The sequence below is a fragment of the Paracoccus ferrooxidans genome (assembly GCF_029909815.1).
Taxonomy (GTDB): domain Bacteria; phylum Pseudomonadota; class Alphaproteobacteria; order Rhodobacterales; family Rhodobacteraceae; genus Paracoccus; species Paracoccus versutus.
Map to the genome: position 1 here is coordinate 1,131,089 of NZ_CP038202.1, position 55,690 is coordinate 1,186,778.

General features: G+C 68.9%; 51 protein-coding genes, 1 tRNA gene and 1 pseudogene (2 of these 53 cut by a window edge). 19 read left to right on the plus strand and 34 right to left on the minus strand.

The genetic code is table 11. The features are described 5' to 3' along the window. The 3 genes in view from ric to E3U26_RS22565 are tightly spaced (each overlapping or abutting the next) and all read right to left on the minus strand, a layout consistent with a single transcriptional unit that may run on beyond the window. Positions 1–160, minus strand: the 5' portion of a protein-coding gene (gene ric / locus E3U26_RS22555; RefSeq protein WP_499106697.1) for an iron-sulfur cluster repair di-iron protein. It extends 506 nt beyond the left edge of the window; 160 of the gene's 666 nt are visible here — the first part of the coding sequence; it begins with the start codon at positions 158–160; its stop codon lies beyond the left edge, outside the window. Then, on the minus strand, positions 153–746 hold the full coding sequence (locus E3U26_RS22560) for a UbiX family flavin prenyltransferase (RefSeq protein WP_499106698.1): 594 nt from the start codon (positions 744–746) through the stop codon (positions 153–155). The genes ric and E3U26_RS22560 overlap by 8 nt, the downstream gene beginning before the upstream one ends. Next, entirely contained in the window at positions 743–2,212 is a 1,470-nt protein-coding gene (locus E3U26_RS22565; protein WP_499106700.1) for a UbiD family decarboxylase, read from the minus strand. The genes E3U26_RS22560 and E3U26_RS22565 overlap by 4 nt, the downstream gene beginning before the upstream one ends. Positions 2,213–2,335: 123 nt before the next feature. Here E3U26_RS22565 and ubiT point away from each other — a divergent pair, with 123 nt between their 5' ends. The 4 genes from ubiT to E3U26_RS22585 are packed head-to-tail and all read left to right on the plus strand — an operon-like array spanning position 2,336 to position 5,993. Continuing rightward, complete coding sequence (gene ubiT, locus E3U26_RS22570; RefSeq protein WP_499106701.1) at positions 2,336–2,869, plus strand: SCP2 sterol-binding domain-containing protein; 534 nt, start codon at positions 2,336–2,338, stop codon at positions 2,867–2,869. Next, positions 2,869–3,861 carry a ubiquinone anaerobic biosynthesis protein UbiU gene (ubiU, locus tag E3U26_RS22575; protein ID WP_036756575.1) on the plus strand — a complete coding sequence of 331 codons (993 nt, stop codon included), beginning with the start codon at positions 2,869–2,871 and terminating at the stop codon, positions 3,859–3,861. The genes ubiT and ubiU overlap by 1 nt, the downstream gene beginning before the upstream one ends. 2 nt (positions 3,862–3,863) lie before the next feature. Next, positions 3,864–4,754 carry a ubiquinone anaerobic biosynthesis protein UbiV gene (gene ubiV / locus E3U26_RS22580; protein ID WP_072463080.1) on the plus strand — a complete coding sequence of 297 codons (891 nt, stop codon included), beginning with the start codon at positions 3,864–3,866 and terminating at the stop codon, positions 4,752–4,754. Between the two features lie 24 nt (positions 4,755–4,778). Beyond that, positions 4,779–5,993, plus strand: coding sequence for an NnrS family protein (locus E3U26_RS22585; RefSeq protein WP_499106702.1), 1,215 nt, complete (start codon positions 4,779–4,781; stop codon positions 5,991–5,993). 94 nt (positions 5,994–6,087) lie between these two features. On the opposite strand, the gene E3U26_RS22590 is transcribed toward E3U26_RS22585, so the two are convergent. The 7 genes from E3U26_RS22590 to E3U26_RS22620 are packed head-to-tail and all read right to left on the minus strand — an operon-like array spanning position 6,088 to position 16,803. Further along, complete coding sequence (locus E3U26_RS22590; RefSeq protein WP_036756566.1) at positions 6,088–6,600, minus strand: DUF2478 domain-containing protein; 513 nt, start codon at positions 6,598–6,600, stop codon at positions 6,088–6,090. Next, complete coding sequence (locus E3U26_RS22595) at positions 6,600–7,403, minus strand: peptidylprolyl isomerase (RefSeq protein WP_499106703.1); 804 nt, start codon at positions 7,401–7,403, stop codon at positions 6,600–6,602. The genes E3U26_RS22590 and E3U26_RS22595 overlap by 1 nt, the downstream gene beginning before the upstream one ends. A gap of 6 nt (positions 7,404–7,409) precedes the next feature. Then, positions 7,410–8,111 (minus strand): respiratory nitrate reductase subunit gamma, encoded by a 702-nt coding sequence (gene narI / locus E3U26_RS22600; protein WP_499106705.1) that lies wholly within the window; start codon positions 8,109–8,111, stop codon positions 7,410–7,412. 10 nt (positions 8,112–8,121) lie between these two features. Continuing rightward, positions 8,122–8,811 (minus strand): nitrate reductase molybdenum cofactor assembly chaperone, encoded by a 690-nt coding sequence (gene narJ / locus E3U26_RS22605; protein ID WP_499106707.1) that lies wholly within the window; start codon positions 8,809–8,811, stop codon positions 8,122–8,124. Then, positions 8,808–10,325, minus strand: a complete 1,518-nt coding sequence (gene narH, locus E3U26_RS22610) for a nitrate reductase subunit beta (RefSeq protein WP_036756557.1) — start codon at positions 10,323–10,325, stop codon at positions 8,808–8,810. Before narH ends, narJ begins: the two co-directional genes overlap by 4 nt. Next, positions 10,322–14,071, minus strand: coding sequence for a nitrate reductase subunit alpha (locus E3U26_RS22615; RefSeq protein WP_499106708.1), 3,750 nt, complete (start codon positions 14,069–14,071; stop codon positions 10,322–10,324). Before E3U26_RS22615 ends, narH begins: the two co-directional genes overlap by 4 nt. A gap of 14 nt (positions 14,072–14,085) precedes the next feature. Continuing rightward, positions 14,086–16,803 carry a nitrate/nitrite transporter gene (locus E3U26_RS22620; protein WP_499106709.1) on the minus strand — a complete coding sequence of 906 codons (2,718 nt, stop codon included), beginning with the start codon at positions 16,801–16,803 and terminating at the stop codon, positions 14,086–14,088. 273 nt (positions 16,804–17,076) lie between these two features. On the opposite strand from E3U26_RS22620, the gene E3U26_RS22625 reads away from it, so the two are divergent. After that, positions 17,077–17,781, plus strand: coding sequence for a helix-turn-helix domain-containing protein (locus E3U26_RS22625; RefSeq protein WP_499106711.1), 705 nt, complete (start codon positions 17,077–17,079; stop codon positions 17,779–17,781). A 224-nt stretch (positions 17,782–18,005) separates the two neighbouring features. Here E3U26_RS22625 and E3U26_RS22630 read toward each other — a convergent pair whose 3' ends face one another. Continuing rightward, positions 18,006–19,196, minus strand: a complete 1,191-nt coding sequence (locus tag E3U26_RS22630; RefSeq protein ID WP_499106712.1) for a multidrug effflux MFS transporter — start codon at positions 19,194–19,196, stop codon at positions 18,006–18,008. A 369-nt stretch (positions 19,197–19,565) separates the two neighbouring features. Here E3U26_RS22630 and E3U26_RS22635 point away from each other — a divergent pair, with 369 nt between their 5' ends. Both E3U26_RS22635 and E3U26_RS22640 read left to right on the plus strand, forming a co-directional pair. Continuing rightward, positions 19,566–20,279, plus strand: coding sequence for a FadR/GntR family transcriptional regulator (locus E3U26_RS22635; RefSeq protein ID WP_036756542.1), 714 nt, complete (start codon positions 19,566–19,568; stop codon positions 20,277–20,279). Positions 20,280–20,488: 209 nt separating this feature from the next. Then, a complete protein-coding gene (locus tag E3U26_RS22640; RefSeq protein WP_181820458.1) occupies positions 20,489–21,448 on the plus strand; it encodes an asparaginase in 960 nt (319 codons plus the stop codon). Positions 21,449–21,638: 190 nt separating this feature from the next. On the opposite strand, the gene E3U26_RS22645 is transcribed toward E3U26_RS22640, so the two are convergent. The 12 genes and pseudogenes from E3U26_RS22645 to coaBC form a co-directional block, all read right to left on the minus strand. Beyond that, positions 21,639–21,715, minus strand: a tRNA-Arg gene (locus E3U26_RS22645). 53 nt (positions 21,716–21,768) lie between these two features. Further along, positions 21,769–22,430 (minus strand): annotated as a pseudogene (locus E3U26_RS22650) (cytochrome b/b6 domain-containing protein). Continuing rightward, complete coding sequence (locus E3U26_RS22655; RefSeq protein WP_499106714.1) at positions 22,423–24,045, minus strand: tetrathionate reductase family octaheme c-type cytochrome; 1,623 nt, start codon at positions 24,043–24,045, stop codon at positions 22,423–22,425. The pseudogene E3U26_RS22650 and the gene E3U26_RS22655 overlap by 8 nt, the downstream one beginning before the upstream one ends. A 177-nt stretch (positions 24,046–24,222) precedes the next feature. Then, entirely contained in the window at positions 24,223–25,434 is a 1,212-nt protein-coding gene (locus E3U26_RS22660; protein WP_036756531.1) for a cysteine desulfurase, read from the minus strand. After that, complete coding sequence (locus E3U26_RS22665; protein ID WP_036756528.1) at positions 25,431–26,018, minus strand: YIP1 family protein; 588 nt, start codon at positions 26,016–26,018, stop codon at positions 25,431–25,433. The genes E3U26_RS22660 and E3U26_RS22665 overlap by 4 nt, the downstream gene beginning before the upstream one ends. Further along, complete coding sequence (locus tag E3U26_RS22670; RefSeq protein ID WP_036756525.1) at positions 26,015–26,503, minus strand: hypothetical protein; 489 nt, start codon at positions 26,501–26,503, stop codon at positions 26,015–26,017. Before E3U26_RS22670 ends, E3U26_RS22665 begins: the two co-directional genes overlap by 4 nt. Then, positions 26,500–27,864, minus strand: coding sequence for a SufB/SufD family protein (locus E3U26_RS22675; RefSeq protein ID WP_449043209.1), 1,365 nt, complete (start codon positions 27,862–27,864; stop codon positions 26,500–26,502). The genes E3U26_RS22670 and E3U26_RS22675 overlap by 4 nt, the downstream gene beginning before the upstream one ends. Beyond that, complete coding sequence (sufC, locus tag E3U26_RS22680; protein WP_036756524.1) at positions 27,864–28,619, minus strand: Fe-S cluster assembly ATPase SufC; 756 nt, start codon at positions 28,617–28,619, stop codon at positions 27,864–27,866. Before sufC ends, E3U26_RS22675 begins: the two co-directional genes overlap by 1 nt. 9 nt (positions 28,620–28,628) lie before the next feature. After that, positions 28,629–28,940, minus strand: coding sequence for a heavy metal-binding domain-containing protein (locus tag E3U26_RS22685; protein ID WP_036756521.1), 312 nt, complete (start codon positions 28,938–28,940; stop codon positions 28,629–28,631). Continuing rightward, positions 28,937–30,463 carry a Fe-S cluster assembly protein SufB gene (gene sufB, locus E3U26_RS22690; protein WP_499106715.1) on the minus strand — a complete coding sequence of 509 codons (1,527 nt, stop codon included), beginning with the start codon at positions 30,461–30,463 and terminating at the stop codon, positions 28,937–28,939. The genes E3U26_RS22685 and sufB overlap by 4 nt, the downstream gene beginning before the upstream one ends. Position 30,464: 1 nt before the next feature. Next, positions 30,465–31,538: a cysteine desulfurase family protein gene (locus E3U26_RS22695; RefSeq protein WP_499106716.1), complete on the minus strand. Its 1,074-nt coding sequence runs from the start codon at positions 31,536–31,538 to the stop codon at positions 30,465–30,467. Further along, positions 31,535–32,809 carry a bifunctional phosphopantothenoylcysteine decarboxylase/phosphopantothenate--cysteine ligase CoaBC gene (coaBC, locus tag E3U26_RS22700; RefSeq protein WP_036756515.1) on the minus strand — a complete coding sequence of 425 codons (1,275 nt, stop codon included), beginning with the start codon at positions 32,807–32,809 and terminating at the stop codon, positions 31,535–31,537. Before coaBC ends, E3U26_RS22695 begins: the two co-directional genes overlap by 4 nt. A gap of 146 nt (positions 32,810–32,955) precedes the next feature. Between coaBC and E3U26_RS22705 the strand changes: the two genes are divergently transcribed. Next, positions 32,956–34,470, plus strand: coding sequence for a YifB family Mg chelatase-like AAA ATPase (locus E3U26_RS22705; protein ID WP_036756512.1), 1,515 nt, complete (start codon positions 32,956–32,958; stop codon positions 34,468–34,470). Positions 34,471–34,941: 471 nt separating this feature from the next. Here the strand turns inward: E3U26_RS22705 and gshB are convergent, their stop codons facing one another. The 3 genes from gshB to E3U26_RS22720 form a co-directional block, all read right to left on the minus strand. Further along, complete coding sequence (gene gshB / locus E3U26_RS22710) at positions 34,942–35,892, minus strand: glutathione synthase (protein ID WP_036756510.1); 951 nt, start codon at positions 35,890–35,892, stop codon at positions 34,942–34,944. Between the two features lie 149 nt (positions 35,893–36,041). After that, positions 36,042–36,794 (minus strand): RlmE family RNA methyltransferase, encoded by a 753-nt coding sequence (locus tag E3U26_RS22715; RefSeq protein ID WP_499106719.1) that lies wholly within the window; start codon positions 36,792–36,794, stop codon positions 36,042–36,044. Positions 36,795–36,796: 2 nt separating this feature from the next. Next, positions 36,797–37,921 carry a Ppx/GppA phosphatase family protein gene (locus E3U26_RS22720; protein ID WP_499106720.1) on the minus strand — a complete coding sequence of 375 codons (1,125 nt, stop codon included), beginning with the start codon at positions 37,919–37,921 and terminating at the stop codon, positions 36,797–36,799. A gap of 70 nt (positions 37,922–37,991) precedes the next feature. Between E3U26_RS22720 and E3U26_RS22725 the strand changes: the two genes are divergently transcribed. From E3U26_RS22725 to E3U26_RS22750, 6 genes are all read left to right on the plus strand, one after another. After that, entirely contained in the window at positions 37,992–38,216 is a 225-nt protein-coding gene (locus E3U26_RS22725) for a hypothetical protein (RefSeq protein ID WP_140846490.1), read from the plus strand. Continuing rightward, positions 38,216–39,397, plus strand: coding sequence for a vWA domain-containing protein (locus tag E3U26_RS22730; RefSeq protein ID WP_499106722.1), 1,182 nt, complete (start codon positions 38,216–38,218; stop codon positions 39,395–39,397). The genes E3U26_RS22725 and E3U26_RS22730 overlap by 1 nt, the downstream gene beginning before the upstream one ends. 27 nt (positions 39,398–39,424) lie before the next feature. Continuing rightward, positions 39,425–40,111, plus strand: a complete 687-nt coding sequence (locus tag E3U26_RS22735) for a M48 family metallopeptidase (protein WP_036756498.1) — start codon at positions 39,425–39,427, stop codon at positions 40,109–40,111. A gap of 53 nt (positions 40,112–40,164) precedes the next feature. Continuing rightward, positions 40,165–41,364, plus strand: a complete 1,200-nt coding sequence (locus tag E3U26_RS22740) for a hypothetical protein (RefSeq protein WP_499106724.1) — start codon at positions 40,165–40,167, stop codon at positions 41,362–41,364. Continuing rightward, positions 41,361–42,716, plus strand: a complete 1,356-nt coding sequence (locus E3U26_RS22745; protein WP_499106725.1) for a cytochrome P450 family protein — start codon at positions 41,361–41,363, stop codon at positions 42,714–42,716. The genes E3U26_RS22740 and E3U26_RS22745 overlap by 4 nt, the downstream gene beginning before the upstream one ends. A 235-nt stretch (positions 42,717–42,951) precedes the next feature. Beyond that, positions 42,952–44,313, plus strand: coding sequence for a PLP-dependent aminotransferase family protein (locus tag E3U26_RS22750; protein ID WP_499106726.1), 1,362 nt, complete (start codon positions 42,952–42,954; stop codon positions 44,311–44,313). Positions 44,314–44,328: 15 nt separating this feature from the next. Here E3U26_RS22750 and E3U26_RS22755 read toward each other — a convergent pair whose 3' ends face one another. Continuing rightward, on the minus strand, positions 44,329–44,598 hold the full coding sequence (locus E3U26_RS22755) for a DUF3572 domain-containing protein (protein ID WP_114536948.1): 270 nt from the start codon (positions 44,596–44,598) through the stop codon (positions 44,329–44,331). A 114-nt stretch (positions 44,599–44,712) separates the two neighbouring features. Between E3U26_RS22755 and E3U26_RS22760 the strand changes: the two genes are divergently transcribed. The 3 genes from E3U26_RS22760 (at position 44,713) to E3U26_RS22770 (ending at position 47,376) form a co-directional block, all read left to right on the plus strand. Then, a complete protein-coding gene (locus E3U26_RS22760; RefSeq protein ID WP_072463058.1) occupies positions 44,713–46,101 on the plus strand; it encodes a diguanylate cyclase in 1,389 nt (462 codons plus the stop codon). A gap of 103 nt (positions 46,102–46,204) precedes the next feature. Then, the gene (locus E3U26_RS22765; RefSeq protein ID WP_499106728.1) at positions 46,205–46,654 is read left to right on the plus strand and encodes a DUF983 domain-containing protein; all 450 of its coding nucleotides are present in this window, start codon (positions 46,205–46,207) and stop codon (positions 46,652–46,654) included. A 5-nt stretch (positions 46,655–46,659) separates the two neighbouring features. Then, positions 46,660–47,376, plus strand: a complete 717-nt coding sequence (locus tag E3U26_RS22770; protein WP_036756485.1) for an NUDIX hydrolase — start codon at positions 46,660–46,662, stop codon at positions 47,374–47,376. A 19-nt stretch (positions 47,377–47,395) separates the two neighbouring features. Here the strand turns inward: E3U26_RS22770 and E3U26_RS22775 are convergent, their stop codons facing one another. The 7 genes from E3U26_RS22775 to E3U26_RS22805 form a co-directional block, all read right to left on the minus strand. Next, positions 47,396–48,166: a Clp protease/crotonase-like domain-containing protein gene (locus E3U26_RS22775; RefSeq protein ID WP_499106730.1), complete on the minus strand. Its 771-nt coding sequence runs from the start codon at positions 48,164–48,166 to the stop codon at positions 47,396–47,398. A 67-nt stretch (positions 48,167–48,233) separates the two neighbouring features. Further along, positions 48,234–48,686 carry a cytochrome c-type biogenesis protein gene (locus E3U26_RS22780; RefSeq protein ID WP_036756481.1) on the minus strand — a complete coding sequence of 151 codons (453 nt, stop codon included), beginning with the start codon at positions 48,684–48,686 and terminating at the stop codon, positions 48,234–48,236. Between the two features lie 3 nt (positions 48,687–48,689). Next, positions 48,690–50,651, minus strand: a complete 1,962-nt coding sequence (locus tag E3U26_RS22785; RefSeq protein WP_499106731.1) for a heme lyase CcmF/NrfE family subunit — start codon at positions 50,649–50,651, stop codon at positions 48,690–48,692. Between the two features lie 91 nt (positions 50,652–50,742). Continuing rightward, on the minus strand, positions 50,743–51,276 hold the full coding sequence (locus tag E3U26_RS22790; RefSeq protein WP_243785851.1) for a holin family protein: 534 nt from the start codon (positions 51,274–51,276) through the stop codon (positions 50,743–50,745). Further along, entirely contained in the window at positions 51,267–51,878 is a 612-nt protein-coding gene (locus tag E3U26_RS22795; RefSeq protein WP_036756474.1) for a holin-associated N-acetylmuramidase, read from the minus strand. The genes E3U26_RS22790 and E3U26_RS22795 overlap by 10 nt, the downstream gene beginning before the upstream one ends. A 76-nt stretch (positions 51,879–51,954) precedes the next feature. After that, positions 51,955–52,398, minus strand: a complete 444-nt coding sequence (ccmE, locus tag E3U26_RS22800; protein ID WP_036756472.1) for a cytochrome c maturation protein CcmE — start codon at positions 52,396–52,398, stop codon at positions 51,955–51,957. 18 nt (positions 52,399–52,416) lie between these two features. Next, complete coding sequence (locus E3U26_RS22805) at positions 52,417–53,229, minus strand: glutamate racemase (RefSeq protein ID WP_036756470.1); 813 nt, start codon at positions 53,227–53,229, stop codon at positions 52,417–52,419. A gap of 476 nt (positions 53,230–53,705) precedes the next feature. Between E3U26_RS22805 and E3U26_RS22810 the strand changes: the two genes are divergently transcribed. Both E3U26_RS22810 and purL read left to right on the plus strand, forming a co-directional pair. Beyond that, positions 53,706–54,626, plus strand: a complete 921-nt coding sequence (locus E3U26_RS22810; RefSeq protein WP_499106733.1) for a LysR family transcriptional regulator — start codon at positions 53,706–53,708, stop codon at positions 54,624–54,626. Between the two features lie 306 nt (positions 54,627–54,932). Further along, positions 54,933–55,690, plus strand: the 5' end (the start) of a protein-coding gene (purL, locus tag E3U26_RS22815) for a phosphoribosylformylglycinamidine synthase subunit PurL (protein WP_214274519.1). 1,414 nt of this gene lie beyond the right edge of the window; 758 of the gene's 2,172 nt are visible here — the first part of the coding sequence; its start codon is at positions 54,933–54,935; its stop codon lies off the right edge, out of view.

Consider the following 55,690-nt stretch of genomic DNA (forward strand, 5'->3'; position numbering starts at 1 on the left):
CCGGCAGGGCGACGCCGGCCTTTTCGGCGGCTTCGGCCAGGCCGGCGCTGGCGCCGCAGCAAAAGCTGATGCCGGCGCGGCGGAACACCTCGGCGGCGCCGGGCAGCCGGGCGGCGATGTCGCCGACGGGGGTATCTGAGGCAAGGGTGATGTCAGTCATGATGGTCTCCTCCATGGGGGGCGGGTCGAGAGGGGGCCCAGGCTTGGGCCAGCGGCGGGCCGAGGCGCAGCAGATCGACCGCGCGGGCGGCGATCTGGGCGGTGACTTCGGCCAGGCTTTGCGGGCGCAGGTAGAAGGCCGGCACCGGCGGCAGGATCACCGCGCCCATCCGGGTCGCGGCCTGCATGTTTTCCAGATGCGCCAGGGTCAGCGGCGCCTCGCGCGCCAGCAGCACCAGCGGCCGGCGTTCCTTCAGCTGCACCCCGGCGGCGCGGGTCAGCAACCCGTCGTCGAAGCCATGGGCGATGGCCGCGAGGCTGCGCATGGAACAGGGCGCGACGATCATGCCCGCGACCGGGCACGACCCCGAGGCGATGGCCGCGCCCAGGTCGCGCTGCGCATGCACCCGCGCGGCCAGCGCCTGCAAGGCGGTCAGCGCGTCCGGCCCGACCTCTTCGGCCAGCGTGCGCCGCGCCATGTCCGAGACGACCAGGTCGATTTCCGCCCCGGCGCGGGCCAGCGCGCGGGCGCAATCCAGCGCCAGAACCGCGCCCGAGGCACCCGACACGCCCAGCACCACCCTCATGGCAGCACCGCGGCCAAAAGCGCCTCGGCCCGCGCCTCGTGCGCCGGGTCAAGCCGCATGACCCGGCCCCATTCGCGGCTGGTCTCGGCGCCGATCTTGGTGGTGGCGTCCAGCCCCAGCTTGCCCGCCAGCCCCTCGACGGGCGAGGCGAAGTCCAGGTAGTCCATTGGCGTGCGGTCCAGCAGCATCACGTCGCGGCCGGGGTCCATCCGGGTCGAGATCGCCCAGGCGATGTCGTCCCAGCTGCGCACGTCGATGTCGCGGTCCACGACCACCACCAGCTTGGTATAGCTGAATTGCGGCAGCATCCCCCACAGCGCCATCATCACCCGCCGCGCCTGGCCGGGATAGCGCTTGTCGATCGCCACCACCGCCATGCGATAGGAACAGGCGGCGGGCGGCAGCCACAGGTCGGTGATCTCGGGGATCTGGGCGCGGATCACCGGCAGGGCCAGGTCGTTGAACACCTCGCCGATGACCGAGGGCTCGTCGGGCGGCCGGCCGGTGACGGTCGACAGGTAAAGCGGATCGCCCCGGCAGGTGATGCGGCTGACGCGCATGACCGGGAAGGGCTCGACGGCGTTGTAATAGCCGGTGTGGTCGCCGAAGGGGCCCTCGGGTGCGGTCTCGCCGGGATGCACCCAGCCCTCGACGACGATTTCGGCGCGGGCGGGCACCATCAGCGGCACGGTCTGCGCCGCGACCAGTTCGGTCCGCGCGCCGCGCAGCACGCCGGAAAAGCCCAGTTCGGAAACCGTCTCGGGCAGCGGCAGCGCGGCGGCCAGCAGCAGCGCCGGATCAGCGCCAAGCGCGATGGCGACCGGCATCGGCTCGTCCGCCTGCGCCCAGCTGCGGTGATGCGCCGCACCGCCGCGATGCGCCAGCCAGCGCAGGATCAGCCGGTCGGGGCCCAGCACCTGCGCGCGATAGACGCCCAGGTTGTAGCGGGTCAGATCCTCGGCCTGGCTGTCCTGCGGCCGGGTCAGCACCACCGGCCAGGTGATCAGCGGCCCGCCATCCCCGGGCCAGGGCGTCTGCACCGGCAGCGAATCGAGGCCGGGCAGTTCGGCCTCTTGCGCCGGGCCGTGGCGCAAGAGCTTCGGCCGCGTCGCCAGCGCCGCGCGCAGCATCGGCCAGCGCGACATGGCGTCGCGCATGCCCTCGACCGGGGCCGGGCTGCGCAGCGCGGCCAGGAATTCGCCAAAGCCCGCGACCTCGTCCGGCTGCAGGCCCAACCCGGCCGCGACCCGCGCCCTGGTGCCGAAAAGATTGGCGATGACGGGGATGCGCGCGCCCTCGGGCCGGTCGAAGCGCAGCGCCGGCCCGCCGCGGCGCAGGCAGGCCAGCTCGACCGCCGTCATCTCGTGGCGCAGCGACACCGGCTCGGCGATGCGCGCGAACTCGCCCCGCGCCTCCAGCCAGGACAGAAAGGCCCGCAGGTCGGGAAATGAAGGAAGGCTGCGCATCAAGGGCTCCGGCAGGCCCGCGGCAAGGCGGGCGGATCATGGCGGAAAGGCTAGGCGGGAATTTCCGCGGCTGATTTGACGAATATCAATCACAGCGCCGATTGGGCGGCCTAGACCCGGAACATGACCCAGCGCCCCACCCTGCCGCCGCTGCTGATGCGGCTTCCGCCCCCGCCGCTTTCCCGCCCGGCCCTTGGCCTGGCGCTGACGGCGTTCCTGCGCCGGATCGCCGCGAAGAACCCGGCGATCCTGTCGCGCCTTGGTCCCTATGGCCAGGCGCGCTTCCTGCTTGATGTCAGCGACGGGCCGTTCCTGCTGCTGATGCAGCCCCAGGCGCAGCGACTGACCGCCCATCCGCGCCATGCCCCCGAGCCCGAGCATGACGCCGCGATCCGGGGCGGGCTGGCGGCCTTCCTCGCCATGCTGCATGGCGCCGAGGACGGCGATGCGCTGTTCTTTTCCGGCGAGCTGCAGATCGGCGGCGATACCTCGGCGGTTCTGGCGCTGCGCAATGCGCTGGACGATGCCGAGCTGGACCTGACCGAGGAACTGGCGGCGCTGACCGGCCGGCCGCTGGGGCGCTGGCTGCGCCGCGGCTCGGCGCTGGTCGCGCGCAGAAGCGGGCTGGTCCTGTCCCGACAAGAGGTGATGCCATGATGGAGCTGGTCTGCCCGGCCGGAACCCCGGCGGCCCTGCGCGCCGCGGTCGATGCGGGGGCGCATACGGTCTATTGCGGCTTTGCCGACGAAACCAATGCCCGCAACTTCCCCGGCCTGAACTTCAGCCGCGAGGAACTGGCCGAGGGCATCGCCTATGCCCATGCCCGCGGCGCGCATGTGCTGGTGGCGATCAACACCTTCCCGCGCGCCGGCGACCAGGCGCTGTGGCACCGCGCCGTCGGCGACGCCGCCCGGCTGGGGGCGGATGCGGTGATCCTGGCCGACCTAGGCCTGATCGCGCATGCCGCCGAGGCCCATCCCGGCCTGCGGCTGCACCTGTCGGTGCAGGCCGCCGCCGCCAATCCCGACGCGATCAACTTCTATGCCGAAACCTTCGGCATTCGCCGAGTCGTGCTGCCCCGCGTGCTGTCGGTCGAGGAGATCACCGCCATCAACCGCGAGATCGAGGTGGAAACCGAGGTCTTCGTCTTTGGCGGGCTCTGCGTCATGGCCGAGGGGCGCTGTTCGCTGTCCTCCTATGCCACCGGGCTGTCGCCGAACATGAACGGCGTCTGCTCGCCCGCGAGCCACGTCGCCTACGCCGATGTCGCCGGCAATCACGAGGCGCGGCTGGGCGATTTCCTGATCCACCGCACGCCCAAGGGGATGCCGGTGCCCTATCCGACGCTGTGCAAGGGCTGCTTCAGCTCGCCCGACGGCAAGGGCGGCGGCCAGACCGGCCATATCTTCGAGGATCCGGTCAGCCTGGACGCGACCCGGCTGATCCCGGCGCTGCAGAAAGCCGGGGTCAGCGCATTGAAGATCGAGGGGCGGCAACGCTCTCGCGCCTATGTGGCGCAGGTGGTGCGCGCCTTCCGCGCCGCCGTCGAGGCCGCCGACCAGGGCGCGCCCATGCCCGAGGGACTGCTTGCGCGGCTGACCGAGGGCCAGGCCGCGACCACCGGCGCCTATGCCAAGACCTGGAGATGACCATGGACCTGACCGTCGGCCCCATCGCCTTTTTCTGGAGCGCGGAGCAGGTCCGCGCCTTTTACCGGACGCTGGCCGATACCCCCGTTCAGCGGGTGGTGATCGGCGAATGGGTCTGTTCGAAGCGCCTGCCGTTCTGGCAGCACGAGATCCCCGCCGCGGTCGAGGTGCTGCAGGCCGCGGGCAAGGAGGTGGCGCTTTCCACGCTGACGCTGATCACGCTCAAGCGCGAGCGGCGGCAGACGGCCGAACTGTTCGCCTCGGGCCTGCCGGTCGAGATCGCCGACCTGACCGCGCTCCAGCACCTGCCCGAGGGCGCCCCCTTCTGGGTCGGCCCGACGGTCAACGTCTATAACGAGGGCACGCTGGAATGGCTGGCCGCGAAAGGCGCGCAGCGCATCTGCCTGCCGCCCGAGCTGCCGCTGGAATCGGTGGCGCAGCTGGCCCGCGCCGGGCAGGACGCCGGCGTCGCGGTCGAGGTCTGGGGCCATGGCCGGGCGCCGCTGGCGATCTCGGGGCGCTGCTATCACGCGCGGCTGCACGACCGCGCCAAGGACAGCTGCCAGTTCGTCTGCGCCGAGGATCCCGACGGCCGCACGGTCGAGACGCTGGAGGGCCAGCCCTTCCTGACCGTGAACGGCGTGCAGACGCTGAGCTATACGCATATGAGCGTCGCGGGTCAGGCCGATGCCCTGCGCGATGCCGGCGTCGCCGCGCTGCGGCTTTCGCCGCAGCCGGGCGATTTCGCGGCCGTGACCCGGCTTTACGCCCAACTGCTGGAAAGCGGGCTTTCGCCGCAGGACGCGCTGGCCGGCTTGCGCCGCATCCAGCCCGGCGCCATCTTTGCCCAAGGGTTCCTGGAGGCGCGCCCCGGCGCCGCCCCCTGCCCATGACCCCATCTTTGACGGAGACGCGCGATGTCCACCTCGGAACGCATGCGCAACTATCGCGGGCCGGTGCTGCTGAGCCACGGCTTCCGCGCCTTCTTCCTGATCTCGGCGCTCTGGGCGGCGCTGGCCATGGCGATCTGGGTGGCCATGCTGGCGGGGGCCGAGATCCTGCCCCTGGCCTTCGACCCGTTCAGCTGGCACGCCCATGAATTCCTTTACGGCTATCTCGGCGGGGTCATCGCCGGCTTCCTGCTGACCGCGGTGCCGAACTGGACCGGGCGGCTGCCGGTGATGGGGGCGCCCCTGGCCGGGCTGGTCGGGCTGTGGCTTCTGGGCCGGGCCGCGGTCGGGGTCTCGGCGCTGCTCGACTGGCGCGTGGTCCTGCTGGCCGATCTGGCCTGCGGGCTCATGCTGCTGGCCTTCCTGGCGCGCGAGATCCTGCATGGCCGGAACTGGCGCAACCTGCCGGTTCTGGCGCTGCTGGGGCTGTTCGCCGCCGGCAACGCGCTGTTCCATGTCGAGGCCGCCCGCGGCGACGCGGCCTTCGAGGGCATGGGGATGCGGCTGGGCCTGGCCGCGGGCCTGATGCTGATCGCGCTGATCGGCGGGCGCATCATCCCCAGCTTTACCCGCAACTGGCTGGCGGCGCGGGGGGCGCAGCAACTGCCGGCGCCCTTCGGCCGCGGCGACGGGCTGGTGCTGGGGCTGACCGGGGTGACGCTGGCGGGCTTCGTCGCCCTGCCCGACGGCCGGGCCATGCCCTGGCTGATGCTGGCCTGCGGCGCGGCGCATCTGTGGCGGCTGGCGCGCTGGCAGGGCGCGCGGACCGGGGCCGAGCCGCTGCTTTGGGTGCTGCACCTGGCCTATGGCTTCCTGGCGCTCGGCTTCTGGGCCGAGGCGGCGGCGGGCCTGGGCCTGATGGCGGCGGCACCGGCGCGGCATGTCTGGCTGGCCGGCGCCATCGGGCTGATGACGCTGGCGGTGATGAGCCGGGCGAGCCTGGGCCATAGCGGGCGGGCGCTGCATGCCGGGCGCGGCACCACGGCGCTTTACCTGGCGCTCGCCGCCTCGGTGGTGCTGCGGCTGCTGGCCGGGGTGCTGCCGGCGCAGGTCTGGCTGCTGCACCTGTCGGGGACGCTGTGGGTTCTGGCCTTCGGCGGCTTCGCCCTGCTCTACCTGCCGGTGCTGGCGCGGCCGCGCGTGGCGAAAAAGCCGGTCTCGGGCGCAAGGCGGACAGCCTGAAGCGCATCACGAAAAGAAAGGCCCGGTCGCGACGACCGGGCCTTTTTCGTTGCATGAGCCTTGGGGGCTTTGGGGGCCTTGGCGGCCTTGCAGGTCAGGCGGGCTGCAGCCGGCAGGCCCGCTGGCACCAGCCCATGACCGCCGCCTGATCGGCGGGAAGCGGCATGGCGAGCCCGTCTGCAAAGGCCTGGAACGCCGGCAGGTTCAGCCCGTTCACCCCGGCCAGCACCGGGATGCCGCGCGACAGTGCCTCGGCGATCAGGGGCGCAAAGCCGCGGCCCTCGGATTCCTGCTTGCCGAACTTGTTGACCAGCAGCAGGTCGGCGCCGGGCAGCGCGGCGGCGACGCCCAGCACCGCCGCCTCCAGCACGCCGGCGTCCAGCCGGCAGCCGCGCGCACCGTTGCCGCGATCCTCGCTGATGCGCAGCACCGGGCCGTCGGGCAGCACGCGCAGGTCCATGTCGCATTTGACGCGGCCCTCGCGCTCGGGGTTGGTCTGCACCGTCCCGGCCAGCCGCAGCCCCGCCGCCTGCGCCGCCCCGGCAAGGGCGGCAAGGAAGCGGTCGTTCGCGCCGCGGCCGGGCAGGCTGACATAGGCCAGTTGCATCACGCCCGCCTTTCCTGGTCGAAGGAAACGCCCGAGATCTCGGCCCCGGCGACCAGCCCGTCCAGGTAGTCGCGGCTGGCGCGCAGCCAGGCCGCCTTGTCATGCGCCTGGCGCAATTGCGGCAGCACGGCCTGGAACGGCAGCACCGCGCCCTGCCCGCGCGCATCCAGGCGGACGACATGCAGGCCATAGCGGGTTTCGGCCAGGGCCAGCGCGCCTTCCTCCATCGTGGCCAGCACGGCCTCGAACTCGGGGACGGTATCGCCCGAGGTCAGCTGCCCCAGAACCCCGCCGGCATTCTTGGAAGAACAGGCGCTCAACTCGGCCGCCAGTTCGGCAAAGCGGCGCGGCTGGGCGCGCAACTGGGCCAGCACCGCCTCGGCCCCGGCCCGCGCCTGGGCACGGGCCTCGGCATCGTCGGGGGCGGCGGCGAACAGGATATGCGCCGCCTCGAAAAGCGAGGGGGCGCGGAACTGTTCGGGATGGGCGGCGTAATGCGCGGCCAACGCCGCCTCGTCGGCGGGCGCGGGCCGGATCTTCTGGTCCAGCAGGGCGCGGATCGCGGCCTCGTCCTCGGTCTCCCACTGGCCGGGGGCAAGCTCGGCCGGTTCGGCCGCGATGCCTTGGGCGCGGGCTTCCTGCAGCAGAAGCTCGCGCACCGCCAGTGCCCGCGCGGCGGCGCGCCAGGCATGGCCGGGCTTGCCCTTGGGCGCGGGGTGGTTCTGCGCCTCGGCCGCGATGCGGCCGGGGTCCAGAGTCACGCCGTTCACGACGACGGGCGGCAAGAGCGGTTTCACCTCCATCGCCGCTTACTCCGCCGGGTGGCGCTTGGCCGGGTAACGCTTGGTCCGCACGATCTGGTAGCCCGGCCGCCACAGGTAGCGCACGGGGGCCGAGATCATGTGGACCAGCCGCGTGAACGGGAACAGCAGGAAGATGGTCAGCCCCAGCAGGATATGCAGCTTGAAGAGCCAATGCACGCCCATCAGGTGATCCGCCGCGCCCGAGCGGAAATAGACGATGCCCTGCGCCCAGGACATCAGCCGCGTCATCTCGTGCCCGTCCAGGTGCTGCATCGAGACCAGGATGGTCGCAAGCCCCAGCACCAGCTGGGCGACCAGCAGGGCCAGGATGCCGGTATCGGCCAGCGTCGTATGGGCGCGCACCCGCGGGTCGGTCAGCCGGCGATGCAGCAGCATCCCGCCGCCCACCAGCGCCATGACCCCGGCAATGCCGCCGGCGGTCATCGCCAGCACCTGCTTGGCGCCATGGCTGATGCCGAAGGCGTCGAACACCGCGATCGGGGTCAGAAGCCCGACCAGATGGCCGAAGAAGATCACCAGCACGCCGACATGGAACAGGACCGAGCCGATGACGAATTGCCGCCGCCGCAGGATCTGGCTGGACTTGGATTTCCAGCTGAACGGATCCTGGTCATAGCGGATGATCGAGCCGAGGATCATCACCGTGATGGCGATATAGGGATAGATCCCGAAAAGGAAATTGTTCATCTGCTCCTCCTCATTGCGCCGGGTTCGCGACGCGCGGGGCGTCCATGCGGGCAAGGATGTCGCGGCTGACCGGGCAGCCGGCATTGGGGTCGGGACCGAAAGTGACTTGCGCCTCTTCCCAGACGGCATCCAGCGCGGCCAGATCCTCGGGGTCGTCGTCGGGAACGGCGGCCAGTTCCTCGGGCAGTTCGGGCGGCTCGGTCACGACCAGCGCCACCAGCGCGCTCAGCACGCCGGCATAGGCGCTTTCGCGCCGCGTCAGCCGGTCGGCCAGCGCGACCAGAATATGGGCGGCATCGGCCAGCAGCGCCTCGGCCTCGGGCAAGGGCCGGGTGGACAGGTATTCCAGCAGCACCGGCAGGTGGTCGGGCAGTTCCGGCCCGACCAGGTCGAAGCCGCCGGCGCGATAGGTTTCCAAGAGATCGACCATGGCGCCGCCGCGGTCGCGGCTTTCGCCATGCACATGCTCGAACAGGTTCAGCGACAGGCTGCGCGAGCGGTCGAACAGCAGCACATAGCGTTCCTGCAGGTCGTAGAGGTCGCCCTGGCGCAGCTCTTGCAGCAGCCGGGCGATTTCCTCCATGCGCTTGGGGCCAAGCAGCCCCTCGGCGTGCAGCACCGCGTCGATTTCGGGCAGCGCCGCGATCAGCTCCTCGCTGGGATAGGAAAGCAGCGCGGAAAGGGCCTTGAAGCTTTTCATGCGATGAACTCCTGCGGGCTGCGGAACTTCTTGCCGCCGAAGAGCGAGGGGGTGTCGCCCGACGAACAGCCGTGCCCGTCGGTAAAGCCGCAGCCGCCGCGCAGGTCATAGGCGTCCTCGACGATCTCGCGATGCGTGGTCGGGATGACGAAGCGGTCCTCGTAATTGGCGATGGCGAGCAGCTGATACATCTCGTCGATCTGGTGCGGGGTCAGGCCGACGCGCTTGGCCACGCCCAGGTTCACCACCCCGTCCAGCGTCTTGGAACGCATGTAGCTGCGCATGGCCAGCATCCGCTCCAGCGCGGCGGCGACCGGGGCCTCGTCCCCCGCGGTCAGCATGTTGGCCAGGTAGCGCAGCGGGATGCGCAGGCTGCGCACGTCGGGCATGTCGTCCTGCGCTGCGATCTTGCCCGCCTCGGCCGCGTTCTGGATCGGCGACAGCGGCGGGACATACCAGACCATCGGCAGGGTGCGATATTCCGGGTGCAGCGGGAAGGCGATCTTCCATTCCATCGCCATCTTCCAGATCGGCGAGCGCTGCGCGCCGCGGATCCAGTCCTCGGGCACGCCCTCGGCGCGGGCGGCGGCGATCACCTCGGGGTCGTTCGGGTCCAGGAAGACGCCCAGCTGCGCGTCGTAGAGGTCCATTTCCGATTCCGCCGCCGCGGCCTCGGCGATCCTGTCCGCGTCGTAAAGCATCACCCCCAGGTAGCGGATGCGGCCGACGCAGGTTTCCGAACAGACCGTGGGCTGGCCCGATTCAAGCCGGGGATAGCACAGGATGCATTTTTCCGACTTCCCGGTGGACCAGTTGTAATAGATCTTCTTGTAGGGGCAGCCGGACACGCACATCCGCCAGCCCCGGCACTTGTCCTGGTCGATCAGCACCACCCCGTCCTCTTCGCGCTTGTAGATCGCGCCCGAGGGGCAAGAGGCGACGCAGGCCGGGTTGAGGCAATGCTCGCAAAGCCTCGGCAGATACATCATGAAGGTGTTTTCATATTCGCCGTAGATGTCCTTCTGGATGCCCTCGAAGTTGTAGTCCTTGCTGCGTTTCTCGAACTCGCCGCCCAGGATCTCCTCCCAGTTCGGGCCCCATTCGATCTTTTCCATCCGCTCGCCCGAGATCTTGGATCGCGGCCTTGCGGTCGGGAAGGCCTGCATCTCGGGCGCCGATTTCAGGTGGTCGTAGTCGAAATCGAAGGGCTCGTAGAAATCGTCGATCTCGGGCAGGTCGGGGTTGGCAAAGATATTGGCCAGGATGCGCCACTTGCCGCCCTGCTTGGGCCGCAGATGGCCCGAGCGGGTCCGCACCCAGCCGCCGTTCCAGCGCTTCTGGTTTTCCCAGTCCTTGGGATAGCCGATGCCGGGCTTGGTCTCGACGTTGTTGAACCAGGCGTATTCGACGCCTTCGCGCGAGGTCCAGACGTTCTTGCACGTCACCGAGCAGGTATGGCAGCCGATACACTTGTCCAGGTTCAGCACCATGCCGATTTGCGCACGCACTTTCATTCCGCTGCCTCCATCTTTTGGGTTGCGGGCTGGTCGAGCCAGTCGACCTTGTTCATCTTGCGGACGATGACGAATTCGTCGCGGTTGGCCCCCACGGTGCCGTAGTAGTTGAAGCCATAGGCCAGTTGCGCATAGCCGCCGATCATGTGGGTAGGCTTGGGCACGATGCGCGTCACCGAATTGTGGATGCCGCCGCGCAGGTTGGTGATCTGGCTGCCGGGCGTGTTCACGATCTTTTCCTGGGCGTGATACATGAACATGCTGCCTTCCTTCATGCGCTGGCTGACCACCGCGCGGGCGGTGATGACGCCATTGCTGTTGAAGACCTCGACCCAGTCGTTATCGACCAGCCCGGCTTTCCTGGCGTCGATCTCGGATATCCACACCACCGGGCCGCCGCGGTTCAGCGTCAGCATCAGCAAGTTGTCGGTATAGGTCGAATGGATGCCCCATTTCTGGTGCGGGGTGATGAAGTTCAGCACCACGTGCTTTTCGCCCGCGGCCAGCGACTTCCTCGCATCCGCGCCGACGGTCTTCAGGTCCACCGGCGGGCGCCAGGTCACGAAGCTTTCGCCAAAGGCGCGCATCCATTCGTGGTCCTGGTAAAGCTGCTGGCGGCCCGAGACGGTGCGCCACGGGATCAGCTCATGCACGTTGGTCCAGCCGGCATTATAGCAGACCTCCTCGCTTTCGATGCCGGACCAGGTGGGGGACGAGATGATCTTGCGCGGCTGGGCGGCGATGTCGCGGAAGCGGATCTTCTCGTCCTCCTTGACCTCGGCCAGATGGGCGTGGTCGCGGCCCGTGGCGCGGCCGAGCGCGGCCCATGCCTTGACCGCCACCTCGCCATTGGTTTCGGGCGCCAGCATCAGCACCACCTCGGCGGCGTCGATCGCCGTCTCGATCCGCGCCATGCCCTTGGTCGCGCCCTCTTCGGTCACGCGGCCGTTCAGCGCCTGCAGGTGATGCACCTCGTCCTTGGTGTCCCAGCTGATGCCCTTGCCGCCGTTGCCCAGCTTTTCCATCAAGGGGCCCAGCGCGGTGAAGCGCTTGTAGAGGTTCGGATAGTCGCGCTCGATCTCGATATAGGCGGGCGCGGTCTTGCCGGGGATCAGCTCGCATTCGCCCAGCTTCCAGTCCTGCACGAAGGGCTGGGCGATCTCGCCGGCGCTGTCGTGCTGCAGGGGCAGCTGCACCACGTCGGTCTCGACCCCCAGCACCTCGGGCGCGATCTCCGAGAACTTGCGGGCGATGGACTTGAAGATCTCCCAGTCGGATTTCGACTCGTAGGCCGGGTCCACCGCCGCTTGCAGCGGGTGGATGAACGGATGCATGTCCGAGGTGTTCATGTCGTCCTTTTCATACCAGCTTGCGGTCGGCAGGACGATGTCGGCATAGACGGCGGTGGTGGACATGCGGAAGTCGATCGTCACCAGCAGGTCCAGCTTGCCCTCCGGCGCCTGCTCGTGCCAGGCGGCCTCGACCGGCTTCTGCCGGCCCTCCTGGCCCAGATCCTTACCCTGCACGCCATGATCGGTGCCCAAGAGGTGCTTGAGGAAATATTCATGCCCCTTGCCCGAGGAACCGAGCAGGTTCGAGCGCCAGACGAACAGGTTCCTCGGCCAGTTCTCGGGCGCGTCGGGGTCTTCGCAGGACATCTGCAGATCGCCCGACTTCAGCTCGCGCGCGACGTAATCCCTGGCGGGGATGCCTTCGGCCTTGGCGGCACGGCCGACCTCCAGCGGGTTGGTCCTCAGCTGCGGGGCCGAGGGCAGCCAGCCCATCCGCTCGGCGCGGATGTTGTAGTCGATCAGGCTGAGCCGGTTCCAGTCGCCCGCCGGCGCGGTCGGCGACAGGATCTCCTGCGCGCTGACCGTCTCGTAGCGCCATTGGTCGGTATGGGCATACCAGGCCGAGGTCGCGTTCATGTGCCGCGGCGGGCGCGCCCAGTCCAGCGCGAATGCCAGCGCCGTCCAGCCGGTCTGCGGGCGCAGCTTTTCCTGGCCGACGTAATGCGCCCAGCCGCCGCCCGACTGGCCGACGCAGCCGCACATCACCAGCATGTTGATGACGGCGCGATAGTTCATGTCCATGTGGAACCAATGGTTCATCGCCGCGCCGATGATGATCATCGACCGCCCATTGGTCTTTTCGGCATTGGCGGCGAATTCGCGCGCGACCTGGATGATCTTGTCGCGGCGCACGCCGGTGATGCGCTCGGCCCAGGCGGGGGTAAAGGGCACGTCGGCGTCATAGTCGCGCGCGACGTTCTCGCCGCCCAGGCCCCGGTCCAGGCTGTAATTGGCGCAGAACAGGTCGAAGACGGTGGCGACCAGCGCCTGCTGGCCATCGGCCAGGGTGAGCCGCTTGACCGGCACGTTGCGGGTCAGCACCGCGCCGCGGTCGTCGACGGCGAAGCCATTGGTCGCGGCGCCGCCGAAATAGGGGAAGTCGACGCCGACCACGTCGTCGCGATCCTCGTCCAGGATCAGGCTCATCTTCAGCCGGACCTCGTCCTCGCCGGCCTTCTGCTCAAGGTTCCAGCGCCCCTGCTCGCCCCAGCGGAAGCCGACCGAGCCGTTCGGGACCACGATGCGGCCGGTCACGTCGTCGATGGCGACCGTCTTCCATTCCGGGTTGTTCGCCTGGTCCAGCGCGCCGTCGAAATCGCTGGCGCGCAGCTGGCGGCCGGGGATCAGGCGGCCGTCCTGTTCCTCCAGCCGCACCAGCATGGGCATGTCGGAATAGCGCCGGCAGTAATCCTCGAAATATTCGGCCTGCCGGTCCAGGTGGAACTCGCGCAGGATGACATGGCCGAAGGCCATGCCCAGCGCCGCGTCGGTGCCCTGCTTGGCGTTCAGCCAGATGTCGCCGAACTTCGCCGCCTCGGAATAGTCGGGGCAGATCACCGCCGACTTGGTGCCGCGATAGCGCGCCTCGGTATAGAAATGCGCGTCGGGCGTGCGGGTCTGCGGCACGTTCGAGCCCCAGAGCAGCAGGTAGCCCGCGTTATACCAATCCGCCGATTCCGGCACGTCGGTCTGTTCGCCCCAGGTCTGCGGGCTGGCCGGCGGCAGGTCGCAATACCAGTCATAGAAGGACATGCAGGTGCCGCCCAAGAGCGACAGGTAGCGCGTGCCCGCCGCATAGGAGATCATCGACATGGCCGGGATCGGCGAGAAGCCGAAGACCCGGTCGGGTCCATAGGTTTTCGCCGTATAGGCATTGGCGGCGGCCACGATCTCGGTCGCCTCGTCCCAGGTCGCGCGCACGAAGCCGCCCTTGCCGCGGATGCGGGTATAGCTTTCGCGCGCCTGCGGGTCGGCCTGGATCGCGCTCCAGGCCTCGATGGGGGTCATGGTCCGGCGCTTTTCGCGCCAGAGCTTCATCAGCCGGCCGCGGATCAGCGGCGTCTTCACCCGGTTCGCGGAATAGAGATACCAGCTGTAGGAGGCGCCGCGCGCGCAACCGCGCGGCTCGTGGTTGGGCAGGTCCGGCCTGGTGCGGGGATAGTCGGTCTGCTGCGTTTCCCAGGTGACGATGCCGGATTTGACATAGATCTTCCAGGAACAGGAGCCGGTGCAGTTCACCCCATGGGTCGAGCGCACGATCTTGTCGTGCCGCCAGCGCCCGCGATAGGTGTCCTCCCAGTCGCGGTTTTCGGTCGTGGTCTGGCCATGCCCTTCCGAAAACACGTCCTTGCGCGTGGATTTCAGGAAGTTCAGGCGGTCCAGCAGATGGCTCATGGCTGTCTCCTATGTCAGGCAGGGGTGGCGGCGCCGGCAGGGGCGCGGCCGCGTTCGATGTCGTGCAAAAGCCCGCCCGGCCGGGTGTAGAACACCCAGGTCACGGCAAGGCACAGCACGTAGAAGCCCAGGAAGGCCCAGAGCGCGCCCAACGCCGATCCGGTCAGCGCGATCGAGCTGCCGTAAGCCTTGGGGATGAAGAAGCCGCCATAGGCGCCGATCGCGCTGGTGAAGGCGATGATCGCGGCGGATTCGCGGTCGGACTGCCGGCGGCGGTCCTCGGGGGAAAGCTGCGGCTCAAGCCGGGCGACTTCCTTGCGCATGATGACGGGGATCATCTGGAAGGTCGAGGAATTGCCGACCCCGGTAAAGAAGAACAGCGCCATGAAGCCCGCGAAGAAGCCCCAGAAGGACAGCGCCTGGAGCGAAACGATCACCAGCCCCACCGACACGATCATGCCGGCAAAGACCCAGAAGGTCACGCGCCCGCCGCCGACCCGGTCGGAAAGCCAGCCCGTCCCCGCCCGGCTGAGCGCGCCGACCAGCGGCCCCAGGAAGACGAATTGCAGCGCGTTCACGTCGGGGAAGGCCAGCTTGATCAGCAGCGGGAAGCCCGCCGAATAGCCGATGAAGCTGCCGAAGGTGCCGATATAGAGCAGGCACATCACCCAGTTGTGCAGCCGGGTAAAGATCACCGCCTGCTCGCGGAAGCTGGCGCGGGCGTCGGTGATGTCGTTCATGCCCAGCCATGCCGCGATGGTCGAGGCGATGATGAAGGGCACCCAGATGAAGCCCGCGTTCTGCATCCACAGCCGGCTGCCGTCCGAAAGCTCCTGCGCCGCGCCGCCCATGGCGCCGAAGACGCCCATGGTGATGACGATGGGCACCAGGAACTGCATCAGCGACACGCCCAGGTTGCCCAGGCCCGCGTTCAGCCCCAGGGCGTTGCCCTTTTCCGATTTCGGGAAGAAGAAGCTGATATTGGCCATGGACGAGGCGAAGTTGGCGCCCCCCAGCCCGCAAAGCAGCGCCAGCGCCACGAAGATCACATAGGGCGTCGCGGGATCCTGCACCGCATAGCCGATGCCCATGGCCGGGATCAGCAGCGAGGCGGTGGACAGCGTCGTCCACAGCCGCCCGCCGAAGATCGGCACCATGAAGCTGTAGAAGATGCGCAGCGTGGCCCCCGACAGCGCCGGCAGCGCCGCCAGCCAGAACAGCTGGTCCTGCGTGAAGTCGAAGCCGATCAGCGGCAGCTTGGCCACGACCACCGACCACACCATCCAGACCGCGAAGGCCAGCGTCAGCGCCGGGATCGAGATCCACAGGTTGCGCCGGGCGATCCTGCGGCCCTTTTCGGCCCAGAAGGTCGGGTTCTCGGGGCGCCAGTCGTCCAGCACGCGCGGCATCACCGTGCGCTCGGGGTCATGCACCTCGGCCAGTTCGGGAAAGTTCGGCAGCCGGTCCAGGGCGCGGCCCTGGGCGCGGCGCTCCATGGCGCGGATCGACAGGTGCATCCAGGCCATCGAGACGACGACGATCAGCAAAAGCAGGGCAAAGCACGAGGTCCAGATCCCTGTCAGGTCCAGCGCCGCGCCGAAGACGATGGGCAGAACGAAGCCCCCCAGCCCGCCGATCATGCCGACAAGCCCGCCGACCGCGCCGACGTGGTTCGGGTAATAGACCGGGATGTGCTTGAAGATCGCGGCCTTGCCCAGGCTCATGAAGAAGCCCAGCGCAAACAGCGTCACCACGAAGGGCCAGAGCCCCATCTCGGTCGAGAACGAGATCAGCCCGTCCTTGCCGCGGATGGTATAGTCGGTCGGCGGATAGGACAGCATGAACAGGAACAGCGCGCTGAAGCCGAAGGTCCAATACATCACCGTGCGTGCGCCGAAACGGTCCGACAGGATGCCGCCATAGGCGCGGAAGATGCTGGCCGACAGGCTGAAGGCCGCCGCCGCCATGCCGGCCACCCGCAGGTCGACGCCATAGACCTGCGTCAGGTAATGCGGCAGCCACAGCGCCAGGGCGACGAAGCCGCCGAAGACGAAGAAGTAGTAAAGCGCAAAGCGCCAGACCTGCAGATTCCTGAGCGGCGCGAACTGCTCGGCCAGGGTCGGCGCGGCGATGCCCTGGGCGCGGCGCGCCTCGAAATCGGGATCGTCGCGGGCGACCAGCAGGAAGACCACGCCCATCAGCGCGATGCCCACCGCCCAGATCTGCGCCACCGCCTGCCAGCCCCAAGCCACCAGGATGAAGGGCGCGATGAACTTGGTCACCGCGGCGCCGACATTGCCCATGCCGAAGATGCCAAGCGCGGTCCCCTGGCGCTGGGCCGGGAACCATTTCGAGACATAGGCGACGCCGATGATGAAGGAACCCCCCGCCATGCCCACGCCAAGCGCGGCCAGCAGGAAGGTGGCATAGCTGTCGGCCCAGGTCAGCGCCCAGGTGGCAAGGCCGGTGAACAGCATCTGCAACGAGAACACCAGGCGCCCGCCATAGCGTTCGGTCCAGACGCCCAGGATCAGCCGGATCAGCGACCCGGTCAGGATGGGCGTGGCGATCAGCACGCCATATTCGAACTCGGTCAGGCCGAGTTCCTGCTTGATGGTGATGCCGATGATGGAAAAGATCGTCCAGACGGCGAAGCACAGCGTGAAGGCGGTGGTGCTGAGCCACAGCGCCTTTTGCTGCTGCATCGGGGAATAGGAACTTGGGTCCGGCATGGCGGATGCTCCGATTGGGACGTTCGCGCGCTGTTTGTGGCGCTCACCCAACACGGACCCCGGCGGCAATGTTTGATCTGGATCAACCTGGCCCAGCCGCACCCCGGAAACCGACCGGATTTCGATTCTGCGCCGTCAGGATTGGAGGATACTCAATCCGGCACCCGTCATTCCCCCTGTCATTTCATGACAAATATGCCATCATTGATTGACAAATATCAAGATTTTTGCTATGTCATATGCGATTCCAGACCCATCCGACAGGACAGCTTTATGCGCGAAGAGGACCGCAACGACATCCGCAACCTGCCGCTGTTTCGCAACATGACCAGCCCGTGCTTCGACGCGCTGATCCACGCGGCCTACGACCAGGTGTTTCCCGCCCAGCTGGAGCTGATCCGGCAGGGCGAGGTGGCGAATTTCCTGCATGTCGTGCTGGAGGGCGCGGTCGAGCTTTACGCCAACTGGCAGGACCGCGACACCACCATGGCCGTGGTCCAGCCGGTCGCCACCTTCATCCTGGCCGCCTGCATGCGCGACGCGCCCTATCTGATGTCGGCGCGCACCCTGCAACGCTCGCGCATCGTGCTGATCCCGGCGGTGGACGTGCGCGCGGCCTTTTCGCGCGACCACGGCTTCGCCCTGGCCACGGTGCAGGAACTGTCCGAGGGCTATCGCAACCTGGTGCGCCATGCCAAGAACCTCAAGCTGCGCAATGCCCGCGAAAGGCTGGGCGCCTATCTGTGGCAGCGGTCGCAGGACGCGGGCGGCGTGGCGGGATTCGTGCTGCCGCAGGAAAAGCGGCTGCTGGCCTCTTACCTGGGCATGACGCCGGAAAGCCTGTCGCGCGCCTTCAAGGCGCTGCGCGAGCATGGCGTGCATATCGACGGCATGCGCGTCACCATTACCGACCCGGCCGCGCTGAAGGCGCTGGTCCAGCCCAACACCCTGCTGGACACGGCGCTGAACATTCCCTGACGGCGGGGATCCGAGCGCAAGCGGCGGCCCCTCCGACCGCGCCCGGATATGCCGGCGGATGGGTTCCGCCGATCCCGACCGAAAGGCAGCGGGTGCTGGCGCGCGACACGGCGGGCCGGCCCAGCGTGCCAGCCCGCCGGCGCGATCCATGATGCGGGTTTCGGCCCGAGCGCGCCCTGCCCGCCCGCAAGGGCGCGGCGCAGGCTGGGGCGGGACCGGGAAGGTCAGGCCAGCAGCCGCAGCCGCGGCAGCGAGGCCGCGGCCGCCGCCCAGGCAAGGGCCGCGCAAAGCGTGATCGCCGGCACCATGGTCGCCGCGGTATTGTCCAGGAACGGCCCGGTCACGGCGATCATCAGCCCGCCCGTCAGCATCTGCAGCGTGCCGCCCAGCGACGAGGCGAGCCCGGCGATGTCGGGATGCGGGTCCAGCGACATGACCATGGCCGTCGGCATGACCAGCCCCAGGCAGGCATTGGCCACAAACAGCCCGGCGATGACCACCGCCAGCGCGTCGAACCCCGCCAGCACCACCAGGGACAGCGCCAGCGACAGCCCGGCAAAGCCGGTGATGGCCAGCGAGATCACCCGCTCCATCCCGAAGCGCTCGGCCAGCCGGCCGGCGAATTGCGAGGCGGTGAAGAAGCCCACCGCATTCACCGCGAAGGCCAGCGAGAAGCCGGTCGGGCTGAGCCCGTATTGCCGGGTATAGACGAAGCTCGCCGAGGCCAGGAACACGAAGAAGCTGGCCATGCCGAAGCCGCCGATCATGGTCAGCCCCAGAAAGCGGCGGTCGGACAGCAGCCGCCGCGCCCCGGCCGTCATGGCCGCCAGCCGCACCGGCCGGCGCCGCTCGGCCGGCAGGGTCTCGGGCAGCACGAACAGGATCAGCCCCAGGCTCAGCAAGGCGGCCGCGGCCAGCACGGCGAAGATCTCGCGCCAGCCGCCCCAGGCCATCACCGCCGATCCGGTCAGCGGCGCCAGCATGGGCGAGACCGAGATCACGATCATGATCGCCGCCATCATCCTGGCCGCCGCGGGGCCGGTCGCCATGTCGCGGATCACCGCGCGCGGCACCGCCATCAGCGTGGCCGCGCCCAGCCCCTGCAAGGCGCGGGCGGCGATCAGCCAGCCGATGGTCGGCGCCAGGCTGGCCGCGACGGTGGCGGCCAGAAAGATCGCCACGCCGATCACCAGCGGCTTCTTGCGCCCGACCGCATCGGCCATGGGCCCATAGATCATCTGCGCAAAGCCGAAGACGATGAAATACGAGGTCAGGGTCAGCGCCGCCCCGGCCTCGGTGGTGCCAAGGTCGCTGGCCACCTGCGGCAGGGCGGGCAGATACATGTCGATCGCAAAGGGACCGACGGCGGAAAGCAGGCCAAGAAGCAGGGCCATGCGGAACAGGGGATCACGCATCGGAAAACCTGTAGCTGTTCGGATATGGGAAATGCGGGCGCAGAATCGCGCCAAGGGTCGTTCGCCGCCGCCGGCCCTGACTGCCATACCGCAGCAGCGGGTGCAACCCCGCACGGGCCGGGCGGGCAGAGTTGATAAATGTTCACCGCGCCCGGAATCCGGCTTCCAAAAATCCGCGGCCCCCGGCAGGATGAGAAACGATTTCCCCGGATTCTGGACGCGGAGCGACGCGGATGAGGATCTATCACCTGATTTTCATGGCGCAGATCGCCGGCCTGGCCGGGCTGCTCGGCGCCGCCATTCTGTACTGGTAGACGGTTCCCCGACAGCACGTCTTGACAGGTGCGCCTGACATGCAACATTGGCGCCATGAACAAGGTGGCTGATTGGTTGTCCCATAAGAGCCCGGTCAGTCGGAAAAACGCCGCCGAGACGGTGTTCGAGGATCTGCGAGGCGCGATACTGGCCGGCCGCTTGCCGGTCGGCATCCGGCTGCCCTCCGAGGCCAAGCTGGCCGAGCATTACGGCGTCAGCCGCCCGATCATCCGCGAGGCCATGCGCTCGCTGCAGACGCTGGGCCTGACCCGCAGCCGCAGCGGCAGCGGCAGCTTCGTCATCTCGGACCGGCAGGCGCCGGAGCTTGCCTATGGCAATTATTCGGCGCGCGAGCTGATCGAGGCCCGCCCCTTCATCGAGATCCCCGCCGCCGGCTGGGCCGCCCTGCGCCGCAGCGACGAGGACATGGCCCGGCTCTTGCAGCTTTGCGACAGCATGGAGCGACAGGAGGATGCGCTGAAATGGGTGCGGCTGGATTCCGATTTCCACTGCCTGATCGCCGAGGCCGCCCGCAACCGGCTGTTCGCCCGCATCGTCACCGATTCCCGCGACGCGCTGATGCGGCAGTCCGAACTGGTGAACCTGATGGCGGATCGGCGCATCACCTCGAACCTGGAACACCGCCGCATCGCCGAGGCGATCGCCGCGGGATCCGAGACCGAGGCGCGCACCGCCATGCGCGACCATCTCGACGAGGTCGAACAGGCAATGACCTGGATCATCAGCCAGCGCCCGGCCAATTCCTGATCTTGCGGTGGCAGGCCCGCCGCGGCAATGATCCACCCGCTTCGCCCCCGGCCGCGCAAGATTACGCAGGGTGCGGGCGACCGGCCGGGCTTGACCCCGGCGGCGGCTGTGTTTATCGCAAGCTGTCAGACAGATCGCGGCAGGCCGGGCCCGCCCAAGCCGGCCGCAGTTCTGCAAGGGAGGGATTGCGCAACCATGCAGTTCGTGTCGTGACCGGGACCGGACGGATTCCGCTGCTGGCGGTGCTTGCCACCGGCGGCACCATCGCCAGCAGCCGGGACACGAACGGCGCCGCCAGCCCCAGCCTGGGGGCGGCGGATCTTTTGGCGATGCTGCCGCCGATGGCGGCCGACCTGCGCCCGCAAGAAGTGCTGGCCAAGGATTCCGCCAGCCTGACGCTGGCCGACATGCAGCGCATCAGCGACGCGGTGGCGGCCCAGCTGGCCGACCCCGGCATCGCCGGCGTCATCGCCCTGCACGGCACCGACGCGATGGAGGAAACCGCGCTTCTGGTGCAATTGCAGCATGCGCCGCGCAAGCCGGTGGTGTTCACGGGGGCGCAATTCGCCTCGGACCACCCGCGTTCGGACGGGGCGCGCAACCTGGCCGATGCCGTCCGCGCGGCCCTGCAGCCGCCCGGCCAGGGGGGCGTGGTCCTGGCCTTCGGCGGCCGGCTGCTGCCGGTCTGGGGGCTTTACAAATTCGCCTCGGACGCGCCGGACGCCTTTCGCCGCGTGGCCGAGGAAGGCCCCAGCGTCACCCGGCCCCTGCCCGCCCCGGTCGACGGCCTGCGCGTCGACATCGTCGCCACCCATCCCGGCAGCGACGGGCTGCATCTCGAGGCCAGCCTGGCCGCCGGGGCGCGGGGCATCGTGATCTCGGCGCTGGGATCGGGCAATGCCACGCCCGAACTGGTCGCCGCCATTGCGCGGGCACGGGCGCAGGGCGTGGTGGTGGTGGTCTCCAGCCGGGTGCCCGAGGGGCTGCTGTCGCCGATCTATGGCGGCGGCGGCGGCGGCCATGACATGCGTCGTGCGGGCGCCATCCATGCCCGGCTGCTGCGCCCCGGCCAGGCGCGCATCCTGCTGGCGGCGATGCTGGCCAATGGCTGCCCCGAGGCCGAGATCGCCCGCGCCTTCGAAACCGCACCGGAAGCCGCAACGACCTGAGCCCGGCCGCGCAGCTCGTGGCTGACGCCACGCCGCTGATCTTGGCGGATGGAAGCCTCTGCCCACCCGCCAACGAATCGCGCCGCGGCGGGCCTTTCCCGCGCAGCCGATGCAGGGGAACCGTGCTGGTTGGTCCAAGCCCGGCAGGAACGTCCCAAGCGGCCGATGTTCCGGTGGTGGTTCGGGGAAATGGCGCACCCGACAGGATTCGAACCTGTGACCTTCGCCTTCGGAGGGCGACACTCTATCCAGCTGAGCTACGGGTGCCTCAGGCCGGTCCATAGCCGATCGGACCGGCCCCCGCAATGGCAAATCGCCGGTCAGGGCTTCAGGCGCCGGGGTTCCTCGGCGGCCAGATAGGCTTCCTGCTCGGGCGTCAGGTCGACGGTCTCGAACCCGGTCAGCATCGGCTTCACATGCTCGCGAAAGCCGTGGCCGACGGTCAGCAGATAGACATGCGCCACCACGAAGCTGCCGATCGCAAAGGCGGTCAGGATGTGGATGTTGGCCACCGCCCAGATCGCCCAGCCCGACGGGTCGAGATCGTCCCACAAGCCATAGCCCAGATAGGCAATGCCGCTGAGAAACACCGCCGGGAACAGCAGCACCTTCAACGCCAGATAGGCCAGCGCCTGCAAGGGGTTGTGCCGGCGCCGCAGCACCTTGCGATAGGGGTGCTCCTCGCCGCGGAACACCCCCCAGGCATAGAAGCGCGCGACCTGCCACAGCCCGGCGCGGCGCGGCGCGGCGCGAACTGTCGCCACGTCCCGGTCGTCAGCAGCCAGAAGGCGGTGAAGGCCCAGAGCAGCATCAGCGCCACCGCGACGACGGAATGGATCGTCACCGCCAGGCCGAAGGTCAGAACCCCGTGCAGCCCCATGATCCGCAGCCCGGTGAACAGCAGGACCAGGATCGAGGCCGCCTGGCTCCAGTGCCACAGCCGGTTGAAGCGGGTATAGACCAGAACCTTGCGCTCAGCCATGATGCGCCCCCTTTCCCTTCCTGCCAAGCAGGCGCAGAAGCCCGTGCCCGGCCACGCCCGCGACCGCCATCGCCAGCAGGGCCAGCCCGATGATCCCGCCCGGCGGCAGGCCGGTGCCGGGAATATAGACGCCGGTGATTCCGGCCATGCGGCCTTCCGGCCGGTGGCAGGCACCGCATTTCAGCGCATCCTCGGCCGGCGCGACCATATGGGTGATCGGCCAATACATCTGCGTGTCGACGAAATCGAACTTCCCGGAATAATCCGTGCCCATGTAATGCGCCGCCGCCTGCAGCGCCTTGGACCAGTCGAAATTCGTCCAGAAGGCGGTGTCGGTCTGCGGGCCATAGACCTGGCTGTGCAGAAGCACGTTGCGCTCGGTGTCGAAGGCCTGGCGGCCGACCATCTGCTTGAAGGGCCAGATCCGCGCATCCGGGTCGGCGGCCGAACCCTCGAGCCGGTTGATCTCGACCGGCAGCGACGGATCGAAGACCGTCTCGGCGGTGGTGTATTCGACCGTGCCGTTGAACCAGCCATAGAAGGGCACCACGTTCTCGGCCCATTCGAAATTGCCCTTGGTGGACAGGTAGGTATGCAGGTGCTGGCCGTCGGACTGGGTGAACTCTTCCTCGGCGAAGGGCTTGCCGTCCTTGAGCTTGCCGGCGGTCGACCAGTCCCACAGCGTCTTGGTCGCGACGCCGCCGCGGGCAAAGGACGGAATGTGGCAGGTCTGGCAGGCGACGCGGTCGGTATGGTCGTTCAGCTTCATCCCCGTCGGCGTCGCGGCATGGGGCCGGTTGCCGTGGCAGCTTTCGCAGGTCGCGGCATCGCGCGGCTGGCCCAGCAGATGGGCATCGACGATGTCCTTGGCCTCGACGGCATAGCGCGAGCCGGCGACGCGGTGGTCCTCGGTGACATGGCAGGTCTGGCAGGTGAAATTGCCGCCTTCGGGCGACATATGCACATCGGTCGCCAGGTCCGGCCGGATCAGCGCCGAGGACAGGTCGCCATGCTTCACGTTGTCGCCGCCGCCGCCGTAGAAATGGCAGTTGCCGCAATTGTCGCGTCCCGGCGCGCCCACCGATTGCGCCGCCCGCGCCAGATCGACCGGCCTGGCATCGGCGCCGGTGATGGTCTTGGCCCCGGCGGGCACCGGCTCGAGCGGCGGGTGGCCCGCCATGTTGTCGAGCTTGGTATATTGGCCGGAACGGTCATGGCAGGCCAGGCAATCCACCCGCGCCGGGTCCGAGGGGGGCGGCTGGCGCACGTCGGTCCAGCCATAGCCGGCGTGGCAGGATGTGCAGCGCGCCTCGTTCGAGCCGACATTGCCGCAAAACGAATTGATGACGCTGGATTTTCCCAGCTTCTGCCCGGTTTCGGCATGGGTATAGTCCCATGTCCAGTGCAGCGTGTGCATGACCTGGTCGCCGGCCTCGGTATGGCAGGACAGGCAGGCCTGGGTGACTTCCGGCCCCGATGAGAAAGGCCCCTTCAGCGCCGGAAATTTCGAATGGTCGGCGGTGCTGCCGCTGCCCGGAACGGCAGGCGCCTCCTGCGCCTGCGCCGGCGCGGCCATCGCGGCCGCGACCCAAAAGGCCCATGCGAGCAAACGCATGGCCCGGTTTGTCGGTGGCATTTGCCCTCTTCCTCCCAAGGATCGGCCGGTTCGCTACGGCCGAAGAGAGCGCGCTTCCTGAATGCAGTCTAGCAATGCCGGCACAACGCCGCCAGAATCGGGCGCCGCCGCAAATTGACGCATGCCTACGAAGGAACGAATATTACGCCGGAGGGATCAGGCGAACAGTTCCCGGCAGAAGGACAGCCCGTCCACCAGCGCATCGACCTCGGCGCGGGTGTTATACATGGCAAAGCTGGCGCGCGCGGTGGCGCTGAGGCCGAAGAAGTCCAGCAGGGGCATGGCACAATGCGTTCCCGCCCGCACCGCGATGCCGCGCTTGTCGAGGATGGTCGAGATGTCATGGGCATGCGCGCCCTGCATCGTCATCGAGAAGATCGCACCCTTCTCGGCCGCGTCGCCCTGCACCGACAGCCAGTTCAGGCTGCGCAGCCGCTCGCGGGCATAGTCGCGCAGGTCGCGCTCATGCGCGGCGATGTTCTCCATGCCAAGCGCCATCAGGTATTCCAGCGCCGCGCCCAGGCCAATCTGGTTGGCGATGCCGGGGGTGCCCGCCTCGAAGCGCAGCGGCGGGTCGGCGTAATCCACGCCGTCGCGGGTGACGGTGCGGATCATGTCGCCGCCGCCCATGAAGGGGCGCATCTCGGCCTGGCGCTCGGCCCGGATCCAGATCGCGCCAGAGCCCGAGGGGCCATAGAGCTTGTGCCCGGTGATGCAGTAGAAATCGACGCCCAGCGTGGACAGGTCCACCGGCATATGCACGGCGGCCTGCGACCCGTCGGCCAGCACCGGCACGTCGGTCGCCCGCGCGATGGCGCCGACATCGACCACGGTGCCGGTCACGTTCGACATATGGGTGACGGCGATCAGCCGGGTGCGCGGTCCCACCGCCGCCAGCACCTTTTCGGGCGGCAGCGAGCCGTCGGGCTCGGGCTCGACCCATTTCAGCGCCACGCCCTGGCGTTCGCGCAGGAAGTGCCAGGGCACGATATTGGCGTGATGCTCCAGCACCGACAGCACGATCTCGTCGCCCGGCCCCAGCCGCGGCGCGGCCCAGCCATAGGAGACCAGGTTGATCCCCTCGGTCGCGCCCGAGGTGAAGATCACCTCGTCCTCGCGCGGGGCGTTCAGGAAGCGGGCGATGATGGCGCGCACCCGCTCGTAATTCTCGGTCGCGAGGTTGGACAGGAAATGCAAGCCGCGATGGACATTGGCATATTCCGCCTCATAGGCGCGGGTGATGGCGTCGATCACCACGCGCGGCTTTTGCGCCGAGGCGCCATTGTCCAGGTAGACCAGCGGCCGGCCGTTCACCTGCCGCGACAGGATCGGGAAATCGGCACGGATCTTTTCGACGTCGAAGCTCATGGTGTCACCTCGGGGACGATGCCGAATGCCGCCGCGATCAGCGACAGCACGAAGCCAAGCAGGAAAATGCTGCCGATCAGGCCCACGACCACCTTGCCGGTGCTGGTGAACCCGTGCAGCGCCTTGGTCATGGTCACGGCAAGATAGAGGAAAAGGCCAAAGGCCAGCATGGACAGCAGCGTGGCGGTGGCCGGGAACAGCGCCATCATCACCACCTGCACCGCCTGCAGCCCGACCAGCATCAGCTCGACCCAGCCGACGATCAGCAGCGCATCGGCGAACGTGCCATGCCCGCCGAACAGCCGGCCGATCTGGGCCACGAACAGCGCCGACAGCGCCATGGCGCCCAGCTGGATGCCGGCCAGCGTCATCGGTTCGGAAAGCATGCGCGAGACGGGGTTGTCCACCTCGATTGGGAACAGCAGCAGCGACAGCGCGGCCAGCAGCGTGGACAGCGTCACCGCCAGCAGCAGCACCATCCAGCGCGTCGCCATCGGCAGGTCCAGCCCGCGCAGCACCGCGACCGCCGCATCGGGGTCGCGCAGGGTCAGGACCATCAGATCGCCAAGATCGCCCAGTTTCATCCGTTCCCCGCCAATGCGCGCAATCCCGCGCCCCATATCACGAGAAAGCCGAGCCCCGCCACCGCCCGCGTCACGCCAAGCGCCGCACCGGGGCCGACCAGCCCGGCGGTCAGCCCCGCCAGCAGCATCGCCGGCGCCACCGCCAGCAAGGCCCAGAACAGCGCCAGCCGCGAATCCTGCGGCGCGACCGGCCAGGGCGTCAGCCGCGACAGCGCCGAAACGAGCGCCGCCAGCCCATAGGCCAGCAGCGGCATCATGAACATCACCGCCAGCAGCGCCCCGCCCATGCGCGCGCCCAGCGGCACCTCGGGCATGAGCTGCGCATCCCGCGCATGGCCCGGCGCCTGCGCGATCAGAAAGATCAGCATCGCCGCCATCAGCACGACGATCAGCGCCCGGTCGGGCATGCCGCGCAGGGACCTAACTACCCTGCCCGGCGCCCACCAGCTTTCCAGGATGCGCGGGACGATGCCGGCCCGGCTCATGCCTTGCCCGGACTGGCCGCCTTGCCCGGATTGCCCGCGCGCGCCGTCAGCCAGTCTTCCAGCCGGCCCAGGATGTCGTCGCGCAGCCGCTGGTCCTCGATCTCGTCCAGCGCATCGGCCAGGAAGGACAGCACCAGCAGCACGATGGCGCGCTCCTTGGGCACCCCGCGCGAGCGCAGGTAGAACAGCGCCGTCTCGTCCAGCGCGCCGGTGGTCGAGCCATGCGAGCATTTCACGTCGTCGGCATAGATCTCGAGTTCCGGCTTGGCGAGGAACTGGCTGCCCTCGTCCAGCAAAAGCCCCTGGCTGATCTGGTAGCCGTCGGTCTTTTGCGCGCCGGGCTTGACCAGGATCTTGCCCTGGAAGATGCCCTCGGCCCCGTTCTTCAGCACCTTCTTGAACACCTGGCGGCTTTCGCAGCGCTCGGCGGCATGGGTGACGAAGACGGTGTCGTCATGGTGGAAGCGGCCGATGTCGCCGTCGCCCAGCACGGCGGCGGCGATATGGGCCACGGCATCGTCGCCGGCGATGTCGATCACCGCCTCGTTGCGCATCATCGAGCCGTTGACCGAAAGCGTGAAGGACTTGAACAGCGCCTCGGCAGCGACGCGGGCAAAGATATGGCCCAGCCCCAGCTTGGGATCGTTGGCGCGCTTGGCGCTGATGTGATGGAAGCGGGCGCCCCGGCCCAGGTCGGCCTCGATCACCACGTTCGAGCGCGCGCCGATCGAGCCGGTTTCCAGCAGCGTCAGCTCGGCCCCCTCCTCCAGCTGGACGAGGTGGTGCAGATGCACGTCGGCATCCGCCGCCGAGCGGCGATAGGTGATATGCACCGGACGCTCGACCTTGCCGGTGACGCGGATCAGCACGCCCTCGGCGGCGACCAGCGTGTTCAGCGCGGCGAAGGGCCGCTTGACCGGCACCTGGCCCGCGGCTTCCAGCCGGCCGTAAAGCCCGGCCGCCCAGTGATCCGCCCCGGCATCGGCGGCGGCCAGGCTTTCGACCTGCACCCCCTCGGCCGCAAGCGCGTCCGAGGCCTCGGCGTCGAAGCGCCCGTCCACGAAGACCAGGTTCAGCCGGTCGATGCCGGTGAACAGGGTGGTTTCATCCGCCGCCAGCTCGACCGGCTGCGGCCGGGCCGCGTTGAAGGGCGCGGGATCGGTATAGCGCCAGTATTCGTCGCGCGCGCCGGGCAGGCCCATGGCCTCCAGCCGCTGCGCCGCATCCTCGCGCGCGGCGCGGGTAAAGCCGCCGCGCGGCAGGTCCAGCGCGTCCAGGCGCGCCGCAAGCGCGGCATCGCCGGGACGGGCCTTGCCCTCGACCGTGGGCACCTGCGCGGCAAGAACAGCCGTGTCCGCCATCATCCGACCTCCGCCAGCAGATCGCCGTAGCCGTTCTGCTCGACCTCCAGCGCCAGTTCGGGGCCGCCGGTGCGCACGATGCGGCCGTCGGCCATGATATGCACCACGTCGGGCCGGATATGGTCCAGAAGCCGCTGGTAATGGGTGATGACCAGGAAGCTGCGGTCGGGGCTGCGCAGGGCGTTCACGCCCTCGGCCACCAGCCGCATCGCGTCCACGTCAAGGCCGGAATCGGTCTCGTCCAGGATGCACATGCGCGGCTCGAGCATGGCCATCTGCAGGATCTCGTTGCGCTTCTTCTCGCCGCCCGAGAAGCCGACGTTGACCGCGCGCTTCAGCATCTCGCTGTCGATCTTCAGCGTCGCCGCCTTCTGGCGGATCAGCTTGAGGAAATCGGCCGAGGACAGCTCTTCCTCGCCGCGCGCCTTGCGCTGCGCGTTCACCGCGGTGCGCAGGAAGGTCATGTTGCCCACGCCGGGGATCTCGACCGGGTATTGGAAGGCCAGGAACAGGCCGGCGGCGGCGCGTTCCTCGGGCTCCATCTCCAGCAGGCTCTCGCCGTCCAGCGTGGCCTCGCCGCCGGTGACTTCATAGCCGTCGCGACCCGACAGCACATAGGACAGCGTGGACTTGCCCGAGCCGTTCGGCCCCATGATGGCATGGACCTCGCCAGCCGGGACGGTCAGATCGACGCCCTTGAGGATCTGCTTGTCCTCATCCTCAAGCTTGACGTGCAGGTTCTTGATTTCCAGCATGGTTCGTTCCTATTCGACGCTTACGGCGGTGCCCGAGGCGGACACCATCAGCATGTTGTTGATGACTTCATAGTCCAAGTCGACGCCGACCACGGCATTGCCGCCCAGGGCGGCCGCGCGGTCCTGCATCTCGGACAGGGCGGTTTCGCGGGCCGAGGCCAGCGCGGATTCATAGGCGCCCGAACGGCCGCCCACGATGTCGCGAATCCCGGCGAAGATGTCGCGAAAGATATTGGCGCCGATGATGGTCTCGCCCGTCACCACGCCGTGATAGGCGCTGATGCGGCGGCCCTCGATGCCGGGGGTGGTGGTGACGATCATCCGACCGACCCCTCCAGGCTGATGGCGACCAGCGATTGCGCCTCCATGGCGAATTCCATCGGCAGGGCCTGCAAGACCTCGCGGCAGAAGCCGTTCACCACCAGGGCGACCGCCTCTTCCTCGTCCATGCCGCGCGAGCGGCAATAGAACAGCTGGTCGTCGTCCACCTTGCTGGTGGTCGCCTCATGCTCCACGCGGCTCGAGGTGTTCTTGACCTCGATATAGGGCACGGTATGGGCGCCGCATTTGTCGCCGATCAGCAGGCTGTCGCATTGCGTATAGTTGCGGCTGTTCTTGGCGCGCGGGTGCATGGTCACGAGGCCGCGATAGGTATTCTGCGCCTGCCCGGCGGAAATCCCTTTGGAAACAATGCGCGAACGGGTGTTCTTGCCAAGATGGATCATCTTGGTGCCGGTATCGGCCTGCTGGTGGTTGTTGGCAATGGCGATCGAATAGAACTCGCCCTGCGACTCGTCGCCGCGCAGGATGCAGGAGGGGTATTTCCAGGTGATCGCCGAGCCGGTCTCGACCTGGGTCCACATCACCTTGGCCCGCGCCTCGCGGCAATCGGCGCGCTTGGTGACGAAGTTGTAGATGCCGCCCTTGCCTTCCTCGTCGCCGGGGAACCAGTTCTGCACGGTCGAATACTTGACCTCGGCATCCTCAAGGATGACGATCTCGACCACCGCGGCGTGCAGCTGGGCCACGTCGCGCTTGGGCGCGGTGCAGCCTTCCAGGTAGCTGACGTAAGAGCCCTTGTCGGCGATGATCAGCGTGCGCTCGAACTGGCCGGTATTCTCGGCATTGATGCGGAAATAGGTGGACAGCTCCATCGGGCAGCGCACCCCCGGCGGCACATAGACGAAGCTGCCGTCCGAAAAGACCGCCGAGTTCAGCGTGGCGAAGAAATTGTCCGACTGCGGCACGACCGAGCCCAGGTATTTCCGCACCAGTTCGGGATGCTCGCGGATCGCCTCGCTGATCGAGCAGAAGATGACGCCGGCCTTGGCCAGCTCGTCCTTGAAGGTGGTGCCGACGCTGACGCTGTCGAAGACCGCATCGACCGCGACCTTGCGCCCTTCGGCGGGCGCGCCCTCGGCACCCTCGATCCCGGCCAGGATCATCTGCTCCTTCAGCGGGATGCCCAGCTTTTCATAGGTGGCCAGCAGCTTGGGATCGACCTCGTCCAGCGACTTGGGCTTTTCGGCCATGCTTTTCGGGCGGGCGTAGTAATACTGGTCCTGATAGTCGATCTCGGGATAGTTGAGCATCGCCCATTTCGGCTCGGTCATGGTCTGCCAGCGGCGGAAGGCCTGCAGCCGCCACTCGGTCATCCATTCCGGTTCCTCGTTCTTCTTCGAGATCAGCCGGACGATGTCCTCGTTGATGCCCTTGGGGGCATATTCCATCTCGATCTCGGTATCCCAGCCGTATTTGTACGACCCCATGTTCTGGACGGTCTCGACGGTCTCGCGGTCTACGCCCTCGCGGATTTCGATTGCCTCGCCGATCTCTACAGTCATCTCAAACCCTTCCCGCGGTCGCCCGCCAATCATTCCTTTGCCGCCAGCGGCCATGCGCCGCAAGCCAGGCATCCGCAAAACGCATCACGTCCCGAGGCTCCGTCGCCGGGCCGATCGAGACGCGGATCGCATCGCCCGCCCATTCCGCCGCGATGCCCATGGCCGTCAGAACCGAACTTGGCCGGACCTTGCCCGATGAACAGGCCGAGCCTGCCGAGACGGCAAATCCGGCCAGGTCCATCTGCATCACCTGCGTCTCTCCGCGCCATCCCGGCGTCAGGATCGACAATGTATTGGGCAGGCGGCGGGCCTCGCGCCCCGGAAATGTAACCATTTCCGCCCCGGATTCCAGTGTGGCCATCAGGGAATCGCGCAGTTGCGACACTTTTTCCCCGATTCCTTGATCCAGATCATTCTGCGCCGCTTTTGCGGCCGCTGCAAAGCCCATGATGCCGATCAGATTCTCGGTCCCGGCGCGGCGACCCTGTTCCTGGCCGCCGCCCTTGATGCGCGCCTCGACCTCGGTGCCGCGGCGGACCACCAGCGCGCCGATGCCGCGCGGCCCGCCCAGCTTGTGGGCGCTGACGATGCCGGCCTCGATCTCGAGCCAGTTGAAGGCAAGGGGGATCTTGCCGAAGGCCTGCGTCAGGTCGCTGACCGCCAGGCCCTGCGGCAGATCCTGGATCACCCCGGTTTCGGAATTGGCCAGTTGCAGCGCGGTGCGGGCGGGATCGGCGACGGCGACCAGCCCCGTGCGGTCCGCGGGCAGCGATGCCTCGCACCAGGCCAGCACCGCCGGATGCTCGACCGCCGAGCAGACAAGGCCCCGGCCCTGAAGCGCCAGCGCCGCCGCCTCGGTCGCGCCCGAGGTGAAGATCACGTCCGCCCCCTCGGCGCCAAGCGCCACGGCGACGTCCTCGCGCGCGCGCTCCAGCGCGGATTTCGCCGCCCGCCCCTCGGCATGGACCGAGGAAGGGTTGCCGACGATTTCCATCGCCGCCAGCATCGCCGCGCGCGCCTCGGGGCGCAGCGGCGCGGTGGCGTTCCAGTCCAGGTAGACCCGGCCGCTGCTCATCCGTGGTCCTCCGGCAGGCCCTGGCCGGCGGGGCTCAGCGCCTCGGCGATGCGGCCGGCCAGGCGGCGCGCCACCTCGTCCTTGGTCAGGCGCGGCCAGCTTTCCGCCCCTTCCTCCGAAATCAGCGTGACCGCATTCTCGGTCCCGCCCATGATCCCGGTCTCGGGGTTCACGTCATTGGCGACGATCCAGTCGCAGCCCTTGCGCTTGCGCTTGCGGGTGGCATTGTCCAGCACGTCGTCGGTTTCGGCGGCAAAGCCCACCACCAGCGCCGGCCGGTCGCGGTCGAGCCGGCTGATCCAGGCCAGGATGTCGGGGTTCTCGGCGAATTTCAGTTCGGGCAGCTTGCCCGAGCCGTCCTTCTTGATCTTGCCCGGACGGGCATTGGCGACATGCCAGTCGGCAACCGCCGCCGCCATGACCGCGGCATCGGCAGGCAAGGCCGCCTCGACCGCCTCGCGCATCTCGCGCGCGGTCTGGACGGCGATCACCTCGACGCCCTGGGGCGGCGGCACCTCGGCCGGGCCGGTGACGAAGCTGACCCGCGCGCCCAGGTCGCGCAGCGCCGCGGCGATGGCCGCGCCCTGCGCCCCGCTGGAGCGGTTGGCGATATAGCGCACCGGGTCGATGGGCTCATGCGTGGGCCCCGAGGTCACGATCACATGCCGCCCCGCCAGCACGCGGGCGGGCAGCGAGACCACCGCCTCGGGCGGCAGGCGCAGTGGCCGGTCGCGCCCCAGCGCCGCGCGGATCGCCGCCAGGATCGTCTGCGGCTCGGCCATGCGGCCGGGGCCGTATTCGCCGCAGGCCATGTCGCCCTCGTCAGGGCCGACGAAGCGGATGCCGTCGTTCTCCAGCGTCTCCAGGTTACGTTGCGTCGCCGGATGCTGCCACATGCGCACGTTCATCGCCGGCGCCGCCAGCACCGGCTTGTCGGTCGCCAGCAGCAGGGTCGAGGCCAGGTCGTCCGCCATCCCCGCCGCCATCCGCGCCAGCAGATTCGCCGTGGCCGGGGCGACCACCACCAGGTCGGCGGCGCGCGACAGCTGGATATGGCCCATCTCCGATTCGCGCGTCAGGTCGAACAGCTCGGTATGGCAGGGCGCCTCGGCCAGGGCCGAGAGGGTCAGGGGTGTCACGAACTCGGCCCCCGCCTGGGTCAGCACCGGCACGACCGAGCCGCCCTCGCGCCGGATCATGCGGACCAACTCGGGTATCTTGAATGCGGCGATGCCCCCGCCGACGATCAGCAATATGCGGCTGCCTTGCATGGTCGTTTCCCTGTGCCCCGTATGTGCCCCGTGTCATCCGCCCTGCACATAGGCGCAAGCGCGGCCCGGAACAAGCAAGCCGAACCCGTTAACCATTCTTTAAACCCTGCGGGTTAAGCCTGCCCCGGTGCAGGGGAGAAGTGCCGATGGCGGCGATTGCCTATACGGTGGCCTTCGACGGGGTCGAGGCGCGGCTGGTCGAGGTGCAATGCTCGGTCTCGCCGGGCCTGCCGGGATTCGGCATCGTCGGCCTGCCCGACAAATCCGTCAGCGAGGCGCGGGAACGGGTGAAGGCCGCCTTCGGCGCGCTCTCCATCGCCATGCCCTCGCGCCGGGTGACGGTGAACCTGTCGCCCGCCGACCTGCCCAAGGAAGGGTCGCATTTCGACCTGCCCATCGCGCTTGCGGTGCTGGCCGCGCTGGAGATCGTCCCGGCCGAGGCGCTGGAGCGGGTGGTGGCGCTGGGGGAACTGGCGCTGGATGGGCGGCTGTCGCCGGTCGCGGGCGCCCTGCCCGCCGCCGTGGCCGCGGCCGAGGATGGCCGCGCGCTGCTGGTGCCGCGCGCCTGCGGGGCCGAGGCGGCCTGGGTCGGCACCGTGCCGGTCCTGGCGCCGCAGAGCCTGCGCGAGGTGGTCGATCACCTGACCGACCGCGCGCCCCTGGCCCGCGCCGCACCGGGCGAGCTGGCAGAAGCCGTGTTCGAGGCCGACCTTGCCGAGGTCAAGGGCCAGGAACGCGCCCGCCGGGCGCTGGAGATCGCCGCGGCAGGCCGCCACCACCTGCTGATGATCGGCCCGCCCGGCGCCAGCAAGTCGATGCTGGCGACCCGCCTGCCCGGCATCCTGCCGCCGCTGAGCCCGCAGGAGGCGCTGGAGACCTCGGTGATCCATTCCGTCGCCGGGCTGCTGGCCGAGGGCGGCATCTCGCGCACCGCCCCCTTTCGCCAGCCGCATCACACCGCCTCGATGGCGGCGATGGTGGGCGGCGGGCGCAATGCCCGGCCCGGACAGGCGAGCCTTGCGCATAACGGCGTGCTGTTCCTGGACGAGCTGCCCGAGTTCGAGCGCCGGGTGATCGACGCCTTGCGTGAGCCGATCGAGACCGGCGAGATCCACGTCTCGCGCGCAAATGCCCATATCCGCTATCCGGCGCGTTTCCTGCTGGTCGCGGCCGCCAACCCCTGCCGCTGCGGCGAGATCGCGGATGCCAGCCGCGCCTGTTCCAAGGCGCCGCGCTGCGGGGCGGATTACCTGGGCCGCATCTCGGGGCCGATGATGGACCGGTTCGACCTGCGCATCGAGGTGCCGCAGGTCGCGATCGAGGATCTGGGGCTGCCCGCCACCGGCGAAAGCTCGGCCAGCGTCGCCCTGCGCGTGGCCGCCGCCCGCGCGCTGCAAGCCGCCCGCTTTGCCGATCACCCGACGGCGCGGGTGAACGCCGACGCCTCGGGCCGGCTGCTGGAGGAGATCGCGCCGCTCGACGGCGAATGCCGGTCGCTGCTGGCGCTGGCGGCCGAGCGGCTGGGGCTGACCCCGCGCGGCTATCACCGCATCCTGCGCAGCGCGCGCACCATCGCCGACCTGGACGCCTCGGCCGCGATCCGCCAGCCGCATCTGGCCGAGGCGCTGTCCTATCGCCTGCCCTTCGGCCGCCCGGATTGAGGGGCGGGGAAGGAGTCGCCATGGTGGCAGGTGGCAGGTGGCAGGTGGCAGGCGGCAGGCGGCAGGCGGCAGGCGGCAGGCGGCAGGCGGCAGGCGGCAGGCGGCAGGCGGCAGGCGGCAGGCGGCAGGCGGCAGGCGGCAGGCGGCAGGCGGCAGGCGGCAGGCGGCAGGCGGCAGGCGGCAGGCGGCAGGCGGCAGGCGGCAGGCGGCAGGCGGCAGGCGGCAGGCGGCAGGCGGCAGGCGGCAGAAAGGATGGTCGCCAGAACAAGCGGCGCCGCAAGGCCGGCGGCCAGGTTCAAAACGGGCGGCTGGGAGAAAGGGCAAGCCGCGGGGCTGGCTCCCTCTTGCCGAAAACCGGCTCGCCCGCCGCCGGGGCATGGCGGCGCGGCACCTTTCCACGCCGGGCCGGTCCACACCGGGCCGGCATCGCGACAGGCCAATCCGCCCCTGCGCCGACCCCGCGGCCGCGGGTCAGCCCCGCTCGGCCAGCCGCCGCTCGATGGCGTCCCAGATCAGCGCCGCGGCATTGATGCCGTCGAAACGCTCAAGCTCCTGGATGCCGGTGGGCGAGGTCACGTTGATCTCGGTCAGCCAGCCGTCGATCACGTCGATGCCGGTGAAGATCAGCCCCTTTTCGCGCAGCACCGGGCCGATGCGGGCGCAGATCTCGTATTCGCGCTCGGTCAGGCCGATCTTTTCCGGCCGGCCGCCGACATGCATGTTGGAGCGCGCCTCGCCCGCGGCCGGGACGCGGTTGATCGCGCCGACCGGCTCGCCGTCGACCAAGATGATGCGCTTGTCGCCGCGGACCACGGCGGGCAGGTATTTCTGCGCGATGATCGGCTCGCGGCTGTTCGACAGGAAGGTCTCGACCAGCGAGGACAGGTTCGGATCGTCGGGCCGCATGTGGAAGATGCCGACCCCGCCATTGCCGTAGAGCGGCTTGAGGATGAAATCGCCGTGCCGCTCGCGGAAGGCGCGGATCTGCGCCAGTTCGCGGGTGATCAGCGTGGGCGGCGTCAGTTCGGGGAAATCCAGCACCAGCAGCTTCTCGGGGCTGTTGCGCACCCAGAAGGGGTCGTTGACGACATAGGTCGAGGGATGCACCCGGTCCAGCAGATGCGTGGTGGTGATATAGCCCATGTCGAAGGGCGGGTCCTGGCGCAGCCAGACCACGTCGAATTCCGACAGGTCCACGTCGGCCCAGTCGCCGAAGGTCACATGGTTGCCCTGTTCGCGGCGCAGGCTGATCGGGCGGCCGCGGGCCATGACCCGCCCCTCGCAATAGCTCAGGCGGTCGGCGGTATACTGGAACAGCCGGTGGCCGCGGGCCTCGGCCTCCAGTCCCAGCCGGAACGTGCTGTCGCCGTCGATCGAGACATGCTCGACCGGGTCCATCTGAAGGGCCACGTAAAGACTCATGCTATCATTCCCAGCCAGTTTCGCCCGAAGTTCTGGCAAGCATGGGCGGGGTTTGCAAGCGGCAGCGCCGCGGCCCGCCCGCGGCAGGACCGGCGCGCCGGCACCGCCGCCCTGCGCGGTGGCCGGCCTGGGGGACGCCCAGGGGCGGCTCAGCCCTGGTCGGTTTCGTCCGCGTCCTGGCCGCGAAACCCCTGCGCCACCACGAATTTCTCGGAGGAATCCGAGCGGCTGGCCGGCGGCTTCACATTCGCCACCTTGCGGAAATTGCGCTTGAGCATGGCCTGCATCTCGGTCTCGGCCCCGCCGGCCAGAACCTTGGCGACGAAGGTGCCGCCCGGCTCCAGCACGTCGAAGGCCAGCTGCGCCGCCGCCTCGACCAGCGCCACGATGCGCAGGTGGTCGGTGCCCTTGTGCCCCGACGAGGCCGCCGCCATGTCCGACATCACCACATCGGCCCGCCCACCCAGCCAGGCCTTGACCTGCGCGTCGGCGCCTTCGGACAGGAAGTCGAGCTGGTGGATCTCGGCCCCCGGAATCGGATCGACCTCTTGCAGGTCGACGCCCAGCACCCGGCCGACCTTCTTGCCGGGCTTGTCGCCAAGCGCGTTCACGCGCGCGACCGCCACCTGGCACCAGCCGCCGGGCGCGCAGCCCAGATCGACCACCCGCGCGCCGGGCACCAGGAAGCGATACTTGTCGTCCAGTTCCAGGATCTTGTAGGCGGCGCGGCCGCGATAGCCCTCGCGCTTGGCGCGCGCGACATAGGGGTCGTTCAACTGCCGCTCCAGCCACAGCGTGCTGGAAAGCTTGCGCCCCTTGGCCGATTTCACCCGCACCCGCAGGTCGCGCTGGCCGCGGCCCGAGCTTTTGCGCCCCTCGCCCGGCTTCTTGCCTTCGCTCATCTTCAAGCCACCCCGTTCATTCCATCCGGGGCCAGCACCCCGTCCTTGACCATCTGCACATAAAGCAGCCCCTCGCGCAGGCCGCGGTCGGCGACCGAAAGCCGCGTCGTCGGCCAGACCCGCATCAGCGTCTGCAGGATCGCCGCGCCCGACATGATCAGCGCATGGCGTTCCCGCCCGATGCGCGGATCGGCGCGCCGCCCCTCGGGGCCAAGCGCCAGGTAGTCGCGGATCACCCGGTCGATCTGGGCCGTGGTCATGGTCAGCCCGTCCACCTTGGTCCGGTCATAGCGGCGCAGGCCCAGATGGCTGGCCGCAACCGTGGTCACGGTGCCCGAGGTGCCGATGATCTGGAACCCTTCCCGCATGGTCTGGGCCAGCGCATAGGGGGCGAAATCCGCCAGCAACTCCTCGAAATGCCAGGACATCAGGGCAAAGCGGCCCTGGTCGTCCTCGACATCCTCGAACTGGTCGCGCAGCGTGGCCACGCCCAGCGGCACGCTGATCCAGTCCACCACCCGCGCGCCGCCCGGCTGCGGGTCGCTGAAACCGTTGCCCAGCCGCATGATCGCGCGCGAGCGTTCCTTGGGCTCGACATCCTCGAGGTCGATCCAGACCAGCTCGGTCGAGCCGCCGCCGATGTCCACCACCAGCAATTGCTCGGTGCGCTGGCTGACCAGCGGCGCGCAAGAGATCACGGCCAGCCGCGCCTCCTCCTCGGCGTCGATGATCTCGACCGGCAGGCCGGTCTCGCGCCGGATCATGCGCAGGAAGTCGCGGCTGTTCCTGGCCCGCCGGCAGGCCTCGGTGGCGACAAGGCGCATGCGCGCGACCTTGTGCGCCTCGAGCTTGCGCCGGCACACCTGCAAGGCATGCACCGTCCGCGCCATCGAGGGACGCGACAGCCTGCCTGATGCCTCGAGGCCGTGCCCAAGCTGGACCGGCTTCGAGAAACTGTCCACCACCTGGAACTGGCTGCCCGCGGGACGGGCAATCAGCATCCGGCAGCTGTTGGTGCCAAGATCCAAGGCCGCATAGAGCGGCCCGTCCTCGGCCGGGCGGGTGACGAAAGGCTCGACCGTTTTTCTCGGGAACGCGTCCGCACCCGCAGGACGCCTGGGCGCCATGGTCACGCCCTCCGATAACAAGTTGGACCGAAAGTAACCTGCGGCCGCCACGCCTTCAAGGGGGCGCGCGTTGGGGCGTGCGTGGGGCGTGCCTCTCGACAGGGGCGCGGGGGCGGGCTATGCCCTGCCCATGATCGTGATCGCCGCCTTCCTGATTGGCGCAGCGATCGGCTGGATGCGCGCCGCGAAAGCCGGCGGCAGCCGCGCCGACAAGCTGCAATATGCCGCCGCCCATGCCCTGGCGCTGACCGTGCTGGGGCTGTTCCTGACCATCTTGCTCAGCCGGATGGGCTGATGTTCCGGCCCTTCCTCGACAGTCTGCGCCGCCATGGGGTGCCGGCCAGCCTGCGGGAATACCTGGACCTGCTGGCGGGGCTGCAGGCCGGGCTGTCGGACTGGTCGCCCGAGGGCTTCTATCACCTCGCCCGCGCCACGCTGGTCAAGAACGAGGCGCATATCGACCGATTCGACCGCGCCTTTGCCGAAGCCTTCGCGGGCCTCGACGAGATCCCGGTCGAGGCGCTGGTGAACGAGGTCTCGATCCCGCGCGAATGGCTGGAAAAGCTGGCCGAGAAGCTGCTGACCCCCGAGGAACGCGCCGCCGTCGAGGGCGCCGGTTCCTTCGAGGAGCTGATGAAGCGCCTGCGCGAGCGGCTGGCCGAGCAGCAGGGCCGCCACCAGGGCGGCAACAAGTGGATCGGCACCGCCGGCACCTCGCCCTTCGGCGCCTATGGCTACAACCCCGAGGGCGTGCGGATCGGGCAGCACGAAAGCCGCCACCGCCGCGCCGTCAAGGTCTGGGACAAGCGCGAGTTCCGCGATTTCGACGATTCGGTGGAACTCGGCACCCGCAACATCAAGGTGGCGCTGAAGCGGCTGCGGCAATGGGCCCGCCACGGTGCGCTCGAGGAACTGGACCTGCCCGGCACCATCCGCGCCAGCGCCGAGCATGGCTATATCGACGTCCAGACCCGGCCCGAGCGCCACAATGCCGTCAAGGTGCTGCTGTTCCTGGATGCCGGCGGCAGCATGGACGACCATTCCCGGCTGGTGGACGAGCTGTTCTCGGCCGCCCGCGCCGAGTTCAAGCACCTGGAGCATTTCTATTTCCACAATTGCGTCTACGAGGCGCTGTGGAAGGACAACCGCCGCCGCTGGACCGAGACGACGCCGACGTGGGAGGTCATCAACCGCTTCGGCCGCGATTACAAGGCGATCTTCGTCGGCGACGCCGCGATGTCGCCCTATGAGATCGCCATCCCCGGCGGCGCCAACGAACACTGGAACCCCGAATCGGGCGAGACATGGCTGCGGCGCCTGCGCGAGACCTGGCCCGACCATGTCTGGCTGAACCCTGTGCCCTGCGCGCATTGGCCGCATACCCGCTCGATCGACATGATTCGCGAGATATTCGAGGATCGCATGCAGCCCCTGACGCTGGAGGGGCTGACCCAGGCCATGCGAATCCTTGGCTGAGCGCCGCGCCATGCCCATATTGCGCTTATGCTGAAATTCACGCCGATCCTGCTGATCCTGCTCTATGCCGCCGCGATGTGGTTCTTTTCCGCATGGCGGCTCAAGGCCGAGCTGAACCAGAAGTCCACGCCGCTGCAGCACCCCCGGCTGGTGCCGATGCTGGAACGGCTGGGCCGGGCCATGGACCTGCCGCGGGTGCAGGCGCATGTCTACGAGGTCGGCCATGTGAACGGGCTGGCCGCGCCGGATGGCCGCATCTTCCTGACCCGCGGTTTCCTCGACCGGCTGGACCGCGGCGAAGTGACCGAGGCCGAGCTGGCATCGGTCATCGCGCATGAGCTGGGCCATGTCGCCCATGGCCATACCCGGCGCCGCATGGTGGATTTCGCCGGCCAGAACGTGGTGCGCATGGTGCTGGCGGGCGTGCTGGGCCGTTTCCTGCCCGGCATCGGCGTCTGGATCGCCAATCTCGCCGCCAGCGCCATCGCCGCGCGCCTGTCGCGCCAGGACGAGTTCGAGGCCGACGCCTTCGCCAGCGCGCTGATGGTCAAGGCCGGGCTGGGCACAGAGCCGCAGAAAAGCCTGTTTCGCAAGCTCGACCGGCTGGCGGGCGCGGGACGCGCCGGGGCGCCGGCCTGGCTGATGTCGCATCCGCCCGCCGCGGCGCGCATCGCCGCCATCGAAAAGCTCGAGGCGCGCTGGGAATTAGCCTAACTTGTCTGCGCGCGCGGATCGCGTATGCTGCGCGGGCAAGCAGTTGATTTCCCATGACCCGCCCCTTTCGCCGCCGCGTCCTCTACATTCCGGGCTATGATCCGATCCCGCCCCGCCGCTATCGCGAGCTTTACCGGCGCGAGGGGGCGGAACAGGCGCGCATCTCCGGCTACGGCCTGGCCTTCGGCCCGCGCCGCGACCGCACGGGCTTCGGCTGGGGCGTGACCGGCGACTTCGCCGGCACCGCCGCCGAGGCCGAGTTCGAGGTGCTGGTCTGGGCCGACATCGTGCAGGGCTCGATGGGCCAGGGCATCCTTGCGACCTATGGCCAGCTTTTCCGCACCGCCTGGGCCTATGTCGGCTCGGGCGCGCTGTTCCGGCTGATGCGGCTGCGCCGCGGGCCCGTCATCGCGGCGCTCTACCCGGTGGCGGTGCTGCTGGCGCAGCTGCTGGCCTCGGCGCTGGCCGGGGCGCTGCTCGGCTGGGCGCTGGGACGGCTGACCGGATTCGGCTGGTGGCTGGGCGGACCCGTCGCGCTGGCGCTGACCTGGGCCGGGCTGCACCTGTGGCGGCGCATCGACGGCAAGATCTTCGCCTGGTATCTGATGCACGACTATGCCTTCACCGCCCAGGACCGCGGCGCCTATCCCCCGGCGCTCAAGGCGCGGCTGGCGCGTTTCGCCGACCGCATCGCCGAGGTGCTGGCGGGCGACTGGGACGAGGTGCTGGTCGTCGGCCACAGCTCCGGCGCCTATCTGGGCGTCTCGGTTCTGGCCGAGCTGATCCGCTCGGGCCGGGTTCCCGCGCAGGGACCGCGGCTTTCCTACCTGTCGCTGGGCCATGTCGTGCCCATGGCGTCCTTCCTGCCGCGCGCGGACCGGCTGCGCGCCGACCTGCGCTTTCTCTCGGCGCGCGGGGAACTCGACTGGATCGACGTGACCGCGCCGGGCGACGCCTGCTGCTTCGGCCTGTGCGATCCGGTCGCGGTCTCGGGCGTCGAGCCGCCCGGCCGCCGCCACCCGCTGGTGCTGTCGGCGGCCTTCACCCAGACGCTTTCCCCGCAAAAGCGGCGCGCGCTGCGCGGGCGCTGGTTCCGGCTGCATTTCCAGTATCTCTGCGCCTTCGACCGGCCGGGCGATTACGACTATTTCGCCATCACCGCCGGGCCGCTGACGCTGGGACAGCGCTTCGCCGGGCGCAGCCATTCGCCGGGCCGCATCGCGCGCGCCGTCAACCGCCGGTGCGCGCCATGATCCCGCCCAAACCGCCGGCCCGACCGGGAAAAGCCTCGGTCTGGCGCTTCATCCGCGATTTCCGCCGCGACATCCTATCGGCGCAATCCGACCGGCTCTATCGCGCCTGGATGGCCGAGTTCCGCGGCCCCTTCGTCCACAGCTTCACCTGCAACGACCCGGCGCTGGTCGAGCTGATCCTGAAGAAGCGGCCGATGGATTTCCCGAAATCGCCGCGCATGGCCGCGGGCTTGCAGCCGCTGCTGGGCAATTCCAGCTTCATCTCGAATGGCGAGACCTGGCTCCACCAACGCCGCATCATCGACCCCGCCTTCGAGGGCGGCCGCCTGCGCGAGGCCTTCCCGGCGATGTGGGACGCGGCCCAGGCCGGCGTCGCGCGCCTGCAGCCGCTGGCCGACGGCACCGAGATCGACATCGAGCCGCAGACCAGCCATATCGCCGCCGACGTGATCTTCCGCACGCTGTTTTCGATCCCGATCGAGGATGCGACCGCCGCCCAGGTCTTCCAGGCCTTCCGCGAGCATCAGGAGGCGCAGCCGATGGTGAACCTCGGCGGGCTGATGGCGCTGCCCCGCTGGGCGCGGCTGCACGGCCGCCGGGTGCGCCGGACCGCAAGCCGCATCCGCACCCTGATCCGCCAGCTGGTCGCGGCCCGCACGGCCATGATCGCCGCGGGCACCGCGCCGCCGGACCTTGCGACCAAGATCATGACCACCCCCGACCCGCAGACCGGCCGCACCTTCACCGAGGCCGAGATGATCGACGAGGTCGCGACCTTCTTCCTGGCCGGGCACGAGACAGGCGCCTCGGCCCTGGCCTGGGCGCTCTACCTGCTCGCCGAAAGCCCCGACTGGCAGGACCGGCTGGCCGAAGAGGCGCGGCAGAACCTCGCCCCCGATTTCGCCGCCATGCGCCACCTGCCGCTGGCCCGCGCCGTCTTCCGCGAGGCGCTGCGGCTCTACCCGCCCGTCGCCATGACCGTGCGGCAATGCCGCCGGCCCGAAACCCTGCGCGACCGCAAGGCGCCCAGGGGCGCGCAACTTGTGCTGTCGCCCTGGCACCTGCACCGGCACCAGCGGCTCTGGAACGACCCCGACCGCTTCGACCCCGCGCGCTGGGAAACCGAAAACGGCAAGACCTGCCAGCGCGAGGCCTTCATCCCCTTCTCGGCCGGCCCCCGCGCCTGCCCCGGCGCCGGCTTCGCCATGATCGAGGGGCCGCTGATCCTCGCGGCGCTGCTGCGCGCCTATCGCCTGGAACCGGCCCGCGAACGCCCGGTGCCGGTGATGCGGCTGACGCTGCGCGGCAAGGACGGCATCCGCCTGCGCCTTTCCCCAAGGCAAGGGGGATGACCCGCGCCCGCCGCAGCTACCAAGGCACCGACGCCAAGGCATTTCTTCGTTCCACAAATACCCATGCGACGCCGCCAACCAGCGCAAACCGCCGCCCCCCGCGCCGGCATTTCCACCGCCCGCCCCGGCAATTCGCCCGTCCCGCCGCCCGCCATCCGTCACTTGGCCGCGGCCCCCATTGAACCGCCCCCGGCGCCCGGCTAGCCTTCCGCCAAAGCAGATGGAGGCTGACGTCATGAACCAACCGCAAAGCTGGGAAGCCAGGGCCGAGACCTATTCGCTCTACGGCTTCACCGACATGCCCTCGGTCCATCAGCGGGGCACGGTCGTCGTGACCCATGGCGAGGGACCCTATATCGTCGACGTGCATGGCCGCCGCTACCTGGATGCCAATTCCGGCTTGTGGAACATGGTCGCCGGCTTCGACCACAAGGGCCTGATCGAGGCCGCCAAGGCGCAATACGACCGCTTTCCCGGCTATCACGCCTTTTTCGGCCGCATGTCCGACCAGACGGTGATGCTGTCGGAAAAGCTGGTCGAGGTCTCGCCCTTCGACAGCGGCCGGGTCTTCTATACCAACTCCGGCTCCGAGGCGAACGACACCATGGTCAAGATGCTGTGGTTCCTGCATGCCGCCGAGGGCAAGCCGCAAAAGCGCAAGATCCTGACGCGCTGGAACGCCTATCACGGCGTGACCGCGGTTTCCGCCTCGATGACCGGCAAGCCCTACAACTCGGTCTTCGGCCTGCCGCTGCCCGGCTTCATCCACCTGACCTGCCCGCATTACTGGCGCTATGGCGAGAAGGGCGAGACCGAGGAACAGTTCGTCGCCCGCCTGGCCCGCGAACTCGAGGACACCATCGAGCGCGAGGGCGCCGACACCATCGCCGGCTTCTTCGCCGAGCCGGTGATGGGCGCGGGCGGCGTGATCCCGCCGGCAAGCGGCTATTTCCAGGCCATCCTGCCGATCCTGAAAAAGCACGACATCCCGATGATCTCGGACGAGGTGATCTGCGGCTTCGGGCGCACCGGCAACACCTGGGGTTGCCTGACCTATGACTTCATGCCCGATGCGATCATCTCGTCCAAGAACCTGACGGCGGGCTTCTTCCCGATGGGCGCGGTCATCCTCGGACCCGACCTCGGCAAGCGCCTGGAAGCCGCCGTCGAGGCGATCGAGGAATTCCCGCACGGCTTCACCGCCTCGGGCCACCCGGTCGGCTGCGCCATCGCGCTGAAGGCCATCGACGTGGTGATGAACGAGGGGCTGGCCGAGAACGTGCGCCGCCTCGCCCCCCGCTTCGAGGCCGGGCTGAAGCGCATCGCCGACCGCCCGAACATCGGCGAATACCGCGGCATCGGCTTCATGTGGGCGCTGGAGGCGGTCAGGGACAAGCCGACCAAGACCCCCTTCGACGCCAATCTCTCGGTCAGCGAGCGCATCGCCAACACCTGCACCGACCTGGGGCTGATCTGCCGGCCGCTGGGCCAGTCCATCGTGCTGTGCCCGCCCTTCATCCTGACCGAGCCGCAGATGGACGAGATGTTCGAGAAGCTGGAAAAGGCGCTCGACAAGGTCTTCGCCGAGGTCGCCTGAGCCCTCGGGCGGCCCCTACCAGGGGTCGCCCCCGCCCAGCACGGCGCGCGCCAGCAGCACCCGCTGCGGCGCGATCTGCGCCGCCTGCGCGAAATCCAGCACGCGCTGGTCGTGTTCCAGCAGGAAATCCAGCACGAAGACGGAAAACTCCGGCCGCGCCGCCATCGCGCGCAACCCCGCCACGTCGCTGCCCGATTGCGCCAGCAGCGCCCCCACCAGTTCCGCATCCCCGGCGATATGGGCAAAGCCCGCATCGGCAATGTCGCGCGCCTCGTTTCGTGTCATTCCGCTCTCGCTTTCGTGAAGCCCGGCGCGAATTTCTTCGCGGCCGGAAAGGATTTGTTAACCATTGCCGCGCAAGATGCGGCTCTGGGCTCGGGGTGTAAAGCAGGCGTAACCATGGCAGGGCGCATTCTTGTCGTTGACGGCGTGCCGACGAATCGCATCACCATGAAGGTGCGGTTGTCCTCGGCCTGCTACGAGGTCACGACCGCCACCTCGGGGGCCGAGGCCCTGCGCATCGCCCGGCTGATCCATCCGCAGATCGTGCTGGTCGGCGCCAGCCTGCCCGACATGGACGGGGCCGCGCTGTGCAGCGCGCTGCGCGCCCAGCCCTGGGCCGCCGACCTGCCGGTCCTGGTCCAGGCCAGCGGCACGGATCGGGTGGCGGCGCTGCGGGCAGGCGCGGCGGCGCTGATCGACGCAAGCAGCGACGAGTTGACGCTGCTTGCGCGCATTCGCGGGCTGATGCGGCATGAATACGGCGGGCTCGATCATCCCGCCCCCGGCATGGCCGAGGCGGCGGCGGGCTTTGCCGCGGACAACCGCCCGCGCGCGGTCTTCGTCGCCGACCGGACCGCCACGGCGCTGGGCTGGCGGCACGCCCTGCGCGACCGGGTGGATTTCGCCATCGCGGTCCACGAACCCGAACATGCGCTGGCCGAGGCGGCATCCAGCCGGGTCGCCGATCTCTACCTGATCGCCGCCGACATCCAGCAACCCGGCGACGGGCTGCGGCTGCTGTCGGAACTGCGCTCGCGCCCACGCTCGCGCGAGGCGGCCGTGGTGGTGGCGCTGCGCCCCGAACGGGCCGAGATGATGCCGGTGGCGCTGGATCTTGGCGCCGGCGACGTGCTGCCCTGGGATCTGGCCCGCCCCGATGCGGCGCCCGAGACGGCGATGCGCCTGCAGGCCCAGCTGGCCCGCAAGCACGAGGCCGACCGCCGCCGGCACGAGACCCAGCGCAACATGCGCTGGGCGATGACCGATCCGCTGACCGGGCTGCACAACCGCCGCTTTGCCCTGCCTCGCCTGGGCGAACTGGCGGCCGAGATGCAGGAGCGCCAGGGCGACCTGGCGGTGATGCTGCTGGACCTGGACCGTTTCAAGCAGGTGAACGACGTCCACGGCCATCCGGCCGGCGACGCCGTGCTGGCCGAGATCGCCGCCCGCCTGGCCGCCACCCTGCCCGAGGGCGCGCTGCTCGCCCGTTTCGGCGGCGAGGAGTTCCTGGCCGTCCTGCCCGATTGCCCGGCCCGCGCCGCCCGCCGCGTGGCCGAGGATCTGCGCCGCGCGGTGATGGCCGCGCCGGTCGCCCTGCCGCAGGGTTGCCAGAATGCCGAGCTGGGCGTCACCATCTCGGTCGGCGTGGCCACCGGCCAGGGCGCCCCGCATCTGCTGCCGCTGGACCCCGAGGCGCTGCTGGCCAGCGCCGACCGCGCGCTGCTCAATGCCAAGTCCTCGGGGCGCAATCGAATCGTCATGGCCGCGCCCGGAATTGCGGCCTGATTGCCGCTGCGTCCCTTTGTCGCGGCAATTCCCAACTTACGGCGCGCTTTTCTTTATGGGCCGCATCCCCTAGATAAAGGCGGAACAGGAAAGGAACGCGCCCATGCCTCATGCCTATTCCGACACCGCCCTGCCCGAACGTCCCGTCAAGCCGGCCATGCTGCGCGGCGCGCTTGGGCGCTGCCCCTCTTGCGGGCAGGGCCGGCTGTTTCGGGGCTATCTGTCGGTCAGCCCCACCTGCCCGCATTGCCACGAGGAACTGCACCACCAGCGCGCCGACGACGGCCCGGCCTATCTGACCATCCTGCTGGTCTCGCATCTGGGTGCGCCGCTGCTGCTGGCGATCTTCATGATGTATCGCCCCTCGGCCATGGCCATGCTGATCGGCTTCGGCCTGGGCGCGGTGGTGCTGTCGCTGCTGTTGCTGCCGCGGATCAAGGGCGGGATGATCGGCTTCCAATGGGCGCGCCGGATGCATGGCTTCGGCGCCGAGCCCGCCTCGATCGAGCCCGCCTCGATCGAGCCTGCCGCGATCGAGGCCGCCGCGTCGTGAGCACCATGGCCGGAACCCCCGCCCCGACGCGCGACGCCGCCGAGCAGCCGATCCGCGATGCCGCCACCGTCATCGTGCTGGACCGCAACGCCCAGGGCGGGCCTTCGGTGCTGATGGGGCAGCGCGGGGCTTCGGCCGTGTTCATGCCTTCGAAATACGTCTTCCCCGGCGGCGCGGTGGATGCGGGCGATGCGCAGGTGCGCCTGGCCGGCGAACTGCCGCCCCGGACCTCGGCGCTGCTGGCGGCCGAGCCGCGCAACGGATCGCAGGTCACGCCCCTGGCGCTGGCCGCCGCCGCCCTGCGCGAACTGGCCGAGGAAACCGGCCTGCTGACCGGCCCCCCCGGCCCCGCGCCCGAGGGCTGGGACCATTACGCCGGCGCCGGGCTGGCGCCGGATGCCTCGGCGCTGATCTACATGTTCCGCGCCATCACCCCGCCCGGCCGGCCCCGCCGCTTCGACGCGCGCTTCCTGCTGCTGGACGCCGAGCGGCTGCACGGCGACCGCCACGATTTCAGCGCCGCCTGCGATGAGCTTTCGCATCTGCATTGGGTGCCCCTGCCCGAGGCGCGGGCGCTGGACCTGCCCTTCATCACCGAGGTGGTGCTGGCCGAGGTGGCAAGCCTGCTGGCCGGGGCCGGCGACGGGCCGCTGGCCCCGCCGCCGACGGTGCCCTTCTTCGACAACCGCCTGGCGGTGCCGCGCTTCAAGCGCATCGGCTAGGCGGGCTCAGCCCCCCGATTCAGCACCCCTTGAAGCGGGGCGCGCGCTTTTCCAGGAAGGCGGCGACGCCCTCGGCGAAATCCGCCGTGCGGGCCATGTCGCCTTGCAGCCTGGCCTCCAGCCGCAACTGCCCGGCCATGTCGTTGCCGCCCGAGGCGCGCAGGGCCTGCCGGATTGCCAGGAAGGCGGCGGTCGGCCCCTGGGCCAGGGCTTGGGCGCGGGCGGCCACCACGGTTTCGAACTCGGCGTCCGGCACCGCCTCCCAGATCAGCCCCCATTCCGCCGCCTTCGCCGCGGGAATGCGGTCGGCGAAGAGCATCATCCCCATGGCGCGCGGCACCCCGACCGAACGCGGCACGATGAACGTCCCGCCCGCATCCGGGATCAGGCCGATCCGGCTGAACGCCTGCACGAAACTGGCGCTTTCCGCGGCGATGACCACATCGGCGGCCAGCGCCAGGTTGGCCCCCGCCCCCGCCGCGATGCCGTTCACCGCAGCGATCACCGGCACCGGCGCGTCCGAGATGGCGGCCAGCATCGGCTCGTATTCCTCGCGCAGGATGGTTTCGACGTCGAACCCGCCGGTGGCATCGGTCAGATCCTGGCCCGAGCAGAAGCCGCGCCCGTTCCCGGTCAGCACCACGCAGCGCGTGCCCGGCGGCAGGTCCGTCAGCGCCGCGACGATCTCGGCCCGCATGGCGCGGTTGAGCGCGTTGACCACGTCGGGCCGGTTCAGCGCCAGCCTTGCGATGCCGTCTCGATGCGTGAATTCGATGGTCTGAAAGCTCATCCTGCCCCTCCCCCGGTTTCGGCCATCCTGCCGGGGCGGGGCGCGGCGGGAAAGCCCCGACCCTGCGTCAGTCGCGCAGGATCCGCTCCAGCCGGGCCTTTTCCTCGTCGCTGAGCTTGGCCGGCCCTTCCTCGGCCAGGCCGCGCGAGCGGATGAAGCGCCAGCCCACCAGCAGCGCCAGCAGCGCCATGACCGGCCCGGCCAGGTAAAGCAGCCAGTTCGCCCCACGCGCCGGCGGCTCGAACAGGACATATTCGCCGAAACGGTCGGCGATGGCCTGCACCGCCTCGCTGTCGCTGTCGCCGGCGACCAGGCGCTCGCGCAGGTAAAGCCGCAGGTCGCGGCTGATGGCGGCATTCGATTCGTCGATGGTCTCGCCCTGGCAGACCGGGCAGCGCAGGGTCTTGGAGATCTCGCGCGCCCGCGCCTCCAGCGCCGGGTCGGACAGCACCTCGTCGGGCTGGACGGCCAGGGCGGGCAGCGCAAGCAGCAGCGACAGGCACAGGATCAGGGCGCGCATGGGCTACTCCGCCGGCTGGGGCGCGACGCGGGCATGGCGGGCGCCGGCGGCGACGCGATAGCGCCGGTCCGACAGGCTGATGAAGCCGCCAAGCGCCATCAGCGCCGAACCCAGCCAGATCCAGCTGGCGAAGGGCTTAATATAGACCCGCACCGCCCAGCCGCCGTCCTGCTGCTCGTCGCCGATGACCAGGTAGAGGTCGCGGAACAGCCCGTTCTGGATCGCCGCCTCGGTCGTGGGCATGGATTGCACCGGGTAGACCCGCTTTTCGGGATGCAGCAGCGCGACCTGCCGCCCGTCGCGATCGACGCTCATCGCGGCGATGATCGAGTTGTAGTTGGGGCCCGGACGCTCTTCGACGCTGTCCAGGGTGATGTCGTAGCCGGCGACGGTAAAGGTCTCGCCGATCCGGGCCACGCGGATGTCCTCGACCTGCCAGGCCATCAGCAGGCTGATGCCGATGAACGTGACGCCCAGCCCGGAATGGGCCACGGCCTTGCCCCAATCGGCGCGCGGCAGCCGGCGCAGGCGCGCAAGGCCGGAATTGCCGGTGCGCAGCCACAGGTCGGCGGCCGCGCCCGCGACCAGCCAGGCGCCCAGGCCCGCGCCGATCACCGCCAGCGCCGAATGGCCGGTCGAGACGGCAAAGACCAGCGCCATCACCGCCCCGGCAAAGACCAGCGCGCCGCGCAGCGGGTAAAGCGCGCGCTTCAGCTTGCCGCGCTTCCACGGCAGGATGGCGCCGACCGGCAGGATGATCGCCAGCGCCACCATGAAGGGCGTGAAGGCCTGTTCGAAGAAGGGCGCGCCGACCGACAGCCTGCGGTCCCACAGCATCTCGGCCACTAGCGGCCAGACCGTGCCGATGAAGACCACGAAGGTCGAGACCGCCAGCAGGATGTTGTTCAGGACCAGCGCCCCCTCGCGCGAGACCGGGGCGAAGGCGCCCCGCGCCTGCATCGAGGCGGCGCGGAAGGTGTAAAGCAGCAGCGCGCCGCCGACGAAGAAGGCCAGGATCGCCAGGATGAACACGCCGCGCTGCGGATCGCTGGCGAAGCTGTGGACCGAGGTGATGACGCCCGAGCGCACGATGAAGGTGCCGATCAGCGAAAAGCCGAAGGCCATGATCGCCAGCAGGATGGTCCAGCTTTTCAGCACCTCGCGCTTTTCCACCACGATGGCGGAATGCAGCAGCGCGGCGGCGATCAGCCAGGGCATGAAGCTGGCGTTTTCCACCGGATCCCAGAACCAGAAGCCGCCCCAGCCCAGCTCGTAATAGGCCCACCAGGATCCCAGCGCGATGCCGATGGTCAGGAACACCCAGGCCGCCAGCGTCCAGGGCCTGACCCAGCGCGCCCAGGCGGCATCGACCCGCCCCTCGATCAGCGCGGCGACGGCGAAGCTGAAGGCCATGCTGAGCCCGACATAGCCGAGGTAAAGGAAGGGCGGATGGAAGGCGAGGCCCGGATCCTGCAGCAGCGGGTTCAGGTCGCGCCCGTCGAAGGGCGGGCTTTCCATGCGCAGGAAGGGGTTCGAGGTGAACAGGGTGAAGGCCAGGAAGGCCGCGCCGATCGAGGCCTGCACCGACAGCACCCGCGCCCGCAGCTTGGGCGGCAGGTTGGCGTCGAAGACGGCCGCCATGGCGCCGAACAGCGCCACGATCAGCACCCACAGCAGCATCGAGCCCTCGTGGTTGCCCCAGACGCCGCTGATCTTGTAGATCATCGGCTTGGCGGTGTGCGAGTTCTGATAGACCAGCGCGACCGAGAAATCCGAGGTCACGAAGGCCATGGTCAGCGCCGCGAAGGAAATGCCGACCAGCCCGAACTGCGCCAGCGCGGCAGGGCGGGCGGAGTCGATCCAGCCGCTCCAGCCCTTGCTGGCACCGATCATCGGCACGACCATCTGGAACAGGGCCACGACAAAGGCCAGGATCAGTGCAAAATGGCCAAGTTCAGCGATCATGGGCTTCCTCCGGGGGTGGCTGCGCCGCAGGATAGCCGCGGTGCGGGCGGCAAACCAGCCCCCCCGCACCTGCCAGATTGTCACAGCATCGCTAGCGCGCCGCGCCGGCCGCGGCCCAATCCCGCAGGGCCGGGTTGTCCTCGAAGGGCTCGGCCGTCATCAGCGGCGCCTGGGATGCGGCCGGCGCGTCCTCGGCGCCTGCCTTGCGCGGCGGGACGGGCAGCATGGGCCGGCTGCGAAAGTAATGCGCCTCTCGCGCGCCGAAATAGAAGCTGATGATGGCGCCCAGCAGCCACCAGAGCGGCTCGGGCACCAGGTTCAGGTTCTCCATCCGCAGGCCGAAACCCTCGGGATCGGCCATGGCATAGGTGAACAGCCCCACCGTCCCCAGCGTCATCAGCGGCCGCGGCAGCCGGTTCAGCCCGTTCATCATCGCGTCGAACCAACCACACGGCTGGGCGGCGAACTCGCCGGAAAGCTGGGCGATGGCGCGGGCATAAGCCTCTTCGTCCAGTTCCATGCGCCGCGTCGCGTTCTCGCGGAACACCTCGGCCACGCCGGTCGCGGCATTGGCGACGGTGGTGACGGCGCCGCTGGCGCCCAGGAAACGGTCCATCAGCCCCATTTCGCCACCCTCGCCCGATGCTCGGCCGCCGTCAGGTGATACTTGGCCGAGATGAACTCCTCGGCCCGCAGGATCCAGCCGCCCTTGCCCCCCGTTCTGGTGCGGGCGTATTTGCGGCTGGCCGGGCGCGCATCGCCCAATGCGTAGTAATAGTTGCGCCGCGCGATCCCGTAGGCATCGGCGAAATAGCCCGGCGCCGCCGCATCGGCCTGCTGCGCAGCCTGGATGGTGCGCGGCCCGACCACGCCGTCGTCCGTGGCCGCAAAGCCCATGCGCGTGGCCAGCCGTTGCAGGATCTTCACCGCATTGGCACCGGCATTGACATACATGTCGAAGACCGAGGCCTGCACCGAGACCGGCAGTTCCGCCAGCCGCGGGCGGCGGAAATAATGCTCGACGAAGATGCGCTCGGCATCGGCGCGGGTCAGCGCCCTGACATCCGCCACGTCGACCCGCCCGTCGCCGGTCCTGTCGATCCCCAGCCGCTGCAGGGTCGCCAGCGTGACGCCGAATTTCGTCGCCCCGCCCGGATCGTCGGGGTCGTTGACGTAGCCCCCCTCACGCGCGACGATCTCGGCCGCGATCTGCGTTACTGTCTTCATGTCCAGCCCCCAATCCTGAAGCGGACCAAGGCTGGAGAAATCCGGTTAACCGGCCGTTAACCGGGCGCGCGTTGCGTCAGGAGTTCGGCTCCTGGTAGACGCCCTGCTCCTTCAGCGAATCCATGACTTCGCGCGGCATGTAGTTCTCGTCGTGCTTGGCCAGGATTTCCGAGGCGACGAAGGTCTCGCCCTCCATGCGCCCGGTGCCGATCATGCCCTGGCCTTCCGAGAACAGGTCGGGCAGCACGCCGGTAAAGCGCACCGGGATGGTGGCGCCGCCGTCGGTCACGCGGAAGGTCACCGTCTCGCTGGCGCCGCGCACCAGGCTGCCGTCCTCGACCAGGCCGCCTAGGCGGAACACCTCGCCCACCTCGGGCGGGTTCTCGGTCATCTGGCTCGGCGAGCGGTAAAGGTTGATGCCGTCGCGAAACCCGTAGCCGATCAGCCCGACGGCCAGCACAAGGGCCACGGCGGCGGCTATCAGGATCTGGATCCGGCGTCTTTTCTTCAATGACTTCATGTTGCAAGCTTTCCTTGTTCAGGCGCTTTCGAACCTGATCGGATGGCGGAGGAATTGCGTGGCCTTGCCCGAGACGCGCTCGGGATCGCCCGTGGTCAGGAAGCGCGAACGGGTGCCCGCGCCCAGCATTTCAGGATGGCGCTCAAGATAGTCATCAAGGCTTTCGGCGACCAGGTCGGGCTGGGAATAGACCTTGACCCCCGGCCCCAGCGCCTTCTGGAAGGCGGCCTGCACCAGCGGGTAATGCGTGCAGCCCAGGATCGCCGCCTCGGGATGCGGCATCCGGCGCAACAGCGCCTCGACATGGGATGTCACCAGCGCCTCGGCCAGGATCTCGTCGCCCATCTCGATGGCGTCGACGACGCCGCCGCAGGGCTGGGCCTCGACATCGACGCCGATGGCGCGAAAGGCCAGCTCGCGCTGGAAGGCGCGGCTTGCCACGGTGGCGGGCGTGGCGAACAGCGCCACATGCTTCACCGCCACCTCGCGCGGGGGCGAATTGTCGCCCCAGCCGCGCTCGGTCAGTGCCTCGATCATCGGCACGAAGACCCCCAGCACGCGCTTGTCCGCGGGCAGCCAGGTCTCCTGCATGCGCTTGAGCGCGGCGGCCGAGGCGGTGTTGCAGGCCAGGATCACCAGATCGCAGCCCTCGGCCCAAAGCCGCTCGACCCCGGCGCAGGTCAGGCCGAAGATGTCCTCGGCGTCGCGCACGCCATAGGGGGTATGGGCATTGTCGCCCAGATAGACCAGCGGCAGGTCGGGCATCCGGGCGGCGATGGCGGCCAGAACAGTCAGCCCGCCCAGACCCGAATCGAATACGCCCACCGCCATGACTAGCCTCCTGCTCGCGAATGGCCTTTTTTAGGATGCGCCGCGCCGGAATGCCATGATTTATGTCACCCCGCCGCCGGGCCGGGGAGTGCGGCGAGGCAAGGCCTTTGGGGCCGCCCCAGCACGGGTTTTCCCGGCCGATTCCCCTGCCGGCGGGACGCAGGGGCGGCAGCGGCGGGCCGCCCTTGCGGCAGAAGGTCGCGCGGCCCGGTCCCGCGCCCGGTCGGGGGCATCCGCCCGACCACCCGGCGCAGTTCAAAAGCGCGTGACGTTTCGCCGGTCCGAATCGGCACCCCGGACGGGATTTGCACAGGCCTGGCCTGCCCCTGCTCGCCGGGTGGCCATTCGCTGCGCATTGTGGGTAAGCAACACTGTCCGAGAAAGGGTTTTCTTGGCGTTTTGCAGGCTTGTTCCGCTAACCTTCTGTGATAAGGGTTGCACGGATTGCATGGCTGATGCCGCAAGAAAGCACTGTTATGGACTGGGATAAGTTAAGAATATTTCATGCCGTCGCCGACGCGGGCAGCCTGACCCACGCGGGCGATGTTTTGCACCTGTCCCAGTCCGCCGTCAGCCGCCAGATCCGCGCGCTGGAGGATTCGCTGGGCACCACCCTTTTTCACCGTCATGCCCGCGGGCTGATCCTGACCGAACAGGGGGAACTGCTGTTCGAGGCGACCTCTTCCATGGTCCGCAAGCTCGACACCACCGCCGCCCGCATCCGCGACAGCGAGGAAAGCGTCTTCGGCGAACTCAAGGTCACGACCACCACCGGCTTCGGCACCATGTGGCTGGTGCCGCGGCTGGCCAAGCTTTACGATCGCTATCCCGATCTCAAGATCGACCTGATGCTGGAAGAACGCGTGCTGGACCTGCCCATGCGCGAGGCCGACGTCGCCATCCGCATGAAGGAGCCGAACCAGCAGGATCTGATCCGCCGCCGGCTGCTGAACATTCGCATGCGGCTTTATGCCACGCCGGAATATCTGGCCAAGGCCGGCACCCCCGAGACGCTGGAGGATCTGGGGCCACACCGGCTGATCTGCCAGAACCCGCAGACGCCGCAGGTCAGCTCGGGCGCGGTGCTGTCGCAGATGCTGCTGGCGCGCAACGTCAGCTCGACCCTGATGGTGAACAATTACTTCGGCGTGCTGCAAGGCGTGCTGAACCATGTCGGCATCGGCGTCCTGCCGGATTACCTGTCGTCGGATTTCCCCAGCCTGACCCGCGTGTTGCCCGACATCCAGTCGGGCGAGGTGCCGGTCTTCCTGGCCTTCCCCGAGGAATTGCGCGCCTCGCGCCGCGTCGCCGCCTTCCGCGATTTCGTGCTGGAAGAGATCCAGTCCCTGCGCCGCCAGCAGACCGAGGAACAGGCCACCGACCCGTCCGCGGGATGAGCGCGAAACGGGCAGATGCCGCACGGCTTTGCCCGAGGCATTCGCAGAATGCATATCGGGCATGTGCTGCAATGCGGAAATGATCCTTGAACCGTTCGCCGACTGCACATATTTCCGATCTCGAAGGCGATGGTTTGAGGAAACTCTCATCACCTTCAACCTCCCTGTTGGACTTGAGCCGGGCTTCATGCCCGGCTTTTTTTTGCCCCGCCGGCCGCGGTTTTTCCCGGCCCCGCGCGCGGGCCCCTTTCCTAACCCTTCGCCGCCGCTTAAAAGGCCGCAAAACCGGGGGAAAGGCGCCAGGACATGAACGAACCGCAGATCACCGAGGAACTGATCGCCGCGCACGGGCTCAAGCCCGACGAATACCAGCGCATCCTCGAGATCATCGGGCGCGAGCCGAGCTTCACCGAGCTGGGCATCTTCTCGGCGATGTGGAACGAGCATTGCTCCTACAAGTCGTCCAAGAAATGGCTGCGCACCCTGCCGACCACCGGCCCGCAGGTGATCTGCGGTCCGGGCGAGAACGCGGGCGTCGTGGACATCGGCGACGGCCAGGCCGTGGTCTTCAAGATGGAGAGCCACAACCACCCCAGCTATATCGAGCCGCACCAGGGCGCCGCGACCGGCGTCGGCGGCATCCTGCGCGACGTCTTCACCATGGGCGCCCGCCCCATCGCCGCCATGGACGCGCTGTCCTTCGGCCGGCCCGAGCATCCCAAGACCGCGCATCTGGTCAAGGGCGTGGTCGAGGGGATCGGCGCCTATGGCAATGCCTTCGGCGTGCCGAACGTGGGCGGCGAGGTGCGCTTTCACCGCAGCTATGACGGCAACTGCCTGGTGAACGCCTTTGCCGCGGGCCTGGCCGACAGCGACAAGATCTTCTATTCCGCCGCCTCGGGCGTGGGCATGCCGGTGGTCTACCTGGGTGCCAAGACCGGGCGCGACGGCGTCGGCGGTGCCACCATGGCCTCAGCCGAGTTCGACGACACCATCGAGGAAAAGCGCCCGACCGTGCAGGTCGGCGACCCCTTTACCGAGAAATGCCTGCTGGAAGCCTGCCT

Bases quoted from the DNA above. Each gene is read 5' to 3' on its own strand.
- E3U26_RS22670 (WP_036756525.1), bottom strand. From the start codon at position 26,503: ATGAGCCGGGCCGGCATCGTCCCGCGCATCCTGGAAAGCTGGTGGGCG.
- E3U26_RS22620 (WP_499106709.1), bottom strand. From the start codon at position 16,803: ATGCCGGACCCAAGTTCCTATTCCCCGATGCAGCAGCAAAAGGCGCTG.
- E3U26_RS22740 (WP_499106724.1), top strand. From the start codon at position 40,165: ATGACCCGCCCCTTTCGCCGCCGCGTCCTCTACATTCCGGGCTATGAT.
- E3U26_RS22675 (WP_449043209.1), bottom strand. From the start codon at position 27,864: ATGGCGGACACGGCTGTTCTTGCCGCGCAGGTGCCCACGGTCGAGGGC.
- E3U26_RS22775 (WP_499106730.1), bottom strand. From the start codon at position 48,166: ATGAGCTTTCAGACCATCGAATTCACGCATCGAGACGGCATCGCAAGG.
- gshB (WP_036756510.1), bottom strand. From the start codon at position 35,892: ATGAGTCTTTACGTGGCCCTTCAGATGGACCCGGTCGAGCATGTCTCG.
- E3U26_RS22715 (WP_499106719.1), bottom strand. From the start codon at position 36,794: ATGAGCGAAGGCAAGAAGCCGGGCGAGGGGCGCAAAAGCTCGGGCCGC.
- E3U26_RS22595 (WP_499106703.1), bottom strand. From the start codon at position 7,403: ATGGAGGTGAAACCGCTCTTGCCGCCCGTCGTCGTGAACGGCGTGACT.
- E3U26_RS22615 (WP_499106708.1), bottom strand. From the start codon at position 14,071: ATGAGCCATCTGCTGGACCGCCTGAACTTCCTGAAATCCACGCGCAAG.
- E3U26_RS22750 (WP_499106726.1), top strand. From the start codon at position 42,952: ATGAACCAACCGCAAAGCTGGGAAGCCAGGGCCGAGACCTATTCGCTC.
- E3U26_RS22560 (WP_499106698.1), bottom strand. From the start codon at position 746: ATGAGGGTGGTGCTGGGCGTGTCGGGTGCCTCGGGCGCGGTTCTGGCG.
- E3U26_RS22565 (WP_499106700.1), bottom strand. From the start codon at position 2,212: ATGCGCAGCCTTCCTTCATTTCCCGACCTGCGGGCCTTTCTGTCCTGG.
- E3U26_RS22730 (WP_499106722.1), top strand. From the start codon at position 38,216: ATGTTCCGGCCCTTCCTCGACAGTCTGCGCCGCCATGGGGTGCCGGCC.
- E3U26_RS22685 (WP_036756521.1), bottom strand. From the start codon at position 28,940: ATGATCGTCACCACCACCCCCGGCATCGAGGGCCGCCGCATCAGCGCC.
- E3U26_RS22635 (WP_036756542.1), top strand. From the start codon at position 19,566: ATGAACAAGGTGGCTGATTGGTTGTCCCATAAGAGCCCGGTCAGTCGG.
- E3U26_RS22720 (WP_499106720.1), bottom strand. From the start codon at position 37,921: ATGGCGCCCAGGCGTCCTGCGGGTGCGGACGCGTTCCCGAGAAAAACG.
- ubiU (WP_036756575.1), top strand. From the start codon at position 2,869: ATGGAGCTGGTCTGCCCGGCCGGAACCCCGGCGGCCCTGCGCGCCGCG.
- E3U26_RS22810 (WP_499106733.1), top strand. From the start codon at position 53,706: ATGGACTGGGATAAGTTAAGAATATTTCATGCCGTCGCCGACGCGGGC.
- ubiT (WP_499106701.1), top strand. From the start codon at position 2,336: ATGACCCAGCGCCCCACCCTGCCGCCGCTGCTGATGCGGCTTCCGCCC.
- ubiV (WP_072463080.1), top strand. From the start codon at position 3,864: ATGGACCTGACCGTCGGCCCCATCGCCTTTTTCTGGAGCGCGGAGCAG.
- E3U26_RS22590 (WP_036756566.1), bottom strand. From the start codon at position 6,600: ATGCAACTGGCCTATGTCAGCCTGCCCGGCCGCGGCGCGAACGACCGC.
- E3U26_RS22735 (WP_036756498.1), top strand. From the start codon at position 39,425: ATGCTGAAATTCACGCCGATCCTGCTGATCCTGCTCTATGCCGCCGCG.
- E3U26_RS22665 (WP_036756528.1), bottom strand. From the start codon at position 26,018: ATGAAACTGGGCGATCTTGGCGATCTGATGGTCCTGACCCTGCGCGAC.
- E3U26_RS22625 (WP_499106711.1), top strand. From the start codon at position 17,077: ATGCGCGAAGAGGACCGCAACGACATCCGCAACCTGCCGCTGTTTCGC.
- narH (WP_036756557.1), bottom strand. From the start codon at position 10,325: ATGAAAGTGCGTGCGCAAATCGGCATGGTGCTGAACCTGGACAAGTGT.
- E3U26_RS22655 (WP_499106714.1), bottom strand. From the start codon at position 24,045: ATGCGTTTGCTCGCATGGGCCTTTTGGGTCGCGGCCGCGATGGCCGCG.
- sufB (WP_499106715.1), bottom strand. From the start codon at position 30,463: ATGACTGTAGAGATCGGCGAGGCAATCGAAATCCGCGAGGGCGTAGAC.
- E3U26_RS22585 (WP_499106702.1), top strand. From the start codon at position 4,779: ATGTCCACCTCGGAACGCATGCGCAACTATCGCGGGCCGGTGCTGCTG.
- E3U26_RS22785 (WP_499106731.1), bottom strand. From the start codon at position 50,651: ATGATCGCTGAACTTGGCCATTTTGCACTGATCCTGGCCTTTGTCGTG.
- E3U26_RS22790 (WP_243785851.1), bottom strand. From the start codon at position 51,276: ATGGGGCTGATGGACCGTTTCCTGGGCGCCAGCGGCGCCGTCACCACC.
- E3U26_RS22660 (WP_036756531.1), bottom strand. From the start codon at position 25,434: ATGAGCTTCGACGTCGAAAAGATCCGTGCCGATTTCCCGATCCTGTCG.
- E3U26_RS22630 (WP_499106712.1), bottom strand. From the start codon at position 19,196: ATGCGTGATCCCCTGTTCCGCATGGCCCTGCTTCTTGGCCTGCTTTCC.
- E3U26_RS22745 (WP_499106725.1), top strand. From the start codon at position 41,361: ATGATCCCGCCCAAACCGCCGGCCCGACCGGGAAAAGCCTCGGTCTGG.
- E3U26_RS22780 (WP_036756481.1), bottom strand. From the start codon at position 48,686: ATGCGCGCCCTGATCCTGTGCCTGTCGCTGCTGCTTGCGCTGCCCGCC.
- narI (WP_499106705.1), bottom strand. From the start codon at position 8,111: ATGAACAATTTCCTTTTCGGGATCTATCCCTATATCGCCATCACGGTG.
- E3U26_RS22705 (WP_036756512.1), top strand. From the start codon at position 32,956: ATGGCGGCGATTGCCTATACGGTGGCCTTCGACGGGGTCGAGGCGCGG.
- E3U26_RS22755 (WP_114536948.1), bottom strand. From the start codon at position 44,598: ATGACACGAAACGAGGCGCGCGACATTGCCGATGCGGGCTTTGCCCAT.
- E3U26_RS22765 (WP_499106728.1), top strand. From the start codon at position 46,205: ATGCCTCATGCCTATTCCGACACCGCCCTGCCCGAACGTCCCGTCAAG.
- sufC (WP_036756524.1), bottom strand. From the start codon at position 28,619: ATGCTGGAAATCAAGAACCTGCACGTCAAGCTTGAGGATGAGGACAAG.
- narJ (WP_499106707.1), bottom strand. From the start codon at position 8,811: ATGAAAAGCTTCAAGGCCCTTTCCGCGCTGCTTTCCTATCCCAGCGAG.
- E3U26_RS22770 (WP_036756485.1), top strand. From the start codon at position 46,660: ATGGCCGGAACCCCCGCCCCGACGCGCGACGCCGCCGAGCAGCCGATC.
- coaBC (WP_036756515.1), bottom strand. From the start codon at position 32,809: ATGCAAGGCAGCCGCATATTGCTGATCGTCGGCGGGGGCATCGCCGCA.
- E3U26_RS22695 (WP_499106716.1), bottom strand. From the start codon at position 31,538: ATGAGCAGCGGCCGGGTCTACCTGGACTGGAACGCCACCGCGCCGCTG.
- E3U26_RS22760 (WP_072463058.1), top strand. From the start codon at position 44,713: ATGGCAGGGCGCATTCTTGTCGTTGACGGCGTGCCGACGAATCGCATC.
- ccmE (WP_036756472.1), bottom strand. From the start codon at position 52,398: ATGAAGTCATTGAAGAAAAGACGCCGGATCCAGATCCTGATAGCCGCC.
- E3U26_RS22795 (WP_036756474.1), bottom strand. From the start codon at position 51,878: ATGAAGACAGTAACGCAGATCGCGGCCGAGATCGTCGCGCGTGAGGGG.
- E3U26_RS22805 (WP_036756470.1), bottom strand. From the start codon at position 53,229: ATGGCGGTGGGCGTATTCGATTCGGGTCTGGGCGGGCTGACTGTTCTG.